This window comes from Paenibacillus oleatilyticus, from assembly GCF_018998565.1.
Lineage (GTDB): Bacteria > Bacillota > Bacilli > Paenibacillales > NBRC-103111 > Paenibacillus_G > Paenibacillus_G oleatilyticus.
Window position 1 is genome coordinate 1 of the sequence record NZ_JAHNZO010000032.1, and the last position, 57,671, is coordinate 57,671.

Annotated in this window: 34 protein-coding genes (1 of these 34 running past the window's edge); 26 read left to right on the forward strand and 8 right to left on the reverse strand. The window is 55.8% G+C overall.

From position 1 onward, the window contains the following. The 5 genes from KQX66_RS29745 to KQX66_RS29765 form a co-directional block, all read left to right on the forward strand. On the forward strand, positions 1–8,685 hold an 8,685-nt coding region (locus KQX66_RS29745; protein ID WP_216796752.1), incomplete at its 5' end, for a non-ribosomal peptide synthetase. 85 nt (positions 8,686–8,770) lie between these two features. Further along, positions 8,771–23,476: a non-ribosomal peptide synthetase gene (locus KQX66_RS29750; RefSeq protein ID WP_216796754.1), complete on the forward strand. Its 14,706-nt coding sequence runs from the start codon at positions 8,771–8,773 to the stop codon at positions 23,474–23,476. Positions 23,477–23,588: 112 nt separating this feature from the next. Continuing rightward, complete coding sequence (locus KQX66_RS29755) at positions 23,589–26,840, forward strand: non-ribosomal peptide synthetase (RefSeq protein WP_216796756.1); 3,252 nt, start codon at positions 23,589–23,591, stop codon at positions 26,838–26,840. Further along, complete coding sequence (locus KQX66_RS29760; protein ID WP_216796759.1) at positions 26,830–28,656, forward strand: ABC transporter ATP-binding protein; 1,827 nt, start codon at positions 26,830–26,832, stop codon at positions 28,654–28,656. Before KQX66_RS29755 ends, KQX66_RS29760 begins: the two co-directional genes overlap by 11 nt. After that, positions 28,653–30,386, forward strand: a complete 1,734-nt coding sequence (locus KQX66_RS29765) for an ABC transporter ATP-binding protein (RefSeq protein ID WP_216796761.1) — start codon at positions 28,653–28,655, stop codon at positions 30,384–30,386. The genes KQX66_RS29760 and KQX66_RS29765 overlap by 4 nt, the downstream gene beginning before the upstream one ends. A gap of 119 nt (positions 30,387–30,505) precedes the next feature. Here the strand turns inward: KQX66_RS29765 and KQX66_RS29770 are convergent, their stop codons facing one another. From KQX66_RS29770 to KQX66_RS29780, 3 genes are read right to left on the reverse strand one after another with little or no spacing between them, the layout of a single operon-like run. Then, entirely contained in the window at positions 30,506–31,561 is a 1,056-nt protein-coding gene (locus KQX66_RS29770) for an ABC transporter substrate-binding protein (RefSeq protein WP_216796763.1), read from the reverse strand. Between the two features lie 58 nt (positions 31,562–31,619). Continuing rightward, the gene (locus KQX66_RS29775) at positions 31,620–32,384 is read right to left on the reverse strand and encodes an ABC transporter permease (protein WP_216796765.1); all 765 of its coding nucleotides are present in this window, start codon (positions 32,382–32,384) and stop codon (positions 31,620–31,622) included. Beyond that, on the reverse strand, positions 32,317–33,156 hold the full coding sequence (locus KQX66_RS29780) for an ABC transporter ATP-binding protein (protein WP_216796767.1): 840 nt from the start codon (positions 33,154–33,156) through the stop codon (positions 32,317–32,319). The genes KQX66_RS29775 and KQX66_RS29780 overlap by 68 nt, the downstream gene beginning before the upstream one ends. A gap of 181 nt (positions 33,157–33,337) precedes the next feature. On the opposite strand from KQX66_RS29780, the gene KQX66_RS29785 reads away from it, so the two are divergent. Continuing rightward, positions 33,338–34,252, forward strand: coding sequence for a stalk domain-containing protein (locus KQX66_RS29785; RefSeq protein WP_253957523.1), 915 nt, complete (start codon positions 33,338–33,340; stop codon positions 34,250–34,252). On the opposite strand, the gene KQX66_RS29790 is transcribed toward KQX66_RS29785, so the two are convergent. Together KQX66_RS29790 and KQX66_RS29795 are read right to left on the reverse strand one after the other, a co-directional pair. Continuing rightward, positions 34,249–34,941, reverse strand: coding sequence for a response regulator transcription factor (locus tag KQX66_RS29790; protein WP_216796771.1), 693 nt, complete (start codon positions 34,939–34,941; stop codon positions 34,249–34,251). The genes KQX66_RS29785 and KQX66_RS29790 overlap by 4 nt on opposite strands. Before the next feature lie 49 nt (positions 34,942–34,990). Then, on the reverse strand, positions 34,991–36,121 hold the full coding sequence (locus KQX66_RS29795) for a sensor histidine kinase (protein ID WP_216796772.1): 1,131 nt from the start codon (positions 36,119–36,121) through the stop codon (positions 34,991–34,993). Between the two features lie 149 nt (positions 36,122–36,270). On the opposite strand from KQX66_RS29795, the gene KQX66_RS29800 reads away from it, so the two are divergent. The 4 genes from KQX66_RS29800 to KQX66_RS29815 all read left to right on the forward strand — a co-directional run bounded on the left by KQX66_RS29800 (position 36,271) and on the right by KQX66_RS29815 (position 40,431). Then, positions 36,271–37,206 carry an ABC transporter ATP-binding protein gene (locus tag KQX66_RS29800; protein ID WP_216796774.1) on the forward strand — a complete coding sequence of 312 codons (936 nt, stop codon included), beginning with the start codon at positions 36,271–36,273 and terminating at the stop codon, positions 37,204–37,206. 12 nt (positions 37,207–37,218) lie between these two features. Further along, positions 37,219–38,394 carry an ABC transporter permease gene (locus KQX66_RS29805; protein ID WP_216796777.1) on the forward strand — a complete coding sequence of 392 codons (1,176 nt, stop codon included), beginning with the start codon at positions 37,219–37,221 and terminating at the stop codon, positions 38,392–38,394. Then, a complete protein-coding gene (locus KQX66_RS29810; RefSeq protein ID WP_216796779.1) occupies positions 38,387–39,526 on the forward strand; it encodes an ABC transporter permease in 1,140 nt (379 codons plus the stop codon). The genes KQX66_RS29805 and KQX66_RS29810 overlap by 8 nt, the downstream gene beginning before the upstream one ends. Positions 39,527–39,834: 308 nt before the next feature. After that, positions 39,835–40,431 carry a YkzI domain-containing protein gene (locus KQX66_RS29815; protein WP_216796781.1) on the forward strand — a complete coding sequence of 199 codons (597 nt, stop codon included), beginning with the start codon at positions 39,835–39,837 and terminating at the stop codon, positions 40,429–40,431. A gap of 105 nt (positions 40,432–40,536) precedes the next feature. On the opposite strand, the gene KQX66_RS29820 is transcribed toward KQX66_RS29815, so the two are convergent. Next, on the reverse strand, positions 40,537–41,133 hold the full coding sequence (locus KQX66_RS29820) for a TetR/AcrR family transcriptional regulator (RefSeq protein ID WP_216796783.1): 597 nt from the start codon (positions 41,131–41,133) through the stop codon (positions 40,537–40,539). Between the two features lie 289 nt (positions 41,134–41,422). Here KQX66_RS29820 and KQX66_RS29825 point away from each other — a divergent pair, with 289 nt between their 5' ends. From KQX66_RS29825 to gnd, 6 genes are all read left to right on the forward strand, one after another. Then, positions 41,423–42,622, forward strand: a complete 1,200-nt coding sequence (locus tag KQX66_RS29825; protein WP_216796785.1) for an MFS transporter — start codon at positions 41,423–41,425, stop codon at positions 42,620–42,622. 285 nt (positions 42,623–42,907) lie between these two features. After that, positions 42,908–43,906: a LacI family DNA-binding transcriptional regulator gene (locus KQX66_RS29830; RefSeq protein WP_216796787.1), complete on the forward strand. Its 999-nt coding sequence runs from the start codon at positions 42,908–42,910 to the stop codon at positions 43,904–43,906. 22 nt (positions 43,907–43,928) lie between these two features. After that, on the forward strand, positions 43,929–45,197 hold the full coding sequence (locus KQX66_RS29835; RefSeq protein ID WP_216796789.1) for a nickel pincer cofactor-dependent isomerase, group 22: 1,269 nt from the start codon (positions 43,929–43,931) through the stop codon (positions 45,195–45,197). Then, the gene (gntK, locus tag KQX66_RS29840; protein WP_216796796.1) at positions 45,198–46,757 is read left to right on the forward strand and encodes a gluconokinase; all 1,560 of its coding nucleotides are present in this window, start codon (positions 45,198–45,200) and stop codon (positions 46,755–46,757) included. 13 nt (positions 46,758–46,770) lie between these two features. Next, positions 46,771–47,538, forward strand: coding sequence for an SDR family oxidoreductase (locus KQX66_RS29845; RefSeq protein WP_216796798.1), 768 nt, complete (start codon positions 46,771–46,773; stop codon positions 47,536–47,538). Between the two features lie 220 nt (positions 47,539–47,758). Continuing rightward, positions 47,759–49,171, forward strand: a complete 1,413-nt coding sequence (gene gnd / locus KQX66_RS29850) for an NADP-dependent phosphogluconate dehydrogenase (protein WP_216796806.1) — start codon at positions 47,759–47,761, stop codon at positions 49,169–49,171. Between the two features lie 4 nt (positions 49,172–49,175). On the opposite strand, the gene KQX66_RS29855 is transcribed toward gnd, so the two are convergent. After that, positions 49,176–49,517, reverse strand: a complete 342-nt coding sequence (locus KQX66_RS29855; RefSeq protein ID WP_216796808.1) for a hypothetical protein — start codon at positions 49,515–49,517, stop codon at positions 49,176–49,178. 165 nt (positions 49,518–49,682) lie between these two features. Between KQX66_RS29855 and KQX66_RS29860 the strand changes: the two genes are divergently transcribed. Further along, positions 49,683–50,198, forward strand: coding sequence for a shikimate kinase (locus tag KQX66_RS29860; RefSeq protein ID WP_216796810.1), 516 nt, complete (start codon positions 49,683–49,685; stop codon positions 50,196–50,198). Here the strand turns inward: KQX66_RS29860 and KQX66_RS29865 are convergent. Continuing rightward, positions 50,195–50,488, reverse strand: a complete 294-nt coding sequence (locus tag KQX66_RS29865) for a rhodanese-like domain-containing protein (protein WP_216796812.1) — start codon at positions 50,486–50,488, stop codon at positions 50,195–50,197. The two genes, KQX66_RS29860 and KQX66_RS29865, sit on opposite strands and share 4 nt — an antisense overlap. Positions 50,489–50,616: 128 nt before the next feature. Here KQX66_RS29865 and crcB point away from each other — a divergent pair, with 128 nt between their 5' ends. The 9 genes from crcB to ptsP form a co-directional block, all read left to right on the forward strand. Further along, complete coding sequence (crcB, locus tag KQX66_RS29870) at positions 50,617–51,009, forward strand: fluoride efflux transporter CrcB (protein ID WP_216796814.1); 393 nt, start codon at positions 50,617–50,619, stop codon at positions 51,007–51,009. Continuing rightward, positions 51,006–51,389, forward strand: coding sequence for a fluoride efflux transporter FluC (locus KQX66_RS29875; protein WP_216796816.1), 384 nt, complete (start codon positions 51,006–51,008; stop codon positions 51,387–51,389). Before crcB ends, KQX66_RS29875 begins: the two co-directional genes overlap by 4 nt. Positions 51,390–51,410: 21 nt before the next feature. Further along, the gene (gene aroA, locus KQX66_RS29880) at positions 51,411–52,706 is read left to right on the forward strand and encodes a 3-phosphoshikimate 1-carboxyvinyltransferase (RefSeq protein WP_216796818.1); all 1,296 of its coding nucleotides are present in this window, start codon (positions 51,411–51,413) and stop codon (positions 52,704–52,706) included. Between the two features lie 72 nt (positions 52,707–52,778). Next, positions 52,779–53,600, forward strand: a complete 822-nt coding sequence (locus tag KQX66_RS29885; protein WP_216796821.1) for a C39 family peptidase — start codon at positions 52,779–52,781, stop codon at positions 53,598–53,600. A 25-nt stretch (positions 53,601–53,625) separates the two neighbouring features. Beyond that, entirely contained in the window at positions 53,626–54,054 is a 429-nt protein-coding gene (locus KQX66_RS29890; RefSeq protein ID WP_216796823.1) for a CoA-binding protein, read from the forward strand. Between the two features lies 1 nt (position 54,055). After that, the gene (thiE, locus tag KQX66_RS29895) at positions 54,056–54,715 is read left to right on the forward strand and encodes a thiamine phosphate synthase (protein ID WP_216796826.1); all 660 of its coding nucleotides are present in this window, start codon (positions 54,056–54,058) and stop codon (positions 54,713–54,715) included. 119 nt (positions 54,716–54,834) lie between these two features. Next, complete coding sequence (locus KQX66_RS29900) at positions 54,835–55,563, forward strand: hypothetical protein (RefSeq protein ID WP_216796828.1); 729 nt, start codon at positions 54,835–54,837, stop codon at positions 55,561–55,563. Between the two features lie 134 nt (positions 55,564–55,697). Then, complete coding sequence (locus tag KQX66_RS29905) at positions 55,698–57,602, forward strand: glucose PTS transporter subunit IIA (RefSeq protein WP_216796830.1); 1,905 nt, start codon at positions 55,698–55,700, stop codon at positions 57,600–57,602. Further along, positions 57,595–57,671, forward strand: partial view of a phosphoenolpyruvate--protein phosphotransferase gene (gene ptsP / locus KQX66_RS29910; RefSeq protein WP_216796832.1) — the 5' end (the start) only. It continues 1,690 nt past the right edge of the window; the window shows 77 of its 1,767 coding nt (coding positions 1–77); the start codon lies at positions 57,595–57,597; its stop codon lies beyond the right edge, outside the window. Before KQX66_RS29905 ends, ptsP begins: the two co-directional genes overlap by 8 nt.

A 57,671-nucleotide genomic window follows, 5' to 3' on the forward strand; every position in this document is an offset into this window, starting at 1 on the left:
CATCTGGTCGTGGACGGCGTGTCCTGGCGCATTTTGTTCGAGGATTTGGCTACGGGCTATGAACAGGCTTTAAGCGGTCAAGCGATCCGGTTTCCGCACAAAACGGATTCGTTCCGGACGTGGGCCGAGCAACTGTCCCTCCATGCCAATAGTCCGGCGATGCAGCCCGAACGGTCGTACTGGCAGGGGATTGAACAAGCCGGGAATGTCCCGTTGCCTAAAGATTACGAGCAGGGCAAGTCGCTGCTCCAAGACAGCGATGTAGTGACTGTAAGATGGACGGCGCCGGAAACGGAACAGCTCTTGAAGCGGGCGCACCGCGCCTACAATACGGAGATGAACGATCTGCTGCTTGCCGCGCTGGGCATGGCCGTGCGCAAGTGGACCGGGCTGGACCGGGTGCTTGTGAATCTGGAAGGCCACGGGCGGGAAGACATCGTGAAGGATGTCGACATTACGCGCACGGTAGGTTGGTTCACGAGCCAATTTCCGATCGCGCTGGAGACAGGTCAGGACCATACCGTGTCGCAGCAGATCAAGCAGGTCAAGGAAGGGCTTCGCCGCATTCCGAACAAGGGAATCGGCTATGGCATCCTGAGATATTTGTCCGCCCCGCAGGAGGGCGAGCGCTTTGTCCTGGAGCCGGAAATCAGCTTTAACTACTTGGGTCAGTTCGACCAAGACTATGACAGCAATGGAATGAAGCCTTCTCCATACTCCACCGGTTCGGACGTCAGCAGGAATGCGACGATGGATTTTGCGCTGGACATGAACGGCATGGTTACGGAAGGCGCTTTGGAATTGACCATCCGATACGGCACGACCCAGTACCGCCGGGAAACGGTGGAGCGGCTCGGGGCATTGCTTCAGTCAAGCTTGCGGGAAGTGATTGCGCACTGCTTGGGGAAAGAGCGGCCGGAGCTGACGCCAAGCGACGTCCTGCTGAAAGGACTGACCGTGGAAGAGCTCGAACAGCTGGCGGAGCGCACCGGGACGATGGGCGAACTGGAAAATGTGTATACGTTGACCCCGATGCAGAAAGGGATGCTGTTCCACAACCTGATGGACTCCGAATCGGGAGCCTATTTCGAGCAGGTGACGTTCGATCTGCAGGGAAGCTTCGATGTCGGTGCTTTCTCCAAAAGCCTGGACTTGCTGGTGCAACGGCATGAAGCGCTGCGGACCAATTTTATAAGCGGCTGGAAGGACGAGCCGGTACAGATCGTATTCCGCGATCGGGGCTGCGAGCTTCATTACGAAGATGTGAGCGGACTGCCGGAGGCGGAACGCGAGAAATTTGCCGCCGATTTCGCGGCCTTGGACAAGGCCAAAGGATTTGATCTTGCGCAAGATTCGCTGATGCGCGTGGCGATTCTGCGTACCGGAGACCAAGCCCATCATTTCATCTGGAGCCATCATCATATTCTGATGGACGGCTGGTGCATGTTCTCCATGATCAAGGAAGTGTTCGACAGCTACTTTGCGTTCTACGAGCAAAGGCAGCCCGAGCTGGCCCCGGTGACGCCTTTTGCCCAGTATATCGAGTGGCTGGAGAAGCAGGACACGAATGCGGCGTCGAGCTATTGGAGCGATTACTTGGCCGGCTACGATCAGCAGACGCTGCTGCCTCAAGAGAAATCCCGGCATAAGCAGGAAGGCTATGTTCCGATCGAAATGGACTTTGAGCTCAGCAAGGAGTTGAGCGAGCGGATCGAACGGGTGGCCAGACAAAACCAGGTAACGGTCAGTACGCTTGTTCAAACGGTATGGGGCCTCATGCTGCAAACGTACAACAATAGTAAGGATGTCGTGTTCGGCTGCGTCGTGTCGGGCCGTCCGGCGGACATCCCGGGCGTGGAGAGCATGATCGGTCTGTTCATCAATACGATTCCGGTGCGTATTCAAAGCACGGCAGGGGAATCGTTCGCGGATGTGATGCGAAGAACGCAGGAGCAAGCGCTGGCTTCGGGCGCCTACGATACTTATCCGTTGTACGAGATTCAGGCGCTGAGCGAGCAGAAGCGGGAATTGATCAGCCACATCATGGTGTTCGAAAATTATCCGGCCGAGCAGCGGATCGAACAAATGGTCGGCGGGGGCAAAAAAGCGCTGGCCATATCCAACATCCAGGCGCCGGAGCAAACGAACTATGACTTTGACGTGACCGTCATTCCGGACGAACGTATCCTCCTTCGGTTCAGCTACAATGCGTTGACGTTCAACGAAGCGGGCGTCCGGCGAATTTTCGGTCATTTCGCCCGGATGATGGAGCAAGTTGCATCCAATCCGAACATCGGCGTGAACGAGCTGGGGCTGCTCACCGATTCGGAGAGAGAGCAGATTATGGAAGGCTTCAACCCGTTGATGCCTGAGCCTGCGCCGGAGAAGACGTTCCACCGGCTGTTCGAAGAGCAGGCGGCGCGTACTCCGGAAGCGACGGCGGTCGTGTACGAGGACAAGCAGTTGACATACGGGGAGCTGAACGAGCAAGCGAACCGGCTGGCTTACACGCTGCGCGAGGACGGCATCGGCCGGGAATCGATCGTCGGCATTTTAGCCGACCGTTCGGTGGACCTGCTGGTCGGCGTCATGGCGGTCTGGAAAGCGGGAGGCGCGTATGTGCCGCTCGATCCGGAGTATCCGTCGGAGCGCATCCGGTTCATGCTGGAGGACAGCGGGGCTACGGTGCTGCTGACGCAAACCCATCTGCAGGACCAAGCCCAAGCGTGGCTGGCAGAAGATGCGGCGCTGCAAAGGGTGCGCTGCCTCTGCCTCGACGACGAGCAGTCCTATAGCGGTGACGGAGCGAACGGGCCTGACACGAGCGAGCCGCACGATCTGGCGTACGTGATCTACACGTCGGGCACGACGGGACGGCCGAAGGGCGTCATGATCGAGCACCGCAGCCTGGTCAATACGGCAGCGGCTTACCGCCGGGAATACCGATTGGATCAGTTCCCGGTACGGCTGCTGCAGCTGGCGAGCTTCTCCTTCGACGTGTTCGTCGGGGATATGGCGCGGACGCTGTACAACGGCGGAACGATGGTCATTTGCCCGAAGGACGACCGCATCGATCCGGCTCGTCTGTATGGCTGGATTCGCGACCGGCAAATTACGATCTTCGAATCGACGCCTGCGCTGATCGTGCCGTTCATGGAATATGTAGCGGAGCAAGGCTTGGATATGAGCTCGATGGAGCTGCTGATTACAAGCTCGGACAGCTGCAGCGTGACGGACTATCGGCTGCTGCAGGAGCGCTACGGCTCGCAGTTTAGAATTATCAACGCATATGGCGTAACGGAAGCGGCGATCGATTCGAGCTTCTACGACGAGCCGTTGAGCAAGCTGCCGGAAGCGGGGAATGTACCGATCGGCAAGGCGTGGCTGAACGCCCGGTTCTACATTGTGGATGCTCACTTGAACCCGGTACCGGTAGGGGTATTGGGCGAGCTGTGCATCGGGGGCGTGGGCGTAGCCCGGGGGTATTTGAACCGTCCGGAGCTGAACGAGGAGAAGTTTGTCGACAGCCCCTTCGTCCCGGGCGAGCGGCTGTACCGCACGGGCGACCTGGCGCGCTGGATGGAAGACGGCAACGTGGACTTCATCGGCCGGATCGACAACCAGGCGAAAATCCGGGGGTACCGGATCGAGATCGGCGAGGTCGAAACGCAGCTGCTGAAGGTAGACAAAGTACGGGAAGCGGTCGTCGTCATCCGGGAGGACGGCAACGGGCAGAAGGCGCTGTGCGCGTACTACACGGCGGACGAGGAGCTGCAAGCCAGCGGTCTGCGAAGCGCGATGGCGCAGGAGCTGCCGGGGTACATGATTCCGTCGTACTTCATGCAGCTGGAGCGGCTGCCGCTAACACCGAACGGGAAGATCGACCGCAAGGCGCTGCCTGCGCCGGAAGGAGGCGCGAGCGGATCGGAGTATACCGCGCCGCGCACACCGCTGGAAGCGAAGCTGGTTCATATTTGGCAGGAAGTGCTGGGAGCCGCAACCGTCGGCGTGAAGGACAACTTCTTCGATCTCGGAGGACACTCCCTGCGGGCAACGACGCTCGTCAGCAAGATTCACAAGGAGCTGAATGTCGATTTCCCGCTGCGGGATGTGTTTACCTGCTCCACGGTTGAAGACATGGCCCAAGCGATTGCCCGGATGGAAGAAGGATCGTATTCGTCCATACCGGTGATTGAGGAAAGAGACTATTATCCGTTGTCGTCCGCGCAGAAACGGCTCTTCATCCTGAATCAGCTGGAAGGGGCGGAGTTAAGCTATAACATGCCGGGAGCGATGCTGCTCGAAGGGGTGTTGGATCGGCAGCGGTTCGAAGAGGCGTTCCGCGGGCTGATCGCGCGTCACGAGACGCTGCGCACCGGTTTTGAAATGGCGAACGGCGAAGCGGTGCAGCGGGTTTACCCGCAAGCGGATTTTGCCGTGGAGCATGTGCAGGCGAGCGAAGAGGAAGCGGGAGAGGTCGTACGGCAATTCGTCCGCGCATTCGATCTGGCGAAGCCGCCGCTACTGCGGGTAGGGCTGGTTGAGCTGGCGGAAGAACGGCATATCCTGATGTTCGACATGCATCACATCGTTTCCGACGGCGTCTCGATGGACGTCCTTATCGAAGAGTTTGTCCGCTTGTACAGTGGTGAAGAGCTGGAGCCGCTGCGGATTCAGTATAAGGATTATGCGGCATGGCAGCAGTCCGAAGCGCAGCAGGAGCAGCTGAAGCGTCAGGAAGCGTACTGGCTGGACCAGTTCCAAGGGGAACTGCCGGTGCTGGAAATGCCGACGGATTATGCGCGTCCGGCAATGCAGAGCTACGAAGGGCATGCGCTTCAATTTTTCATAGATGAGCAGAAGAGCGAAGGCCTGAAGCGGCTAGCGGCCGAAAACGGAGCGACGTTGTACATGGTGCTGCTCGCGGCGTATACGATCCTGCTGCACAAATATACGGGTCAGCAGGACCTCATTGTAGGGACGCCGATTGCGGGAAGAAACCATGGAGATGTACAGCCGCTGATCGGGATGTTCGTCAATACGCTGGTGATCCGCAGCTATCCTTCCGGGGAGAAGACGTTCCTGGACTACTTGAAAGAGGTCAAGGAAACGACCTTGGGCGCCTACGAGCACCAGAACTATCCGTTTGAAGAGCTGGTCGACAAAGTGCAGGTTGCCCGCGATTTAAGCCGCAATCCGCTCTTTGACACGATGTTTACTCTGCAAAACACGGAAAACAAGGAAATCCGGCTTCCGGGGCTTCAGCTGACTCCATATCCGAGCGAGGAGATCGTATCCAAATTTGATCTGAGCTTGGACGTGACGGAAATCGGCGGCGGTCTGGAATACATCCTTGAGTATGCGACCGCCTTGTATAAAAGGGAGAAGGTAGAGCGGCTGGCGGAGCACTTCGAACAATTGCTCGAAGCGATCGTGAACGATCCGGGGGCGAAAATTGCGGCGCTTGGCCTGCTGACTGCGGAAGAGAAAGAACAAATTCAGCATGCGTTCAACCCGGCGATACCTGAATTGCCGCCGGAGAAGACGTTCCACCGGCTGTTCGAGGAGCAGGCAGCACGCACCCCGGAAGCGACGGCGGTCGTGTACGAGGACAAGCAGTTGACGTACGGGGAGCTGAACGAGCAAGCGAACCGGCTGGCTTACACGCTGCGCGAGGGCGGCATCGGCCGAGAATCGATCGTCGGCATTTTAGTCGATCGTTCGGTGGACCTGCTGGTCGGCGTCATGGCGGTCTGGAAGGCGGGAGGCGCGTATGTGCCGCTCGATCCGGAGTATCCGTCGGAGCGCATCCGGTTCATGCTGGAGGACAGCGGAGCTACAGTGCTGTTGACGCAAACCCATCTGCAGGACCAAGCCCACGCGTGGCTGGCGGAAGATGCGGCGCTGCAAAGCGTGCGCTGCCTCTGCCTCGACGACGAGAAGTCGTACAGCGGTGACGGAGCGAACGGGCCTGACACAAGCGAGCCGCACGATCTGGCGTACGTGATCTACACGTCGGGCACGACGGGACGGCCGAAAGGGGTCATGATCGAACACCGCAGTCTGGTCAATACGGCAGCGGCTTACCGCCGGGAGTACCGATTGGATCAGTTCCCGGTGCGGCTGCTGCAGTTGGCGAGCTTCTCCTTCGACGTGTTCGTCGGGGATATTGCCCGGACGCTGTACAATGGCGGAACGATGGTCATTTGCCCGAAGGACGACCGCATTGATCCGACCCGTCTGTATGGCTGGATTCGCGACCGGCAGATTACGGTCTTCGAATCGACGCCTGCGCTGATCGTGCCGTTCATGGAATATGTAGCGGAGCAAGGCTTGGATATGAGCTCGATGGAGCTGCTGATTACAAGCTCGGACAGCTGCAGCGTGACGGATTATCGGCTGCTGCAGGAGCGTTACGGCTCGCAGTTTAGAATCATCAACGCGTACGGGGTAACCGAAGCGGCGATCGATTCGAGCTTCTACGACGAGCCGTTGAGCAAGCTGCCGGAAGCGGGGAACGTGCCGATCGGCAAGGCGTGGCTGAACGCCCGGTTCTACATTGCGGATGCTCACTTGAATCCGGTGCCGGTAGGGGTATTGGGCGAGCTGTGCATCGGCGGCGTCGGCGTGGCCCGGGGGTATTTGAACCGGCCGGAGCTGAACGAAGAGAAGTTCGTCGACAGCCCGTTCGTCCCGGGCGAGCGGCTGTACCGCACGGGCGACCTGGCGCGCTGGATGGAAGACGGCAACGTGGACTTCATCGGCCGGATCGACAACCAGGCGAAAATCCGGGGGTACCGGATCGAAATCGGCGAGGTCGAAACGCAGCTGCTGAAAGTGGACAAGGTACGGGAAGCGGTCGTGGTCATCCGGGAGGACGGCAACGGACAGAAGGCGCTGTGCGCGTACTACACGGCGGACGAGGAGCTGCAAGCCAGCGGTCTGCGAAGCGCGATGTCGCAGGAGCTGCCGGGGTATATGATTCCGTCGTACTTCGTGCAGTTGGAGCAGTTGCCGCTGACGCCGAACGGGAAGATCGACCGCAAGGCGCTCCCTGCGCCGGAAGGAGGCGCTGGCGGATCGGAGTATACCGCGCCGCGCACCCCGCTGGAAGCGAAGCTGGTCCGTATATGGCAGGAAGTGCTGGCAGTTACAACCGTCGGCGTGAAGGACAACTTCTTCGATCTCGGAGGACACTCCCTGCGCGCAACGACGCTTGTCAGCAAGATTCACAAGGAATTGAACGTCGATCTGCCGCTGCGCGACGTGTTCCGCTACGCTACGGTTGAAGAGATGGCCCAGGCGATTGCCGGAATGGAGCAACAGGAGCACGTATCCATTCCGATGCTTGAAGAACGCGATTATTACATGCTGTCCTCCGTCCAAAAACGGCTCTTCATCCAGCAACAAATGGAAGGGGCGGAGCTGAGCTACAATATGTCGGGCATGATGGTGCTCTCGGGGGCGTTGGACAGGGAACGGTTCGAAGAGGCGTTCCGCGGGCTGATTGCACGCCATGAAACGCTGCGTACCGGCTTTGAGATGGTGAACGGCGAACCGATGCAGCGGGTCTACCCGGAAGTGGATTTTGCGCTGGAGTATATGCAAGCGAGCGAAGAGGAAGCGGAAGAGGTGGCCGGACGATTTGTCCGCGTCTTTGATCTGGAGCGTCCTCCGCTGCTGCGGGTCGGTTTGATCGAAGTGACAAGGGAACGCCACATCTTGATGTTTGATATCCACCACATCATTTCCGACGGCGTGTCCACGGGAATTTTAATTGAAGAGCTGCTCCGTTTGTACAACGGAGAGGAACTGCCTCCTCTGCGCATTCAATACAAGGACTTCGCCGCATGGCAGCAGTCCGAAGCGCAGCGCGCACGGATGAAGCAGCAAGAAGCCTATTGGTTGAACCTGTTGGATGGCGAGCTTCCTACGTTGGAGCTGCCGACCGATTTTGCCAGACCGGCCGTTCGCAGCTATGAGGGAGACGCGCTCGAATTCATTATTGACAAGCAAAGAAGCGTGGGTCTGCAGCGAATTGCGGAGGATACCGGATCGACGATTTATATGGTGCTGCTGGCGATTTACTCGATCTTGCTGCATAAGTACTCGGGACAGGAAGATATCATCGTAGGTACGCCGATTTCAGGCAGAACCCACGCCGATATGGAACCGCTGATCGGGATGTTCGTCAACACGCTGGCCATCCGCAATTATCCGGCTGGGGAGAAGGCGTTCGCGTCTTACCTTGAGGAAATCAAGGAAACGATGCTGGGAGCTTACGAAAATCAAGACTATCCGTTCGAAGAGCTGGTGGAAAAAGTAAGAGTGACCCGAGACTTAAGCCGTCATCCGTTATTTGACGCAGTGTTTGTGATGGAAACCAAGGAAGAGCGGGTTAATCGCTTCGGTGAGCTGAGCATCGAACCCTTTATTCAAACGGAAACGGTGGCCAAATTCGATTTGACCCTGGAGCTGACGTTGGAAGACGAAGACATACACGGTCGTTTTGAATATTGCACCAAGCTGTTTGCCCGAAATATGATTGACAATTACGCTCAGGATTTACTGGAAATCATCTCCCAAATTTGCGAGCAGCCTGATATCCTGCTGAAAGACATTTCATTAAGCGGTCATTCGGAGCAAGGAGAGGACTTGGTAGAAGCAATCGATTTTGTATTCTGACACGGACCGGCCGGAGTGTATGTTAGCAGTCCATCGCATACACTCCGCCGGATTCGCTTTTACCGAATAGAGAGGAGAGAAGCAGGTGGCTTTTGAAAAGGAATCCCTATTTTGGAACGAAACATTCGGGGGGGAAGATTACACGCTAACGCTGCTGCCTTATAGCAAAACCCCGGTCCATTCTACGCCTGACATCCAGTCGGTTTCCGGCTCTTTGTCGGCTGACGTGGCGCAGCGAATCCTAAAGATGAGCAAGGGCTCCCCTTTGGCCGCATACATGATTTTATTGGCAGGAGTCCAGTCCTTGCTGTATAAATATACCAACGAAAAAAATATATTGCTGGGCATGCCGGTCGTCAAGAAACCGAACGAGTCGCGGCGGCCTATTAACCATGTGGTCATTCTTAAGAATACGATGGATACCGAGACTACCTTTAAATCTCTGTTAAACGAATTGAAATCGTCTGTCACGGGGGCGATCCAGCATCAGAATATACCGTTCCTCAAAATGACGGAAAAGCTCCAACTGCAGTATGCGGACGGGGTTCCTATCGTGAACACGCTTGTTTCATTGAACGAGCTGCATACCGTGGATATCGGCCACAACGTGGCATATGATTGTTTGTTTCAATTCGGACTGGAACACGATTCGATTCATTACCGATTGATATATAACGAACATCTGTATAGTGCCGAGTTTATGGACCGGGCCGTCAACCATTTGGACCATTTGTTCTCCACTTTGTTATCCCAGCCTGAGCTCGAGCTCCGGAAAGCGGACATGTTGACGGAGTCTGAGAAGCATCAGCTTCATGCTTTCAACGATACGGACTCGGACTATGAACGGGAGAAGACGATCCATCGGTTATTCGAGGAGCAGGCGGAGCGCACCCCGGATCATGTGGCCGTGGTGTTCGGAAACGAGCGGTTAACGTACCGGGAGTTAAACGAGCGGGCGAACCGTTTGGCACGGACGCTTAGAGCCGAGGGCGTAGTAAAAGACAAGTTCGTTGGCATCATGACCGAGCGTTCGCTTGAAATGGTCGTGGGCATTTTCGGCACGTTAAAAGCCGGGGGCGCGTATGTGCCGATCGATCCGGAGTATCCGGAGGAGCGCATCAGCTATCTGCTGGAAGATTCGGGAGCGCAGCTGTTGTTGACGCAGCGCCGTTTGCAGGATAAAGTGCCGTTTGCCGGGAAAGTGATTGCGCTGGACGACGAAGGAGCCTACGGCGCGGACGGCTCGAATCTGGAGCCGGTCACCGGACCGGACGATCTCGCCTATGTGATCTACACGTCCGGAACGACGGGCAAGCCCAAAGGGGTTATGGTGGAGCATCACGGGCTGAGCAGCTTGAAGATGATGTTTAAGGAAACATTGCAAATGACCGAGCAGGACAGAGTGATCCAGTTCGCCAGCTTGTCATTCGATGCCTCGTGCTGGGAAATGTTCCAAACGTTATTCTTCGGCGCCGCTTTATATATTCCGACCGCCGAGACGATTCTGGATCAACATTTATTTGAAAGCTTTATGAACGACCATGGCATTACGACGGCTACTTTGCCGCCGACGTATGCGGCCTACTTGACTCCGGAGCGTATGCCGAGCTTGAGAAGGTTGATCTCCGCCGGCTCCGCAGCCTCCTTGGAGCTTGTTCAGCAGTGGAAAGACAGTGTGAAGTATTTCAACGCGTACGGTCCGACCGAGGATTCGATTTGCACGTCCATCTGGACAGCTTCCAAGAACGAGAACATCGCTTTGGTTTCCATCGGCCGTCCTGTTCATAATCATAAGATCTATATTGTAGATTCGCATCATCAATTGCTGCCTGTGGGTGTGGCCGGGGAATTGTGCATCGGGGGCGTGGGATTAGCCCGCGGGTACTTGAACCGTCCGGAGCTGACAGCGGAGAAATTCACGGACAATCCGTTCGCGCCGGGCGAGCGTATGTACAAGACAGGCGACTTGGCAAGATGGCTGCCTGACGGCAATATCGAATATTTGGGCCGCATCGACCATCAAGTGAAAATTCGCGGTTACCGGATCGAGGTCGGCGAGATTGAAGAGCAGCTTTTGAAGCTCCCGTCCGTTCAGGAAGCGATCGTTATGGCCCGTGAGGATGCCGCCGGACAGTATCAGCTGTGCGCTTATTTTGTGGCGGAGTCGCCGCTGGCGGTCGGCGAGCTGAGAGGAGCCCTATCGCAGAACCTGCCGGGCTATATGATCCCGGCGCACTTCGTGCAGCTTCCGCGGATGCCGCTTACGCCGAATGGGAAGATCGACCGCAAGGCGCTGCCTGCTCCGGAAGGCAATGCGCTTGGAGGTCGGGAATATGTAGCGCCCCGCTCCGAGACGGAGAAAGCTCTTGCTGCCGTATGGCAGTCGGTGCTCAGTGCCGAGCGAGTCGGGGTGACGGATCATTTCTTCGAGCTTGGCGGCGATTCCATCAAGTCGATTCAGGTGTCGTCCCGGCTGCATCAAGCCGGATACAAGCTGGAGATCAAGGATTTGTTTAAATATCCGACCATTGCTCAGCTCAGTCTGCACGTCCAACCGATTGCCCGCACGGTGAATCAGGGCGAGGTGACCGGTGAGGTCGTGTTGACTCCGATCCAACGCTGGTTCTTCGAACAGCAATTCGCCGACCCGCATCACTTCAATCAATCCGTCATGCTGTACCGGAAGCAAGGGTTCGACGAAGCGGCAATTCACAAGGTGCTGCAGAAGATTACGGAGCATCACGATGCGCTGCGGATGGTGTTCCGCAAGGTGGAAAACGGCTATGTAGCATGGAACCGGGGAATCGGGGAAGGCGAGTTATATAGCCTTGAGGTGATTGACTTCAAGGACTTGCCGGCGTGCGGCCAAGCGGTCGAAGCCAAAGCGAATGAGATCCAGAGCAGCTTCGATCTGGAGAAGGGGCCTCTTGTGAAAGCAGGCTTGTTCCAATGTGCGGACGGCGATCATTTGCTCATCGCGGTTCACCATGCCGTTGTGGACGGCGTATCGTGGCGGATTTTGATGGAAGATATCGCGCTCGGTTACGAGCAAGCCGAGAAGGGAGAAGAAATTCGTTTTCCGGCGAAGACGGATGCTTACCGCACATGGTCCGAACAGCTGGCAGCCTATGCGCAAGGTCCGGTCATGGAGAACGAGCGGGCCTATTGGCAGCGTATCGCGCAAACGCCGATGCTGCCGCTGCCGAAAGATATGCAAGCGGACGAATCCCTGCAGCTCGACAGCGAAACGATGGTCGTACAGTTAAGCCAGAGGGAAACGGAGCAGTTATTGAAGCGGGTTCACCGGGCGTATAATACCGAGATGAACGACATCCTGTTAACGGCGCTGGGGATGGCTGTGCAGAAATGGAGCGGCTACGACCGCGTGCTGGTAAATTTGGAAGGCCACGGACGGGAGTCTATCCTGACCGATATCGACATCACGCGCACGGTCGGGTGGTTTACGAGCAAGTACCCTGTGGTACTTGAGCCTGAGCGCGACAAAGAATTATCGTACCAAATCAAGAAGGTCAAAGAGCACCTGCGCCAAATCCCGAACAAAGGGATCGGATACGGCGTATGCCGATATATGTCCGGGAATGCAGACGATTCCGACTGGGGCGCCGAACCGGAAATCAACTTTAACTATTTGGGGCAGTTTGATCAGGATTTGGAAAATAACGACATGGGAATATCGCCTTATTCCAGCGGCATGCAGGCGAGCGACCGGCAAGCGCGCAGCTTCGTGCTGGACATGAACGGCATGGTGCTGGACGGCTCGCTATCGCTTGAATTGAGCTACAGCCGGAAGGAATACCACAGAGAGACGATGGAGCAATTGGCCTTATGGCTGCAGGAAAGCCTGCAGGAACTCATTGCCCATTGCGCGGCGATAGAGCATCCGGAATTGACGCCGAGCGACGTTCAGTACAAGGGATTAAGCGTGACCGATCTGGAGCAAATTGTGGAACAGACACGGCTTATCGGGGAGATCGAGAACATCTATACGCTCACGCCGATGCAGAAAGGGATGTGGTTCCACAGCGCGATGGATCGGCAGGCGGGCGCGTATTTCGAACAAGCGCGGTTTACGCTGCTGGGGGCGCTCGATGTCGATTTATTTTCCAAAAGCTGGGCGGAGTTGGCTGCGCGTCATATGGTCTTGCGGACAAACTTCTACAGTGGCTGGAAGGGGGAACCGCTGCAAATCGTGTACCGGAACAAGCCGGTCGGATTCGAATATGAAGATTTGCGTCATTTGCCGCTGGACGAGCGGGCGGCGTATACGGAGAAGAAGGCGAAAGAAGACAAGCTTCGGGGATTCGATTTGGAGCGCGATGCGCTGGTTCGGGTAACGGTGATGCGTACGGAAAACGAAAAGTACCGCGTGCTCTGGAGTTTCCAGCATATTTTGATGGACGGCTGGTGCTTGCCGCAGCTTACGCAAGAATTGTTCGAGACGTACACTGCCTATCTCCGGAACAAGCATCCTGAACGGACAACGGTACCGGCATACAGCCAATATATCGAGTGGCTGGAGAAGCAGGACGACGATGCGGCAGGACGCTACTGGTCCGAGTACTTGTCCGGGTATGAAGGTCAGACGGCCCTGCCCTTAAGGAAGACGGATTTGCCGAACGGAGAGTATGTTGCGGACCATGTCGTTTGCGAATTGGGCAAGAGCTTGACCGAGCGGATGGACCGGGTGGCGAAGCAGCATCAGGTTACGATGAACACCTTGCTGCAGGCGGCGTGGGGCATTATTTTGCAGAAGTATAACGGAACCGGAGATGTGGTATTCGGCAGCGTCGTATCGGGAAGACCTGCGGAAATTTCCGGGATTGAAGAAATGATCGGGTTGTTTATTAACACGATACCGGTTCGCGTCGCTTGCGAAGCGGCAACGAGCTTTGCCGACGTCATGGAAAGATTGCAGGTGCAGGCGCTGGAATCCGGCCGTTACGACTATTATCCGCTGTATGAGATTCAGGCCCGGAGCGCACAGAAGCAGGACCTGATCAACCACATTATCGCGTTCGAGAACTATCCGATGGACGAGCAGATGGAGCAAGCGGGAGGCGCCGACAGCGGCGGTCTGGCGATCGCGGATGTGGACATGGCGGAGCAGACGAACTATGACTTCAACGTGACAGTCGTTCCCGGAGAAGCAATGGAGATTCGTTTTGACTACAATGCCAACGTGTTTGATCGGGCGACCATACAGCGGTTGAAGGGGCACCTGGTTTATGTGCTCGAACAAATCGTGGCGAATCCCCGAATTGCTGTGGAAGACCTGGAGCTGGCGACGGCCGAAGAAAGAACCGAGATCATCGAACGGTTCAATGCTACGACGACCGAGTTTCCGCGGGAGAAGACGCTCCATCAGCTGTTCGAAGAACAGGCGGAACGGATTCCGGATGCGGTGGCGGTTGTGTTTGAGCATACGCAATGGACTTACCGCGAGCTGAACGAACAGGTGAACCGGCTGGCACGGACGCTGAGGGCAAGCGGAGTGGACAAGGAACGCGTGGTAGGCATTATGGCGGAGCGCTCCTTGGAAATGATAGTGGGCATCCTGGCTGTTCTAAAAGCCGGTGGAGCTTATGTGCCGATTGATGCGGAGTATCCGGAGGAGCGTATCCGGTACATGATCGAGGATTCGGGAGCGCAAGTGCTGCTGGTACAGCGCCATTTGCAGGAACGGGTCCCCGTTCAAAGACTTATGGTCATTCTGGATGACGAGGCGTCTTATCACGCCGACGGATCGAATGTGACGCGGAACAACGGGGCGACCGATTTGGCGTGCGTGATTTACACGTCGGGAACGACCGGCAAGCCGAAAGGGAATTTAGTGACGCACCGCAATATCGTCCGGATCGTGCGGAATACCAATTACATTGACATTACCGATCAGGACCGGGTATTACAAATGTCCAGCTATTCGTTCGACGGAGCGATCTTCGATATTTTCGGAGCGTTAACCAACGGAGCGAGGCTTGTCCTGATCCCGCGGGAGACGATGCTGGAAATCGGGAAGCTGGCGGAATTGATCGAACGGCAGCAAATCTCGGTCGCGTTGATTACAACGGCTTTCTTCAACGTTCTCGTTGACGTCAATGTAAATTGCTTGCGTCACATTCGGGCCGTTTTATTCGGAGGAGAGCGCGTTTCGGTCAGCCATGTCCGGAGAGCTCTTCAGCATATCGGACCCGGAAAAATCATCCATGCTTACGGCCCGTCGGAGAGCACGGTCTATACGACCTATTACATGGTGAACGAAGTCGAGGAGGATGCCGTCAACGTCCCGATCGGATGGCCGATCAGCAACACGGCGACCTATATCGTAGACGGCAAAAACAAGCTGCAGCCGATCGGAGTAGCCGGAGAGCTTTGCGTCGCCGGAGAGGGATTGGTCCGTGGCTACTTGAACCGTCCGGAGTTGACGGCGGAGAAGTTCGTGGACAACCCCTTCGTGCCGGGGGAACGGATGTACCGGACAGGGGATTTGGCAAGATGGCTGCCGGATGGAACGATCGAATATGTCGGGCGGATTGACGATCAGGTGAAAATCCGCGGTTTCCGGATCGAGCTTGGCGAGGTGGAATCGCATCTGTTGAAGGTGGAGGCTGTCCAAAAAGCGACGGTCGTTGTCCGGGAAACCGCCAGCGGCGAAAAGCAGTTGTGCGCCTACTTTGTGGCGGACAGAGAGCTTCAAGCGCGTGAAGTGCGAAACGCGCTTTCCCAAGAGCTGCCGGCCTACATGATTCCGTCGTACTTTGTACAACTGGAGCAGATGCCGCTAACGACAAATGGAAAGGTCGACCGAAGAGCGCTGCCTGCGCCGGAGGAAAGCTTGCATACAGGAGCGGAGCATACCGCGCCAAGGACGCCGTTGGAAGCAGAATTATCCGATATATGGAAAAGCGTTCTTGGACTTGAGAAAGTTGGCGTGACGGATAACTTCTTCGATCTCGGGGGTCATTCCCTGCGCGCAACGACGCTTGTCAGCAAGGTGCATAAGGAGCTGAATGTCGATTTCCCGCTGCGTGACGTGTTCCGCTACCCGACGATTGAAGAGATGGCCCAAGCGATTGCCCGGATGGAAGAAGGGGCGTTTTCGGCCATACCGGTGGCGGAGGAAAGAGAGTACTACCCGCTATCGTCTGCACAGAAGCGGCTCTTCATCCTGCAACAGCTGGAAGGGGTGGAGCAAAGCTACAACATGCCGGGAGCGATGCTGCTGGAAGGGGCGCTGGACCGGAAACGGTTCGAGGAGGCGTTCCGCAGGTTGATCGCGCGTCACGAGACGCTGCGCACCGGCTTTGAGATGGTGAACGGCGAAGCGGTGCAGCGGATTTACCCGTCCGTGGATTTTGCCGTGGAGTATGTGCAAGCGAGCGGGGAAGCCGTTGAAGAAGCGGTACAGAACTTTGTCCGTACGTTCGATCTGGCGAAGCCGCCGCTGCTGCGGGTAGGTCTGGTCGAGCTGTCGGAAGAGCGCCATGTCCTGATGTTCGACATGCATCACATTATCTCGGACGGCGTGTCGATGGATGTTCTGGTTGAGGAGTTTGTCCGCTTGTACGGCAGAAAAGAGCTGGAGCCGCTGCGCATTCAGTATAAGGATTATGCAGCATGGCAGCAGTCCGAAGCGCAGCAGGAGCAATTGAAGCGGCAGGAAGCGTACTGGCTGGATCAGTTCCAAGGCGAGCTGCCGGTGCTGGAAATGCCGACGGATTATGCCCGTCCGGCCGTGCAGAGCTACGAAGGGGATACGCTTCAGTTTTTCATAGATGCGCAGAAGAGCGAAAGCTTGAAACGGCTTGCGGCCGAAAGCGGAGCGACGCTGTACATGGTGCTGCTTGCGGCATATACGATTGTGCTGCATAAATATACGGGTCAGCAAGACGTAGTTGTAGGTACGACGATTGCGGGAAGAAATCATGGCGATGTGCAGCCGTTGATCGGCATGTTCGTCAATACGCTGGCCATCCGCAGCTATCCGGCCGGAGAGAAAACGTTCCTGGCCTACTTGGAAGAGGTCAAGGAAACGACCTTGGGCGCGTACGAGCACCAGAACTATCCGTTCGAAGAACTGGTGGAGAAAGTGCAGGTTGCCCGCGATTTAAGCCGCAATCCGCTCTTTGACACGATGTTTTCTCTGCAAAATACGGAAAGCAAGGAATTCGAGCTTGAAGGGCTCAGGCTGGCTCCGTATCCGAGCGATTACGGGATGGCGAAGTTTGATTTGAGCCTGGATATGTCGGAGGAAGACGGCGGCCTGGAATGCAGCCTCGAATATGCAACCGCCTTGTATAAGAGGGGGACAATCGAACGGCTGGCCAACCATTTCGAACAGCTGCTCGAAGCGATTGTAAGCGACCCGAGCGCAAAAATTGCGATGCTGGATCTGTTGGCTGCGGAAGAGAAGGAGCAAATTCAGCATGCGTTCAACCCGTTGATGCCTGAGCTTGCGCCGGAGAAGACGTTCCACCGGCTGTTCGCAGAGCAGGCGGCGCGCACTTCGGAAGCGACGGCGGTCGTGTACGAGGACAAGCAGTTGACGTACGGGGAGCTGAACGAGCAAGCGAACCGGCTGGCTTGCACGCTGCGCGAGGGCGGCATCGGCCGGGAGTCGATCGTCGGCATTCTGGCCGACCGCTCGGTGGACCTGCTGGTCGGCGTCATGGCGGTCTGGAAAGCGGGAGGCGCGTATGTGCCGCTCGATCCGGAGTATCCGTCGGAACGCATCCGGTTCATGCTGGAGGACAGCGGAGCGGCGATGCTGCTGACGCAGACCCATTTGCAGGACCAAGCTCAAGCGTGGCTGGCGGAAGATGCGGCGCTGCAAAGCGTGCGCTGCCTCTGCCTCGACGACGAGCGGTCGTATACCGGCGACGGAGCGAACGGGCCTGATACGAGCGAGCCGCATGATCTGGCGTACGTGATCTACACGTCGGGCACGACGGGACGGCCGAAAGGGGTCATGATCGAACACCGCAGCCTGGTCAATACGGCAGCGGCTTACCGCCGGGAATATCGGCTGGATCAGTTCCCGGTACGGCTGCTGCAGCTGGCGAGCTTCTCCTTCGACGTGTTCGTCGGGGATATCGCGCGGACGCTGTACAATGGCGGAACGATGGTCATTTGCCCGAAGGACGACCGCATCGATCCGACTCGTCTATACGGCTGGATTCGCGACCGGCAAATTACGGTCTTCGAATCGACGCCTGCGCTGATCGTGCCGTTCATGGAATATGTAGCGGAGCAAGGCTTGGATATGAGCTCGATGGAGCTGCTGATCACAAGCTCGGACAGCTGCAGTGTGACGGACTATCGGCTGTTACAGGAGCGCTACGGCTCGCGGTTTAGAATTATCAACGCATATGGCGTAACGGAAGCGGCGATCGATTCGAGCTTCTACGATGAGCCACTGGAGAAGCTGCCGGAGGCGGGGAATGTACCGATCGGCAAGGCGTGGCTGAACGCCCGGTTCTACATTGTGGATGCTCACTTGAATCCGGTACCGGTAGGGGTATTGGGCGAGCTGTGCATTGGCGGCGTGGGCGTGGCCCGGGGGTATTTGAACCGACCGGAGCTAAACGAAGAGAAGTTCGTCGACAGCCCGTTCGTCCCGGGAGAGCGGCTGTACCGCACGGGCGACCTGGCGCGCTGGATGGAAGACGGCAACGTGGACTTCATCGGCCGGATCGACAATCAGGCGAAAATCCGCGGGTACCGGATCGAGATCGGCGAGGTCGAAACGCAGCTGCTGAAGGTGGACAAAGTACGGGAAGCGGTCGTTGTCATCCGGGAGGACGGCAACGGACAGAAGGCGCTGTGCGCGTACTACACGGCGGACGAGGAGCTGCAAGCAGGCGGTCTGCGAAGCGCGATGTCGCAGGAGCTGCCGGGGTATATGATTCCGTCGTACTTCGTGCAGCTGGAACGGCTGCCGCTGACGCCGAACGGGAAGATCGACCGCAAGGCGCTGCCGGCACCGGAAGGAGGCGCTGGCGGATCGGAGTATACCGCGCCGCGTACCCCGATGGAAGCGAAGCTGGTCCGTATCTGGCAGGAAGTGCTGGCAGTTACAACCGTCGGCGTGAAGGACAACTTCTTCGATCTGGGAGGACACTCCCTGCGCGCAACGACGCTTGTCAGCAAGATTCACAAGGAGCTGAACGTGGATCTGCCGCTGCGCGACGTGTTCCGCTACGCTACGGTTGAAGAGATGGCCCAGGCGATTGCCCGGATGGAAGAGGGGGCGTTTTCGGCCATACCGGTGGCGGAGGAGAGGGAACACTACCCGCTATCTTCCGCGCAGAAGCGGCTCTTCATCCTGCACCAGCTGGAAGGGGCGGAACAAAGCTACAATATGCCGGGGGCGATGCTGCTCGAAGGAGCGCTGGACCGGACACGGTTCGAAGAGGCGTTCCGCGGGTTGATCGCGCGTCATGAGACGCTGCGCACCGGTTTTGAAATGGTGAATGGCGAAGCGGTGCAGCGGATTTACCCGCAAGTGGATTTTGCCGTGGAGTATGTGCAAGCGAGCGAGGAAGCCGCCGGCGAAGCGGTACAGAACTTCGTCCGTACGTTCGATCTGGCGAAACCGCCGCTGCTGCGGGTAGGTCTGGTTGAACTGGCGGAAGAACGCTATATCCTGATGTTCGATATGCATCACATTATCTCGGACGGCGTGTCGATGGAGGTCCTGGTCGAAGAGTTTGTCCGCTTGTACGGCGGAGAAGAACTGGAACCTTTACGCATTCAGTACAAGGATTACGCAGCGTGGCAGCAGTCCGAAGCGCAGCAGGAGCAATTGAAGCGGCAGGAAGCGTACTGGCTGGATCAGTTCCAAGGCGAGCTGCCGGTGTTGGAAATGCCGACGGATTATGCGCGTCCGGCTGTGCAGAGCTATGAAGGGCATACGCTCCACTTCTTCATGGATGCGCAGAAGAGCGAAGGTCTGAAGCGGCTCGCGGCCGAAAGCGGAGCGACGCTGTACATGGTGCTGCTTGCCGCGTATACGATTTTGCTGCATAAATATACGGGTCAGCAAGACGTAGTTGTAGGGACGCCGATTGCGGGAAGAAACCATAGCGATGTGCAGCCGCTGATCGGGATGTTCATCAATACGCTGGCGATCCGCAGCTATCCGGCCGGAGAGAAGACGTTCCTGGCCTACTTGGAAGAGGTCAAGGAAACGATGTTCGGAGCTTACGAGCATCAGAACTATCCGTTCGAAGAGCTGGTGGACAAAGTGCAGGTTGCCCGCGATTTAAGCCGCAATCCGCTCTTTGACACGATGTTTACTCTGCAAAACACGGAAAGCAAAGACTTTGAGCTTGAAGGGCTTCGGTTGGCTTCGTATCCGAGCGAATACGGGATGGCGAAGTTTGATCTGAGCTTGGATGTGATAGAAGACAACGACGGTCTGGAGTACGTCCTTGAATATGCCACTGCCTTGTACAAGAGGGAGACGGTCGAACGGCTGGCCAAGCATTTCGAACAGCTGCTCGAAGCGATTGTAAGCGACCCGGGCGCAAAAATTGCGATGCTGGATCTGTTGACTGCGGAAGAGAAGGAACAAATTCAGCATGCGTTCAACCCGTTGATGCCTGAGCTTGCGCCGGAGAAGACGTTCCACCGGTTGTTCGAAGAGCAGGCGGCTCGTACTCCGGAAGCGACGGCGGTCATGTACGAGGACAAGCAGTTGACGTACGGGGAGCTGAACGAGCAAGCGAACCGGCTGGCTTACACGCTGCGCGAGGGCGGCATCGGCCGGGAATCGATCGTCGGCATTCTTGCCGACCGTTCGGTGGATCTGCTGGTCGGCGTCATGGCGGTCTGGAAGGCGGGAGGCGCGTATGTGCCGCTTGATCCGGAGTATCCGTCGGAGCGCATCCGGTTCATGCTGGAGGACAGCGGGGCTACGGTGCTGCTGACGCAAACCCATCTGCAGGACCAAGCCCAAGCGTGGCTGGCAGAAGATGCGGCGCTGCAAAGGGTGCGCTGCCTCTGCCTCGACGACGAGCAGTCCTATAGCGGTGACGGAGCGAACGGGCCTGACACGAGCGAGCCGCACGATCTGGCGTACGTGATCTACACGTCGGGCACGACGGGACGGCCGAAGGGCGTCATGATCGAGCACCGCAGCCTGGTGAATACGGCAGCGGCTTACCGCCGGGAATACCGGCTGGATCAGTTCCCGGTGCGGCTGCTGCAACTGGCGAGCTTCTCCTTCGACGTGTTCGTCGGGGATATCGCGCGGACGCTGTACAATGGCGGAACGATGGTCATTTGTCCGAAGGACGACCGCATCGATCCGACTCGTCTGTATGGCTGGATACGCGACCGGCAAATTACGATCTTCGAATCGACGCCTGCGCTGATCGTGCCGTTCATGGAATATGTAGCGGAGCAAGGCTTGGATATGAGCTCGATGGAGCTGCTGATCACAAGCTCGGACAGCTGCAGCGTGACGGACTATCGGCTGCTGCAGGAGCGCTACGGCTCGCAGTTTAGAATTATCAACGCATATGGCGTAACGGAAGCAGCGATCGATTCGAGCTTCTACGACGAGCCGCTGAGCAAGCTGCCGGAGGCGGGGAATGTGCCGATCGGCAAGGCGTGGCTGAACGCCCGGTTCTACATTGTGGATGCTCATTTGAATCCGGTACCGGTAGGGGTATTGGGCGAGCTGTGCATTGGCGGCGTGGGCGTGGCCCGGGGTTATTTGAACCGTCCGGAGCTAAACGAAGAGAAGTTCGTCGACAGCCCGTTCGTCCCGGGCGAGCGGCTGTACCGCACGGGCGACCTGGCGCGCTGGATGGAAGACGGCAACGTGGACTTCATCGGCCGGATCGACAACCAGGCGAAAATCCGGGGGTACCGGATCGAAATCGGCGAGGTCGAAACGCAGCTGCTGAAAGTGGACAAGGTACGGGAAGCGGTCGTGGTCATCCGGGAGGACGGCAACGGGCAGAAGGCGCTGTGCGCGTACTACACGGCGGGCGAGGAGCTGCAAGCCAGCGGTCTGCGAAGCGCGATGTCGCAGGAGCTGCCGGGGTATATGATTCCGTCGTACTTCATGCAGCTGGAGCGGCTGCCGCTGACGCCGAACGGGAAGATCGACCGCAAGGCGCTGCCAGCACCGGAAGGAGGCGCGAGCGGATCGGAATATACCGCGCCGCGCACCCCGCTGGAAGCGAAGCTGGTCCGTATATGGCAGGAAGTGCTGGCAGTTACAACCGTCGGCGTGAAGGACAACTTCTTCGATCTCGGCGGACACTCCCTGCGCGCAACGACGCTTGTCAGCAAGATTCACAAGGAGCTGAATGTGGATCTGCCGCTGCGCGACGTGTTCCGCTACGCTACGGTTGAAGAGATGGCCCAGGCAATTGCCCAAATGGAAGAGGGGGCGTTTTCGGCTATACCGGCGGCGGAGGAGAGGGAGCACTACCCGCTATCTTCCGCGCAGAAGCGGCTCTTCATCCAGCATCAGCTGGAAGGGGCGGATCAGCTGTACAACATGCCGGAAATTATGCGGCTGGAAGGGCCGGTGGATCTCGATCGCTTCCAAGAAGCATTCCGGAAGCTGATCGCGCGTCATGAGACGCTGCGTACCAGCTTTGCGATGATACATGGCGAGCCTGTCCAACAGGTGCATGACGAAGTCGAATTTGCTGTTGAGCACAGCAAGGCCGCCCAAGAAGAGGTCGCGGAGATCGTCCGCCGTTTCGTCCGCCCGTTTGATTTGAAGACAGCGCCTTTGCTTCGCGTAGGATTGGTCGAATTGGAGCAAGACGCTCATGTCCTGATGTTCGACATGCATCACATTATTTCGGACGGCGTTTCGATGACGATTTTGGTGGAAGAGTTTATTTGGCTCTATGCCGGCGAGGAGCTGCCGCCCCTGCGGATTCAGTACAAAGATTATGCCGTATGGCAGCAATCCGAAGCGTACAGGGAGCGGACAAGCCGGCAGGAGGCGTATTGGCTGCAGAAGCTGGCAGGCGACCTTCCTAAGGTGGACTTGCCTACCGACTACGAGCGACCGGCGACCCGGAGCTTCGACGGCGCGCACATCGAGTTCGAAGTCGACGCGGCTCTTGCGAAGCGGTTGAACGAGCTGGCGGCCAAGCATGATAGCACGCTGTACATGGTTCTGCTGTCGGCTTATACGGTGCTGCTTTCCAAATACAGCGGGCAAGAAGACATCATTGTCGGAACGCCGGTTGCGGGAAGAACGCATGCCGATCTGGAGCCGATCCTCGGGATGTTTGTCAATACGCTCGCGATCCGAAACAATCCGGCAGGAGACAAAACGTTCCTCGCTTACCTGGAAGAAGTCAAAGAGTCGGCTTTGGGGGCGTTCGAGCATCAGGACTATCCCTTCGAAGAGCTTGTGGAACGATTGAATGTCAAGCGGGACCCAAGCCGCAATCCGATATTCGATACGATGTTCGACTTGCAAAATATCGAGGAGCGCGAAGCCGGCTTCGAAGCGTTGAGACTGACTCCGTACGATCCAGATGAAGCGGAAGAAGCGAAATTCGACCTCACCTTGTTCATGTCCGAAGACAACGGAGTGCTCAAGGGAGGCTTCCATTATTGCGCCAAATTGTTCAAAGCGGCGATGATCCAGACCATGGCTCAAGATTTATTGCTGGTGCTGGCTCAAATTTGCGAAGATCCCCAGATCCAATTGAGCGGGGTCCAATTAAATAAACAAGCGGCAAGCCATAAGAACAAGAGCTCGATAGACAGCATTGAATTTGCATTCTAGACAAGCTCCGCAAGGAACAGCTTGTTCATGCCTGAAACAGGAGTGTATGTCCGAATTCGTTCGAGACATGCACTCCGGGCATGTTGTCATCACATCTTAGGGGAGGATACGAATGAAATCCTTGTTTGCAAAGGAAGAAATGTATTGGAACGAAAAGTTCGATGCCGAAGACAGCATGAGCTTCCTGCCCTACAGCAACTCCTCCATCAAAATCAGCAGTGCGGATCATGCGGCAGCATCCGGCGTGGTTCAGCTTACGCTGCCGAAGGAGCTGTCCGATCGAATCGTACGCCTCGCCAATGGATCGGACATGGCCTTCTTTATGATCGTATTGGCTGGGGTCAACGGCCTGCTCCATGCCTACACCAAGCGGGAGAACATACTGGTAGGTATCCCCGCATCGGCGCTGAACGATGAGAATCCGCCGATTCAAGATTTTCTGATTATTAAAAATATCATCCGCCGCGAAAGCACGTTTAGATCGCTGCTGGGCCAAATCAAAGCGTCGGTCGGCGAAGCTTTGGAGCATCAGCATATTCCGTTCAGAAAAATGATTCATTCCATGAATTTCGAATATACCCCCGATGGTGTGCCTGTCGTTAACACGATGGTTTCCTTTAAAAAAATACATGGGTCTGATTTTGCAAAAGCCGTATCGGCCGATACCGTATTTGAGTTTGATGCGGACCGCGACTCCATCCGGTTAAGCGTAAGCTTTGACGGCAATCGATACGACCGAAATTTCATGGCCGCGGCGGTCGATCATCTTGTGCGGCTGCTGTCCGTCGTCTTGTTTCAGCCGGAGCTTCAGCTCGGCGCCGTGGACATGCTGTCGGAGTCCGAGAAGCATCAGCTGCTGCATGGGTTCAACGATACCGAGACGGAATATCCGCGGGATAAAACGATTCATCAGCTGATCGAAGAGCAGGCGGATCGGGTTCCGGACGCGGTGGCGGTTGTTTTTGAGAAGGAGCAGCTTACCTACCGCGAGCTGAATGAGCGGGCAAACCGGCTGGCCCGGACACTGCGGGCCGAGGGCGTGCAGCCGGATCAACTGGTAGGCTTGATGATCGGGCGTTCGCTGGAGATGGTCGTCGGCATTCTGGGAATCTTGAAAGCCGGGGGCGCGTACGTGCCGATCGATCCGGAGTATCCGGAGGAGCGCATCCGCTATTTGCTGGAAGATTCAGGGGCACGGCTGCTATTGACGCAGCGGCGTTTGCAGGAGCGGGTATCGTTTGCCGGGAAAGCGATCGCGTTGGACGACGAGGCGGCCTACGGCGAGGATGGCTCGAATCTGGAGGCGGTCACCGGACCGAACGATCTGGCGTATGTGATCTACACATCGGGAACGACGGGCAAGCCCAAAGGGGTATTGGTAGAGCATCGCGGGCTGAGCAGCTTGAAAATGATGTTCGGGGAAACGCTGCAAATGAGCGAGCGGGACCGAGTGGTCCAATTCGCCAGCTTGTCGTTCGATGCGTCGTGCTGGGAAATTTTCAAAGCGTTATTTTTTGGCGCGGCTTTATATATTCCAACGGCCGAAACGATTCTGGACTATCGATTATTCGAGAACTTCATGAACGAGAACGGGATTACGGCAACGATCTTGCCGCCGACGTATGCGGCCTATTTGAACCCCGATCGGATGCCGAGCCTCAAAAAACTGATTACCGGAGGTTCTGCCGTTTCGGTCGAATTCGTTCAGCAGTGGAAAGACAAAGTGCAATATTTTAACGCCTACGGTCCGACGGAAGCTTCGATCGTGACTTCGGTTTGGACGGCTTCAACGGGTGCTGTCGACCGGAAGTCGATTCCGATCGGCCGTCCGATTCAGAATCACCGAATTCATATTGTAGATTCGCAGCTGCAATTGCTGCCGGTCGGTGTGGCGGGGGAGCTTTGCGTTGCGGGGGTAGGATTGGCCCGCGGCTATTTGAATCGTCCGGAGCTGACCGCAGAGAAGTTCGTGGACAATCCGTTCGCGCCGGGCGAGCGGATGTACCGGACCGGCGACTTGGCCAGATGGCAGCCGGACGGCAACATCGAATATATGGGCCGCATCGACCATCAAGTGAAAATCCGCGGCTACCGGATCGAGATTGGCGAGGTCGAAGAGCAGCTCATGAAGATCGCGTCCGTTCAAGAAGCGATCGTTATCGCGCGTGAAGATGCAAGCGGACAAAGTCAGCTGTGCGCCTACTTCGTGGCGCAAGCGAAGCTGAAGGCGACTGAGCTGAAGGAAGTTATGGCGAAAGAGCTGCCGGGATACATGATTCCGTCGCATTTTGTGCAGCTGGAGCGGATGCCGTTAACGCCGAATGGCAAAATCGACCGCAAGGCGCTGCCCGCTCCGGAAGCAAGCCATTACGAAACGGAATACGTTGCGCCGCGCACGCTGCTTGAAATGAAGCTGGTCCAAATCTGGCAGGAAGTGCTCGGCTTAGACAAAATAGGAATAAAGGATGATTTCTTCGAGCTCGGCGGCAACTCGATCAACCTGATGCGGTTAATTCAACGAATCTATGACGAAACGGGAAGAGAAATCCCGCTGCATAAAGGATATCAGGATGTAACTATCGAAGCGATGGCGCTTGAGAATTGGGAATCCGGGTTTGAGCAGGACGGCAATCATTTTATGAAGCTGAATAAGCATGGGGCGACGAATTTGTTTTGCTTTCCTCCGGGAAGCGGATTCGGCATAGGCTATCGGGGATTGGCGGATAGACTGGAGAACCGGTACGTGGTGTATGCGATTGATTTCATTGACGATTCCGATAACTACGAGGACATGCTGAATCGTTATGTGGACGAGGTCATCCGCATCCAGGATCAAGGGCCTTATGTCTTCCTCGGGTACTGCTTCGGCGGGAATTTGATGTTCGAAGTAGCCAAAACGATGGAAAAGAGAGGGTACCAAGTATCGGATCTGATCATGGTAGATTCGTGGATTAAGGAAACCCTGACACCGGAGGCTACGACGGAAAACGAGCTGTTGGAAACAATGGAGGATTTGACGGAAACGGAAAAAGAACTGCTGGAAAACCCCTTAATTCGGGAGCGTGTCCAGCAAAAGGTGCGCGCGACCTTGACGTACGAGGCGCAATTGATCAACACGGGCACCGTTCAGGGAAACATTTACGAGTTGGTCGCGGAAGACAGCGATGCTTTCCGGTTGGAGCACCAGCTGCCGTCCTGGCGCGGAGCCGCCGGACAAGCCTATACGGAATATAAGCTCGCAGGCGCTCACGAAAAATTGCTGGAACCCGAATGCATTGATGGAACGTCGATTGTCATTCAGCGCATCCTCGATCAAATCGTGGAACAGAACGACGCATCCCGAAAGGTGCTGCATGGAGGCTGAGCGGCGTCCGCATGCTTTGAAAGGGGATAACACGGTGGCGCAAAAACGAAATCAGGTATTGGCCCTATGGACAGCATTCCGTTGGATATTAACATTTGTAAACAATCACAGGGGCTGGATGATCGTTGGTACCGCCTCTGCCATTGCCGCGGCCGTGATCGAAGTATGGACGGGCAGCTTGATCGAACAACTGACGACCCATGCCGAGAATGGGGCGGGGCCGATCGTCACGCAAATCGTCTATACCGTTTTTATCGTCATATTGATTGGAGTGCCCGCCAAATATTTTATGGTTTACGGTGTGGAGCGGAGCAGCGCCCTGGCGGTAAGAGATATTCGCAACCATGTGATGAACCATGTGGGGAAGCTGCCTATTCATTACGTTGAAAAACAACATTCGGGCGACGTGCTTTCGCGGATAAGCAACGACATCCAGCTCATCCATCAATTCATGATCCGGGATTTGGCGCAATGGTTTTACCATCCGCTGCTGTTTATCGGCTGTTTCATTTATTTGATATGGATTCAATGGGAGCTTATGCTGTATAGCTTGCTGCTGTTTCCCGTTTCTTTGCTGGTTTCGCAATGGATCGGGAAGCAGCTGCAGCAGCTAACGGAAGAAGCTCAGGCGAATATGGGGCGGATGAACGTCAATTTGCAGGATACGCTCGGAGGAATGCCGATCGTTAAGAGCTATTTATTGTCGGGAATGATGTTCCGTTCTTATCAAAGGCTGCTGCAATTGACGGCGCAAAAAAAGCTTGGCGTGAAAAAGAGGGAGGCTTGGGTAAACCCTCTCTTGTCTACGCTGATGCTTAGCCCGATCATCTTTGCCGTAAGCTACGGAAGCTATTTGATTTCGAAAGGCTTGCTCGGTACGGGGGAATTAATCGCCTTCCTTTATTTGTTGAATTTGTGCTTGGAGCCGCTTGACCACATTCCCGAGCTGATTACGCATACGTTTGAAATGACCGGCGCTTTAAAACGGATTTCGGGGATTTTGGAGCAGCCTGTCGAGAACCAAGAAGGGCATTCCATTGCACTGACAAGCGCTCCGCCCGTTGCGTTCGATAACGTTTCTTTTGCTTACGAGGGCAGTCCCCCTATCCTGCGGAACCTGAACTTTACGGTGCCGGAAGGGGCAACGATCGCTTTAGTCGGAGCGAGCGGCGGAGGAAAGAGCACGGTGTTTAAGCTGTTATGCGGTTTTTACCCTTTGACTGCGGAGCAAGGGACGATCAAAGTATTCGGTCAGTCGATCAACGGCTGCAATCCGGACAGACTGCGCTCCCATTTGTCCGTCGTTACCCAAGATTCGTATTTGTTCAGCGGCACCGTAGCTGAGAATATCGCCTACGGCCGGGAGCATGCGTCGATGGATGAAGTGATCGAAGCCGCAAAGTCGGCTCATGCGCATCATTTTATTATGGAGCTTCCCGAAGGATATCAAACGAACGTAGGGGAGCGGGGCGGATTTCTTTCCGGGGGACAGCGTCAGCGGATTGCCATTGCGCGCGCCCTGCTTAAGAATGCCCCGATTCTGCTGCTCGACGAACCTACATCCGCATTGGACCCCGAGTCTGAAGGCTCTGTCCAGGAGGCGCTGAGCGTGCTCATGAAACAAAGAACGACCATCGTTATCGCTCACCGGTTGTCGACCGTCCAGAACGCCGATCAAATCTGGGTTATGGAGCAGGGGGAAATTGTTGAAGCGGGCAGCCATGCCGAGTTATTGGAGAAGAAGGGATTATACGCTCAATCGTACCATCAGGAGTTTACCGATCTTGCGAAGCGCAAGGAGGCGGTTTATACGTGAAGACAGGCGGATTAATCTCATATGCCAAAGAGCTCGGGTACTTGATGCGATTCATGAACCGAAAACGGAAAACGAATTACTACATCGGTCTGAGCGTAACGGCGGTCACTCAAACTTTATTTCTCGTATCGTTTAGCCTGGTCGTCCAAAGCTTGGTCAATTTTGCCGAGTCCCGGGATACTTCGCTGCTGTTCCAAGCTTTTTATATTCTGGCCGGCGCATTGCTGCTGGAAAACGTCATTTCTCCTTGGTTTACATACATGTACCAACGAAGCGTAGAGTTTACGGTACTGGAAATCCGGGAGCGTCTTTATCATAAGCTTTGCCGGCTTCGGGCGAAATATTTGGAGCAGACGCATAATGGAGATTTGCTCTCGCGGGTCAATAACGATGTCACGACCGTAGAGACGACGTACTCCACCATTTATTTCGTGATGCTGCTGCAAATCATTTTCAGCATCGGGTCCATTGTGGCTATGCTGCTCATTCATTGGCAGTTTGCCTGCGCTTCGCTGACGATTCTGCTGCTGTCCTTTTCGATTAGCATCCGGTTTGTCCGGCAGATTCGGAACCTGTACGAGCAATCGCTTCAAGGGCTGGCGAAAATGACGGAAAAGTTTCTGGACTTTATCGGAGGCATTCAACTGGTCAAATTGTTCCATATCCGTCCGATCTACTCTCAATATCGAGGCCTGAATGAGCAAGTGACGCAGATTGCGGTGCAAACCGCCAAAAAAAGCGGGATGCTGACTGCCGTGAATCATTTTGTCAGCTACGTTACGTTTTGCGGTATTATCGTCATCGGCAGCTTGTTATATGCCTACGGCCTGATTGGAATGGGAAGCGTTGCGGCGCTGGCCGTGCTGCAAATCAACTTGACCCACGCCATCATGAATTTCGGCACCGTGCTGTCGCATGCGCAAAATTCGCTGGCCGGCGCGCACCGGATCCAGGAAATATTGGATGAAGAAGAAGAGCCGGAGCGGATCGGCTCGCCGGTGAGCGAACTCGTTTCGGAGGCCATGGTGGAATTCCGGAACGTGGAGTTTTCTTATCAAGCGGATAAGCGGGTTCTGCACAAGCTCTCCCTCAAGGTCTATAAAGGACAGGTCGCGGCAATCGTAGGAGCAAGCGGCAGCGGCAAGAGCACCTTGATCAAATTGCTGCTGGGCTTTTACCCGGTCGACCGGGGAGAGATTTTGCTGCAAGGCAAGCCGTTCGGGCACTATACGCTCGAAGAGATCCGCGGCCAAATCGCCTATGTGCCGCAAGACGCTTTTCTGTTCAGCGGAACGATCGAAGACAATATCCGTTACGGGAATCCGCAGGCGACAACCGAGGAAGTCATAGAAGCCGCTAAAGCCGCTTATGCCCATCATTTTATTCAAGAGCTGCCCGAGCAGTACAACACCCAGGTAGGGGAGCGGGGAGCGTCGCTATCGGGCGGGCAAAGACAGCGCATTGCAATTGCCAGGGCGATCTTGAAAAATGCACCGATCCTGCTGCTGGACGAGGCAACGTCGGCGCTCGATAACGAGTCGGAATATTGGGTGCAGCAAGCCCTGAACGAGTTGATGAAAGGACGTACGACCATTATGATCGCCCATCGCCTGAGCACCGTGGAGAAAGCGGATTTCATTACGGTCATGAATCAAGGGACGATCGTGGAGCAAGGTACGCATCAGAAATTGCTTGAACGCGGAGGCCACTACGCGAGGTTATACGGATAGTGGACGGGGAGGGGAACCGGGCCAGTTCCCGGCACAGCCAGCCGCAAATGCAAAAACAGGCAGAAGCCGCTAAACGGCTCCTGCCTGTTTTTTTATGCGCTGATGCGCAGCTTGCTGTTTTATTTGCCCTGCTTCACTTCGTTCAAGAGCGAGAGGTCGAGGAATTTGCTCAGGTCCAACTCCTCTTTCTTCACGTCCTTGATGTAACCGGCCTCGATGGAAACGCGGGCCATTTCTTCGATCGCTTCCTTGCTGACATCTGTCGTCAGATTCAAATGGGAGATCGCCGCTTTAATCAAAGCGACATCCATTCCTTTTCCGCTGAGCGCCTTCAATTGGTTGTTGATCAGTTCATACGCTTTATCCGGATTTTTCTTGATAAAATCAATCGCGTCCGCATTAGCTTGAATGGCTCCCTTCGCCAGCTCGCGGTTGTCTTTCAGAAACTTGTCGCCGGCAACGAGAATCGTGAGCGGATAGTTGCCGTTGTTCGGCGGAACTTGATCCCACGGCACGATCACTTTGCCGATGCCTTCCTGCTCCATCTGCGTGCCCCACGGCTCGGGAATAAGCGTCGCGTCGATTTCTTTCTGGCGCATCGCTACGAGCGTATCCGCCGGAGCTCGGGCAATCAGCTGCACGCCGCTCTTGTCGGTCGTCACGTTCAGGTTGTTCTGCTTCAGCAGCAGGCGGAGCGAAATTTCGTTCGTGCTGCCTTTCGTCGGGATGGCGACGGTTTTGCCGACCAAATCCTTGGCGCTGTTGATGCCGGAATCTTTGCCGGCCACAAGCACGGCGCCTCCGTTATTCGAACCGGAAATGACGCGGAAGTTTTTGCTTTTCAGGAACTGGTTCGTCGAAGGGCCGGGACCGACAAAGCCCAGATCGATCTGATCCGTAGCCAGCGCGGTGGAGAAGTCGGACCCGTTGTCGAACGGCGTCACCTCGATCTTGACGTTCTCGCCCCAATATTTCTTGAATAAGCCTTGCTCCAGTGCGACATAACCTGGCGCATGGGTAACGTTCTTGAAGATGCCGAGCCGTACCGTTTTCGCCGCGGCCGGTTTGTTCGCTCCGGCGGCTCCGTCTTTCGGCGCTTCCGTTTTGCTTCCGCAGGCGGAAAGCGCAAGCGATGCGGTCAGAACGACCGCCAATAGTGCAGACCACTTTTTCATCGTACCGTTTCTCTCCTTTGTTTAGCACAGGCCGTTCGGCCGCGCTGCCCCCGATTGGTTATTTTTTGCCGCTGATCAGGCCGTACCGCAGTAATAGTTTATCCTCAAGCCGCTTGAAGCAAAAATGATCGGACACCGTGCCGAGCACGGCGATGATGATCACGATGCAGAGCATGAGCGCCGTATCCGCCAGATTGCGGCCGTCCTGCAGCAGCTGTCCGAGGCCGACGCCTTTGGCGATCAGCTCGCCCGCGACAAGCGCCCGCCAGGCAAAGGCCCAGGCGACGCGAACGCCGGTAATCATGTGAGGGAACGCGGCGGGGACCATGATTTGGTAAAACATACGCATGCCGTCGCCGGTTCCCATCGTTTGCGCGGCCTTGATATAAATGGAAGGAATGTTTTTGATCCCTGTCCGGCTGGCCATCGCCATCGTCCATGTGGCGCCCAGCATGGTAATGAATATAACCGAGAAATCGTTCATTCCGAACCAGATGATGGCAAAAGGCAGCCAAGCGATACTCGGAATCGTCTGCAGCGCCACGACCAGAAAGCCGATCGTGTCGTCGATTAAGCGGTACCGGGCGAACAGGAAACCGAACACCGTGCCGACCAGGATCGAGACGGCGAACGCGAGCAGAAGCCGCTTCAAGCTTTGAAACGTCGCTTCAAGCAGCTGACCGTGGACGAACCCGTCGTAGAACGCTTGAAACGTCTGGGTGACGGAAGGGAACTTCCAGCCCCAGTCGAATATTCTAAATCCCGCTTCCCACGCTATCAAGAGCAGAACCAGGAAGAGGCCCCTTCTTAATGCTGTACTCATCGCCCATCTCCTCCTTTACCACTTTTTCCAGCTCGTCGGCCAGCGCATCCATAATGCTGGCTTCCACGTGATGCAGGACGGAGTCGGCGTAATCGCGCGGACGCGCCGCCTGAACGGCGAATTCCTTCTTGATCTTCCCGGGGCGGGTCGACATGACCAGCACGCGGTCCGACAAGATGACGGCTTCGCGGATGTTATGCGTAATGAACAGGATCGTTTTGCGCGTCCGCATCCAAATTTCTTCAAGCTCCTTGTGCAAAATGAGCCGGGTCTGTTCGTCCAGTGCCGCAAAAGGCTCATCCATCAGCAAAATTTCCGGGTCCATCGCCAGCGCCCGGGCAATGGCCGCCCGCTGCTTCATGCCGCCCGACAGCTCGTGCGGGTAGCGGTCCGCGAATTTGCTCAAATGCACCGCTTTGATCTGTTCCATCGCCATGGCTTCGCGTTCCTTTTTGCCGATGCCTTTTTGCTTCAGTCCGAACGCAACGTTATCTAGCACCGTCAGCCAAGGGAACAAGGCGTGCTCCTGGAAGACGACGACGCGGTCGGGTCCCGGCGCGCTGCAGGGCTTGCCGTTCACCGTAATGGTTCCCTGCTCGGCTTGCTCCAGACCTGCGACCAGATTGAGCAGCGTGGATTTGCCGCATCCCGACGGGCCGAGCAGCGAAACGAATTCGCCCTTGCGGATCGTCAGGGAAACGTTGTCAATGGCGGTAAAGCTCCCGCCGGTACGCTGATGGAACGTCTTGCTGACGTCTTTGATTTCAATCAATGGGTTCACTCTCCTCGAAGAGACATGAGAAAACGCATAATCAACTATACCAACTTATTTTATAGGAATTAGGTGTATTGTCAACTACAAATTTTGCAGGATTTCGCGGTCTTTTGTCGAATGGTAGAGGAAGACCACATTTTTCCTATTTTATCGAAAGGTATGGGTGTGAATGAAGCGAATGAAGCGAGTCGCGGTGCTGGCCGCGATCATTAGCGGAGCGTTCGCCGCCGGCGTTTACGCCGAGGACGTTTTGCAGCGGGTCGACGCTTATCTGCGTCCCGATTTCAATCTCGTGCTGGACGGAGAGGCCGTCAAGCTGTCGGAATCGCCACTGGTGTACAAGGACAAGAGCTACCTGCCGCTGGCCGACCTGACCCGGCTGCTTGGCGCCAACCTGCTCTGGAGAGAAGATACGAAGACGATTTACATCAACAGCCGGATCAATCCCGAGCAGAAGACGGAGGATTCGAATCAGGAATACGAATCGATCGAGCTGTCCGACCCGTACTCGATTACGCTCAAATACCTCGGGGCCGAGTATCCGATGCTTCTGACGTACAACAAGAAGAACATGTCCGCCTATGTCCCGTACTACCGGGAAATTGACGTCAAACGGATGGGTATCGATACGAGCGGCTTGAAGAAAGCGCGGGAGCGTCTGACCGGCGTGGTGTACATCAACGAGCAGGAGCTGAAGAAGCGCTGGCGGCAAAACCCGGAGCAGGTGTATTCCACCAAAGGTGACAATTACATCATCAACGGGGAAGTTAGCCCGAAAAAGATCGATGCGCTGCGGACGTACATCAAAAATTCGCAGATGCTCAAGTATGGAGAAATGGTGTTTTACCAAAAAGCGGTCATTATCGACAAGCGCGAGGAAGAGGATGAGTACGATTACTTGTTCCACGAAACCGTGCAGCTGCCCGTTGCTCCGAACAGCCCTCCGCCGCCGAACGGAGGCGTGGTCAAACGTTTTGTGCTGGGGCGTGTGAAGCTGACTAAAAACAACGCTTCCTCCGAGCTCAGCTACATCGTCAACATGGTCGACCGCATAGATTTGCAGGAGGAAGCCAACAAACGGGGCACTCGTTAATCTTCGTGTTTCCAATAGAGAATGGCAATTTGCGTCCGGTCTCTCAGGCCGAGCTTGCTCAAAATCTCCGATATGTAATTTTTGATCGTCCCTTCGCTCAGGAACAATTCCTGGGCGATTTCTTTATTGGACAGCCCTTCTGCGATTTTCTCGACGACCTGCTTCTCCGTAGGGGTGAGGCCATACGATTCGAACCGGGCAAACGGGTCCTTGCGGCTCTGCGTCACTTGTTCCAATGTCGCCTCCGCTTGCACTTGCGCGGGAGATTGGGGATGAATCCAGCCGGTCAGCTTGCGGGCGATATCCGGGTGAATGAGCCAGTTGCCTTGGTGAACCGTTTTAATGCCCTGCACGATTCGGTCCGGCGGGATATTCTTGAGCAGGTAGCCGCTTGCGCCGTTGCGCAGCGCCTCGACGATATAATCGTCGTCGTCGAAGGTCGTCAGAATAAGCACGCGGGTATCGGGCGACGCCCGCTTGATGTTCAGCGTGCCTTCGACCCCGGAGCAGTTAGGCATGCGAATATCCATCAGTACGACATCGGCGGTTTGTCCGTCGGTAAAAAAGCGGTGGGCTTCGTTTCCGTCGCCGCACGCTCCGACTACGCGTAATTCCGGGTCCAGCTCCAAAATCATTTTCATGCTTTCACGGATAAACGGGTCGTCATCAACAATTAATACTCGAATCATGGCAGCATTACCCGCCTCCTAATGGGTTGGAATCTTTCGTCGGTGCCTCTTATTGCGCGCCGGGCGTCGGCACGAGGGTCGTGACGGCGAACCGGCTGTCGGTTTGAATGCGGAGCTCCCCGCCTACCAGCCGCGTCCGTTCCTCCATGCCGCTGAGACCGAGTCCCCTGCCCATAGCGGCCGAAACCGGCAACATCCCGTTATTGGAAACGGTCATGGAGACATTGGATTCCTCGAAGCTCAGCTCGATAAGCACCTCGGTAGCCTGCCCGTGACGAAGGGCGTTGGTCACGGCTTCTTGCGCATTCCGGTAAAGCACGATTTCAAGACTCGGGTAGAGCGGGCGCGGCATGCCGGCGATTTCGCAGCGAATTTGAAGCTGCGGATCGGCTGCGAAGTCCTCGATCAGCCTCTTGAGCGAGAAGCTCTGTCCCTCCTCCGCCGGCGGCTTCATCCGCCGGACCGTCCGCCGCAGCGTCTCCATCGCTTCCGTCAACTGATCCCGGACGATCCGGGTCATCTCCATGCCTTTGTCCGGCTGCCCGGGGGAAATCCGGATGATCGCTTCCAGCATCATTTTCAGCCGGATCAGCTTATGTCCGAGATCGTCGTGAATTTCGTGCGAGATGCGGGTCCGCTCCTCCGTCTGTGCCAACTGTTCCACCTTGCCGGCGTATTCGACAAGCCTCCGGCGGGCGGCATCCAGCTCATAGGCTTTGCTTCGCAATTCGTCGTACACCTGCTCCAGCTCCCGCTTCCGGTCGCCGGTTTCCGCCCAGCCGTACAGCAGCAGCGCGCCGGTGGCCAGCAGCAGATTGGCCGTAAGCTTCAGCTCCATGTCGGGATGGGCGGTCAGCGAAACGTTCAGCAGCATAGCCTGCAGCGCAAGCAAAAACCAGCGGAGTCCCGAGCGCTCCTTCAGCATATAAGCCGTCAACGTGGAATAATGACAGGCGAACATCATCCCTTCCGTTTGCAGGCTGAGCCAGGTGACGAACAGCATTTCGGCCGCAGCCGCCAGATTCTGCGCCCGCCCCGGCAGCCACGTGCGGCTTATTTCCGCAATGGCAAGCAGGACCAACGTGTAGAAAGCGAGCTGTCCGCTTTGTTCGAGCGGCAGCATATAAGCCGTGCTGACGGCGGGAAAAAGAATCAGTGCGTATCGCAGCAGTAAAAGCATCCCTTATGCGCCTCCATATGCGATTATATCATAAGGCGGGCCATCGTGACTTTCGTCATTCCCAACAAATGACGAAAGCTACCTGCTTTACGTCATAAAGGGCGGTACAATACAATCAAAGCACATCACCTTACAAGGAGCGGGCTCACGTGTCATTTATCGAAATCAAGGATGTCGTCAAACGGTACGACGGCAACATTTCCGTAGATCATTTGAATTTAAGCATCCGGCAGGGAGAAGTATTCGGTCTGCTCGGACCGAACGGAGCCGGGAAAAGCACCACGATCAAAATGCTCTGCGGGCTGCTCAAAATCGATCAAGGGGAAATGCGGATCGATGGCATTTCCGTTGCCGCCAGTCCGCTTGAGATCAAGCGGAGGATCGGACTGGTGCCGCAGGAGCTCGCGATTTATGAAAACTTGACGGCCCGCGAAAACGTTACGTTTTTCGGCAAGCTGTACGGTCTGCGGGGAGAACTGCTGCGCGAGCGGGTGCAGGAAGCGCTGGAATTCGTAGGGCTGTCGGATCGTCAGGGCGAGAAACCCGGCGCTTATTCGGGAGGGATGAAGCGGCGCCTCAACATCGCGTGCGCGATTATGCACCGGCCGAAGCTGATCATTATGGACGAGCCGACGGTCGGGATCGACCCGCAATCCCGCAACCATATCCTCGATTCGGTCCGCGAGCTGAATCAGATGGGCTCGACGATCATTTATACGAGCCATTATATGGAAGAGGTTGCTGCAATCAGCACGCGGGTCGGGATTATCGATCACGGTCATTTGATCGCCTGCGGCACGCAGGAGGATTTGCGGGCGCTTGTCTCCTCGGACGAGAAGCTGATCGTCAAAGTCGCGGAGGTCAAGGAAGAGGCCGTGGCCGAGCTAAATGCCCATCCGCGCATCCAGCAAGTGGCGATAAACGACCGGACGCTTGAAATTTATTTGCCGACCTCGCCCAATTCGCTGCAGGACATTTTATATATTTTATCGAAGCATCAGGTCGTCATTCAATCGCTGAGCCGCGTGGAGCCGGACCTGGAGGCGCTGTTCCTGTCGTTGACGGGGCGGAAGCTTCGGGATTAGGGGGCGGAGAGCATGCGCATTTTATGGACCGTAGCCGGTTACGAGCTTCTGCGGTTAAGCCGCATCAAAGTGGTGATGCTCGTTTTGTTCTTGCTGCCGCTGATTCTGATCTTAATTCTGGGTGCAGCGCTCTCCAAGGAGTTTAAAGCGGAGGATGTCAAGATCACGCCCGTGAAGGTCGCCGTGGTGAATCAGGATCCAAGCCGGTGGAGCGAGCCGCTTAAAGCGTATTTGGACAATGCGAGAACGAAGGAAATCCTCCAGCCGCAGGAATTGTCCAGCCGGGACGAAGCGGTGCGTGCGCTTCAAGAGGGAAGAGCCGAATACGGTCTGATCGTGCCAGAGGGCTTCGGGGAAGCTTTGCTGCAGGGCAAAACGGCTTCGTGGGAGCTGATTGCAGGCAAAGACCGGGGACAGAACCTGATCGCCGAGACGGCGCTGGAAAGCTATCTCGCTTACGCGAACAGCATGCAGGCTGCCGCCCTGACTTTGGGGCCGCAGGCCGCAATGAATCAGCTCGCAGATGCATCCATTTATGCCGGCATTCTGGAAACGTTCGTTGCGGAGGGCAGGCTGGGAAACGAGGGCAAGGAATATACGGCGCTTCAATATTATGCCGTCTCGATGCTCGTTATGTTCATGCTTTATGCCGGAATGACGGCATCCATCAGCCTGGTGAACGAGCGAGAGGATCATACGCTGTTCAGACTCGGCTCCATGCCGGTTACGATGAATCAGATCCTATTCGGCAAAATGCTCGGAAACGGCCTTCTGAGCTTGTTCCAGGCGGGTGTCATCATCGGTGTGACGCACTATGCGTATGGCGTCGACTGGGGGAACCGTCCGGCCATCCTGCTTGCGGTATGTCTGGCCGTTACGCTGGCTTCGATGGCGCTGGCGATGCTAAGCTCGCTGTACTGCCGCAACATCAAGTCGGTGACGATGGCGTTCCAAATCGTCATTATGCTGATGACCTTTTTAAGCGGGGGCTTTATTCCGCAGTTAGGGGCACTTGAGCGGATCGGGCAATTGACGGTCAATCATTGGGCCATGCAAAGCATCCTGCAGTTGATGTTGGATGGAAACCCGCAGCTCGTGCTGCATCATGTTACGGTTTTGGCTGCGATTGCCGCCGCGCTGGCGGCCGTTGCCTACGCGGCGTACCGGAAGGTGGGATACCGTGAATAGTCTGTTTATCGCCCTCAATTTAATCAAAAGGACGGTCGGAAACCGGAGAGGGTTCCTGTTGTTTATCGTAACCCCGGCTTTGATCGTGTCGCTCATTATCGGCTTTGCCGCGAAGCAGGACGAGAAGGCATCCGTCCTTTATATCAATTCGGACGAAGGACCGGTTGGCCGGCATATTTTGCGGGAGCTTGAGTATACCGGCCGCTACCGGCTTTCCGCCGCGGCAACACCCGAGGCGATGCGAACGGCGGTGATCGAGCATAAAGCGGATGCCGCTTTCATCATTCCCGCGGGCTTCTCCCAAGGGTTGAAGGAAGGCCGGGTCATACGTGCGGAACTGCTGGAGCTGTCCATGAGCGAGGCGTCCTTCACGCTGCGGATGAGCTTGGACCAAACGATCCGCCGGGTAAGCACGGCAATGCGCGCGCTGGACGCTTCGGGTCAGGCGGACAACCGGCTGAATCTCGTTCTGGAGCAGGTGGAGAAGCATCAGGTTCGCGCGATGCGCACCGATTACGGCTGGTACGCCAGTCCGGCGCTCGGCCTCGCCACGGGTATCCTGCTGATGTTTCTGATGGGGCTGGTCAACAGCTCCGTCTCCTTTATGGTCGAAGACCGGAAGCAAAAAACGATGACCCGCATCTTTACGGCTCCTGTCCGCGCCTATGAGATCATGCTCGGCAATTTCCTCGGCAGCTTCGCGGTAGGCACGCTGCAGATCGTGCTCGTGCTGGCGTTTACCCGGTATGCGATGAACTTTTCGTACGGTCTGCCATTTATGCAGCATCTGCTTGTGATGGAGTGCTTCCTGCTGGCGGTCATCGGCATCGGCAGCGCGGTGGCCGGCTTGATCCGCAACAGCGAGAATATCGGCGCCGTCAATTCGATGGTTTCCGCACCGACCTGCATGCTGGGCGGCTGCTTCTGGCCGGTATCGATCATGCCCGAGTTTATGCAGAAGCTGGCCAATTTCGTACCGCAAACCTGGGCGATCGAGGCCATTCGCAGGCTCGGCTCGGGTCAAGGGCTGGGGGATGTCGCCATGCATCTGGGCGTGCTGGGACTGTTCGCTCTGGTGCTGCTCGGCATCGGCTCCGTCGTGATGAAGCCGGGCGAAACGGAAGCCGGCTGAGTGGCGGGAGGCAATCGAATATACGTGATGACGTCTTCGCCTTGGAGCGGAGGCGTTTTTCGTTCAGGACGCACATCGGCCACAAAAAAATAGGTTCAAAAAACGTTAAAAAAATCAATAATCCAAGTTGCTAAATCATATGATTCATAATAAGATAGAACTAAGAAACAGAATAGTCAGAAAATTCTATCAAAGAGATAGGCCTGTTCGACTAGCGTTCACGCCAATACACACGCCGGCAGCAGCACGGACCGAACCAGAAGACGTCGCTGTTCATTAAGCAAGATATCATCAAGGAGGGGATTGCCGTGAGCAAGAGTCATGAAGTGGAATACTGCAACCTTGAGTTACGGTTTGACCGTCGGCTAATCCGTAACTTCATCAAAACACTCATTCAAGAAGGCTACTCGCTCTATTGGAACGAGAGTGACCAACAGTTTATCGTCTCGATCCGTACCGGCCGCAAGCTGGTAAAGCTGCGGTTTCAGCGGATTGGCGAGCGGTATAAAATCGTGGGCAATTATTCCTTCAAAGACGAAAAGCTGGCGGAGCTGATGGAAAAGATGATCGGCGATACCCGCGGTCACGCGGTAGTAAAGCGCTTCAAAGACCGGCAGATTCTGATTGAAAACATCATGTTCGGCGAAATCATCCGTATGGTTGAAATTTCGGGGGTGGAACATAAGGTGTTATTCCAAAAGGAACCAGTGGTCACGGTGGAAGAAATGATGCAGGCGTTCCGGTCCAGACGACCGGACGAACGGATTCCGGTACTGCGGCTGGAGCTGGATTACGAGCTGGCTACGCTGCATGATGCGCTTCAAGAGGGAGACGGGGAAGCGGTCGAACGATGTAAGGAGAAACTGATGGAACTCCGGCAGGAGATGCTGCTGCTCGAAATGTAATATCATCTGGCTGAGGAAAGGCGTTGGCGGAACGTGCCGCAGCGCAGCGAACAGCCGCTGAACGGCCTGTGCGAGGTTAGGAGCACAGGCCTTTTTAACGTGTTATCAAATGGGCGGGGTCGCACGAATTCCTTCAAATGCGTTCATTACCAATTGCTGCACATAGGCATCGTTCAATGTTTCGCCTGTCACAAGCAAGCGATAGAAAATCGGCCCGTAAAGGAGATCGATGCATAATCCGATATCGAGATTTTGTTTCAATTCCCCGCGCTGAATCCCTTTTTCCAGAAGCTGACTGGCCTCACGCCGGCGGGGCTGGAAATACCGGGTCCGATAGGCTTCAGCCAATCCGGGATCAAACTGCCCTTCGCCCAATAACTCCGTAATGATGGTCCCCTCCCGACTTGTCAAAAACCGGGTTACATTCGTAGCGTGAATGAGAATATCGTTCAAGGTCGAGCCCGTATCAGGCACGGGTAACCTTGCCGAGGCGGCAAAAAGAAACCCGTCCATAACAACGGCAGCCTTGTTAGGCCACCATTTATAAATCGTGGCTTTGCTGACTTTGGCGCGATCTGCAATTTTGTCAACGGTGACCGCTGCAAAACCGTTTTCCAACAATAATTCGTAGGAAGCGGAAAGGATAGACTTTTGAGTTTCGACATTGCGCGGGCGACCTCTTTTGCCGTTCACCGTAATCATCCCTTTCGTAAATTCACGTCTTGAACGGAAATATAAACTATACGTTCAGTATAACAATTATGGTCAAAAAAGAAAAATTGAAATCGCCTATTTACAAAACTATACGTTCAGTATATTATTGCATTATCAATTTAGTAAACTATACGTTCAGTATTTAATGAAACGATGGGGAGGGATGGATCGCTAGCATGAGGAGAAGCCGCTTCGCATTATAGTCGCTGGAGATCGTAAGCCGTTTTTTGCAGGGATTGTCGAGCATTTTATTTATAAAAATAAGGAGCTGCCTAAGATGACTACTTTAAAAAATAAACAAGCTATCGAGAAAAATATTCCGACATGGTTAACCGTTCTTCTGGCGACGGCATGCGGTATCATTGTCGCTAATCTTTACTATGCACAGCCTTTGATCGGGTTAATTAGTTCGTCCATCGGGCTCTCCGAAAGCAGTGCCGGCTTTATCGTCACACTAACGCAGATTGGTTACGTTGTTGGCTTGCTTTTCATCGTGCCGTTGGGAGATCTCGTTGAAAATCGAAGGCTGATCGTCGTTTCGTTACTTCTTACAGCAGTAGCCCTTGCAGCTGCCGCTATGGCGAAACAGCCATTGCTTTTCCTGGCTGCTTCCCTTTTTATCGGGTTGGGTTCGGTTGCAACCCAAGTACTTGTCCCTTTTGCTTCCTATCTGGCAACAGAAACGACACGCGGCCGTGTTGTCGGCAATATCATGAGCGGTTTGTTGCTGGGAATCATGCTATCGCGTCCTTTGTCCAGTCTAGTGGCCGATTTCTTTGGCTGGCATGCCATATTCGCTTTGTCGGCCGCAGCGGTTGTTATTTTGGCGGTCGTTCTGTCGAAAGTGCTGCCTGCAAGAAGGCCGACGACAAACACACACTATGCGGCTCTGCTTGGTTCGATGTGGCACCTGTTGCGAACAACCCCTGTCTTGCGCCGTCGCGCTGCGTACCATGCGTGTGTGTTTGCGACATTCAGCTTATTTTGGACGACCGTTCCATTATTGCTATCCGGCCCGATGTTTCATTTTTCCCAGAAAGCCATTGCTTTGTTCGCACTTGCCGGAGTCGCGGGTGCGGTAGCTGCCCCCATCGCCGGACGGCTGGCCGATCGCGGCTGGACGCGGTCCGGAACATGGATAGCGCTTGCTACGGTCGTCATTTCTGTCCTGTTGCCGCTCATGATCCAAACCGGTTCGCCCGTCGGAATCGCCGTTCTGGTCATTTCAGCCATATTGTTGGACGCGGGAGTATCCGCAAATCTGGTGTTCGGACAGCGCGCGATCTTTTCCTTGGGACCGGAAATTCGCAGTCGTCTCAATGGGCTTTTCATGGCTATTTTCTTCTTTGGCGGAGCGATCGGATCTGCCATTGGGGGATGGGCGTACGCCTCGGGGGGATGGAATACAGCGTTATGGATCGGAATAGCTTTTCCGGTCGCTGCCATGCTTTATTTTGCCACAGAGAAGAAGTCATAAAACGGCTCGGGACAAACATAGGAATGATTTGAAATGGTTGAGATATTACCAATCGATTAAATCTGGTCCATGAAGCAAGCCGGCCATCTGGCCGGCTTGAGTTTTGTAGAGATACCCCACCCACTCGTACCCCTCTTTTTTATGCCCGGAAAAATTACACTTCTCCCATAGAGACTTATCGATTTCATACATCGTTCAAAAAGTCCGTTATATGCGCAATAGGTGGACAAAAACAGCATTGTTAACGTGTGCATTTCTATGTTATGATGAATGGGAGGTGGTCCCATGAGTGTTACGATCAAAGACATCGCCAAACTGGCCGGCGTGTCGCATACGACCGTTTCCCGGGCATTGAACGACAGCCCGCTGATCAACCCGGAAACGAAAGAGCGTATTAAAGCGATTGCGGGAAGCATGAACTATACTCCGAATTACAGCGCGCGAAGCTTGGTGCTGGATCGATCATACAATTTAGGGCTGTTTTTTACAACCCTGCATACCGGTACCTCCGCCGGGTTTTTGTACGAAGCCATCAAGGGCGTGAACGACGTCATTAAAGACGACTACAACTTGATCGTGCGGGGGATTGACGATTACAAGAGTTTTCATAAAGTGAACCGCAAAAATTTCGACGGCATCATCGTCATGAGCCAAAGCGAAAGCGACCAATCGTTCATCGAATATGCTTCGGACAAAGAGATTCCGCTTGTGGTGCTGAACCGCCCCGTCGAGAGTGTCCAAGTGATGAACTTCGTCCCGGACGACCAGAGCGGCGCTTACCGGCTTACGGAGTACTTGGTGCAGCAGGGACACCGCCATATTGCGATCATCGAGGGGAAACAGGGGTTCAAATCGACGCAAGCCCGCCGCGACGGGTATCGCGAGGCGCTCCGTAAGCACGGGATCACCGTGCCGGAAGCGTACTATGTCAGCGGCAATTACGATCTGGAAAGCGGTCACGCGGCCATGAGCAAGCTGCTGGAGCTGCCCGACCGGCCGACTGCCGTTTTTTGCTGCAACGACGACATGGCGCTCGGTGCGGTGAAAGCCGTGACGGAGCGGGGCTTGTCGGTGCCGGAAGACATTTCGGTGGCTGGCTTCGACGACCATCTGTTCTCGGCTTTCATGTCGCCTGCGTTGACCACGGTTCGCAGACCGATCGAAGAGCTGAGCCGGGCCGGAGCGGAGAAGCTCCTGAAGTTCATCGAGACGAAGCATTCGGAAAAATCGGTCGTTCTTTTCCATACGGAGCTGGTCATCCGCGACTCCGTTAAATCCATTTAATTCGTTTGGGGAGGCAAATAACATGAGCGTACTCAGAACGCTTCTGCAAGACATCCCGATTCCGCAAATGGTCCGCATCCGTCAGAAGTTCGACGGAACCCGGCTGGACCGCCCGACCGAGGATTTGGAGCGCGAGCTGGCGAAGCCCGGCGCGATCGACCGGATCAAGCCCGGCCAGCAGGTGGCCGTGGCGGTGGGCAGCCGCGGCGTGGCAAACATCGCCGCCTTCACCCGGACGACGATCGATGCGATCAAGCGGGCGGGCGCCCATCCGTTCATCGTCCCCTGCATGGGCAGTCACGGCGGCGCGACCGCCGAAGGGCAGAAGGAAGTTCTGCACCATCTCGGCGTTACGGAAGAAGCGATGGGAGCGCCGATCCGTTCGACGATGGAGGTCGTGCAGATCGACCAGCTGCCGAACGGGCTCCCGGTTTACGTCGACAAATATGCGTACGAGGCGGACGCCATCGTCGTTATCAACCGCGTGAAGCCGCACACTGCCTTCCGCGGCAAAATCGAAAGCGGCATTATGAAAATGATTTCCATCGGGCTCGGCAAGCAAAAAGGGGCGGAAGCGTGCCACCAGCTCGGCTTCAAATATATGGCGGAAAACGTGCCGGCCATGGCTCGGATTATGCTCGATAAGCTGCCGATCCTGTTCGGCGTGGCGCTGGTGGAAAATGCATACGACGAAACGTGCATCGTCGAAGTGCTGCCCGCAGCTCAGGTGGAGGAACGCGAGATGGTGCTGCTCGAGATCGCCAAAGCCCGGCTGCCGAAAATTTTATTCGATCAAATCGACGTCCTGGTCATCGATTACATCGGCAAAAACATCAGCGGCGACGGCATGGACCCGAACATTACCGGCCGTTACCCGACGCCGTATGCGCATGGCGGCCCCGACGTATCCAAGATGGTCGTGCTCGACACGACGCCGGAAACGAAAGGCAACGCCAACGGCGTCGGCACGGCCGATTTCACGACGCAGCGGCTGGTCGACAAGATGGATTTGGCTGCGACTTACGCCAACGGGCTGACTTCCACCGTATGCGCACCGACCAAAATCGCAACGACTCTCGAAAACGACCTGTATGCCATCAAAGCCGCGGTCAAAACCTGCAATATTTTGGATTATACCCAATGCCGGCTTGTACGTATACGGGATACGCTGCATTTGGGCGAAATCGAAATCTCGGTCAATCTGCTCGAGGAAGCGAAGCTTCATCCGGATATCGAGATTTTGACCGACCCGTACGATCTGTCATTCAACAGCGAAGGGAATCTGGTATAAATGAGCGGTTTGTCTGTACCCAAGCCTTACATCATTGCCGCGGACATCGGCACGACGAGCACCAAGACGCTGGTGATCGACCGGAGGGGCCGCGTGCTTGCGTCCCATGCGGTGGAGTATCCGCTTTACACGCCCAAGCCGGATATGGCCGAGCAGGACCCGGAAGAAATTTATCAAGCGGTTCTTACCGCCATTCGCGAAGTCGTCAGCAAAGCGGCCATTTTGCCCGGACAAGTGCTGTGCGTCTCGTTCAGCTCGGCGATGCACAGCCTGATCGCGGTGGACCGTGATTTGACTCCGTTGACGCGCTGCATCACATGGGCGGACAACCGCAGCGTCGGCTACGTCAAAGTGCTGAAGGAAGAGCGGAACGGCCATGAGATTTACCGGAACACGGGCACTCCGATTCATCCGATGTCGCCTCTGCTGAAGCTGATGTGGTTCAGGGACAATCGGCCGGACCTGTTCGAGCAGGCGTATAAGTTTATCGGCATCAAAGAATACGTGTTCGGCAAGCTGTTCGGCAAGCTGGTGATCGACTACTCGCTGGCAAGCTGCACCGGGCTGTTCAACCTGCGGGAGCTGGCGTGGGATAAGCAGGCGCTCGAAGCCTGCGGCGTCCGGCCCGAGCAGCTGTCAGAGCCCGTATCGACTACGCACGTGCTGCAAGGGTTGACTGTCGGGGATGCAGCCTCGATGGGGCTCTCGGCGGATACGCCTTTTGTGGTAGGCGCGTCCGACGGCGTGCTGGCCAACCTCGGCGTCGGCGCTTTTGAGCCGGGCGTTTACGCGGTAACGATCGGCACCAGCGGCGCTGTCCGCGGCGTCGTGCGAGAGCCGATAACCGATCCGAAGGGCCGGCTGTTCTGCTATGCGCTCAAGGAAGATTTCTGGGTCGTCGGCGGCGCGATCAACAACGGCGGCATCATGTTCCGGTGGGTGCGCGATCAGCTTGCGACGGCGGAAGCGGAGGAAGGGCGGCGCTTGGGCATGGACCCGTACGACTATTTGACGTCTCTGGCCCGCGAGGTGGCTGCAGGCTCAGACGGACTCATCTTCCTGCCGCTGCTTGCCGGCGAGCGGGCGCCGTACTGGAACGCGAACGCACGCGGCGTATTTTTCGGACTATCACTCTATCATCAGAAGAAGCACATGATCCGGGCGGTGCTGGAGGGCGTCATGTACCGGATTCATTCGGTCGTTTCCGCGCTGGAGGAGCTCAGTGGCCCAACCCGGGAGGTACGCGCCTCCGGCGGCTTTGCCCGCTCTTCGTTCTGGCTTCAGATGATGGCCGACGTACTGAATGCGAACGTCGCCGTGCCGAATACGATCGAAAGCTCCGGCCTTGGGGCCGCGCAGCTCGGCATGCTGGCGCTCGGCGAGATCAAGGACTTCTCCAGCGTTCACGATTGGATGCAGGTGGAGCAGTCGCTTCGCGCAAGCGAGCCGAACCACGAAGTATATCAACAGTTGACAAAAATTTATAATCGTGTGTACCATCAGTTGAAGGATGAGTTTGATGCCATCGCCTCCTTTCAACAGATTCACACGCAATCTTAGGAGGCATCGGGCCATGAACTTATTCGATTTATCGGGAAAAACGGCAGTTATCATCGGAGGCAACAGCACCTTGGGCGGAACGATGGGGATTGCGCTTGGCGGACACGGGGCGGATGTCGCAGTGGTCGGGCGCAATATGGAGAAATCCGAAGAAGTTGCGAAGCGGATCGAAGCGGCCGGCGGACGGGCCAAGTGCTTTTCGGCGGATGCGACGAAAGCCGAGGACTTGAAGCGGGTGCTGTCCGAAGTGCTTGCCTGGACGGGACGCTGCGATATTCTGATGAACTGTCCGGGCAAAAACAGCGCGACGCCGTTTTTTGACATTACGATGGACGAATGGGATTCGATTATGGAAGTGAATCTCAAAAGCGTCGTGTTGGCGTGTCAAATTTTTGGGAAGCATATGGTGGACAAGGGCGAAGGAGGCAGCATTATTAACATCTCCTCCGTATCTTCGGACCCGCCGCTGTCCAAAGTGTTCACGTACTCCGCTTCCAAAGCGGCGGTGAACAACGTCACCCAATTTCTGGCGCGCGAATTCGCTCCGGCGCGCGTGCGTGTCAATGCCATCATTCCGGGCTTCTTCCCGGCTGAGCAAAACCGCAAAATTTTGTCTCCCGAGCGTGTCGAATCGATCATGCGTCATACGCCGATGAACCGTTTCGGCGAAGCGGAAGAGCTTCAGGGCGCAGCCGTGTATCTGGCTTCGGAGAAAGCTTCGAGTTTCGTCACCGGCACGGTGCTGCGGGTGGACGGGGGCTTTGGAGCGATGACGATTTAAGCGGGTAGGACCAGCTCCCAAACCGACTCAGGTGCAGCAATATCCATCTCCGGTCGCTCTTGAAAATGGATTCCTTGAACTTACCTTGCGGTAAGAATCCATTTTCAAAGGCGACACGCAGGCTCTTCGATGGATATTCTGACCTCCGTCTCTTGTGAGAAGTTCCAAATCCCTTAAATCGTCAAAATTAAAATAGAAAAAGGAAGGAAGAGAAACCACAATGTCCAAACAACAAGTCGGCGTTATCGGTCTTGCGGTCATGGGGAAAAACCTGGCTCTGAACATCGAAAGCAGAGGCTTCACAGTATCCGTCTTCAACCGTTCGCGGGAGAAAACGGATGCGCTGCTCGCTGAAGCGCAAGGCAAGAAGATGGTCGGTACATACAGCATCGAGGAATTCGTAGCTTCGCTCGAAACGCCTCGCAAAATTTTAATCATGGTGCAAGCGGGCCATGCGACAGACGACACGATTAACCAGTTGGTTCCTCATCTGGAAAAAGGCGATATTATCATCGACGGCGGCAACGCATTTTTCCCCGACACCCAGCGCCGCAACAAGGAGCTGGAAGCGCACGGCCTCCGCTTTATCGGGACGGGCGTATCCGGCGGCGAGGAAGGCGCGCTGAAGGGCCCTGCGATCATGCCAGGCGGGCAAAAGGACGCCTACGAGCTGGTCGCTCCGATTCTGACGGCCATTTCGGCCAAAGTGAACGGCGACCCTTGCTGCACCTACATCGGACCGGACGGCGCCGGCCATTACGTCAAGATGGTACATAACGGCATCGAGTACGGCGACATGCAGCTCATCTGCGAAGCGTACCATCTGCTCAAAGACGTGCTTGGCGTCAGCACGCAGGAGCTTCATGAGATTTTCGCCGATTGGAACAAGGGCGAGCTGGACAGCTACCTGATCGAAATCACAACCGACATTTTCACCAAATACGATTCGGAAACGGGCAAACCGATGGTCGATGTCATTCTCGATTCCGCCGGCCAGAAGGGTACGGGCAAATGGACAAGCCAAAGCGCGCTCGATCTCGGCGTTCCGTTGTCCATCATTACCGAATCCGTCTTCTCCCGCTTCATCTCGGCGATGAAAGAAGAACGCGTTGCCGCCAGCAAAGTGCTGAACGGACCAAAGCAAGCGGCATTCGACGGCGACCGCGCGGCGTTTATCGAAGCGGTACGGAAGGCGCTGTATGCGAGCAAAATTTGCTCTTACGCACAGGGCTTCGCCCAAATGAGAGCGGCAAGCGAGGAATACAACTGGAGCCTGGACTACGGCAGCATTGCGATGATTTTCCGCGGCGGCTGCATTATCCGCGCCCGTTTCCTGCAGAACATCAAGGATGCGTACGACCGCAATCCGGAGCTGAAAAACCTGCTGCTTGACGAATACTTCAAGGGCATCGTGGAGCAATACCAGGACGCTTGGAGAAACGTCGTCGCAACGGCAATTACCCGCGGCGTGCCGGTTCCGGCCTTCGCTTCCGCGCTGGCTTACTACGACAGCTACCGGACCGAGCGTTTGCCGGCCAACCTGCTGCAAGCGCAGCGCGATTATTTCGGCGCGCATACCTTCAAACGGGTTGACAAAGAAGGCACCTTCCACTTCCACTGGATGGAAAACTAAGCGGCTACAGGTGCCTTTTGATGCGGTCCGGCTTTACCGGATGCAGACCGAAGGACGCTTCGTACAGCCAGTTCTTGAGCCGGTCGGCCTCCATATCGTGGCCGCCCCGCCGCTGAATGAGCATCAAAGCGATTTCGGCAAAATATCTGAAGTTTTTAAGCAGCCGTGGCTGGGAAAGATCCGTCAAGTTCGGGTCTTCCTCAGCCACCTTTTTTTTAATATACTCCAGCATCCAGACGATTTCTTCTCGGCATAAGGGTCGTGTGGGATCCATGATTTGTTCCAGCTTGTGCCCGGTCCAGTCGGGACCGGCTGCGCTGGGTTGCGGTAGAGCGCCTTGCGTCATATGACCGTGTTCTCCCTTCGGGAAATGTGCATTAAACATCATGACTGATCTGGCTGGAATTTATTCACAACCATCTTATGATTTTGTCAAACTTTCTATTCACACGGTGTCGGCTATGATATGATAGGGTCAGTTGAATGATGCGAAAGTCAGAGGTGCAGGGAAGTGGAATACCGTAACATCGTGTTGGTCGGTATGATGGGAACCGGCAAATCCTCCGTCGGACAAGCACTCGCTTCGAGGCTGAACTGGGTGTACGAGGATACGGACGCTGCCATTGAGCGGGCGCAGGGAATGAGCATTACCCGAATGTTTGCGGAGTTCGGAGAGCCTTTCTTCCGCAAAGCGGAAAGCGAGACGATCGAACGGACGCTGCAAGGTCGGCATCAAGTGGTGGCGACCGGAGGCGGGGCCGTTCTGGCTGAGCAAAACCGGATACTCATGAAGCGCAGCGGTCTGGTTGTCGTGCTGAAGGCGTCCGCCGAAACGATCATCGAACGGGTCCGGTCCGATCAAAGCCGTCCGTTGCTGCAAGGCGGAGTCGAAGACCGCGTACGCCACATTATGGAGAGCCGCAAGCACGCGTACGATTTTGCGGATCTCCATGTCGATACGGATGGCAAGACCGTCGGGCAGATCGTCGACGAGATTTGCAGCCGTTTGGAGCGGGAGTGGGCTTAAAGCTGCTCCCATTCGAGCATGCCGCCGGTCATGTTGACAAGACCGGAGAAGCCTTGGGCTTCCAAATATTCAAGCGCCCGCCCGCTGCGATTGCCGCTGCGGCAGACGAGAATCGTTTCGCTGTGCTGCGGGATTTCACTAAGGCGCTGAGGGATTTCCATCAGCGGAATATGCTTGGCTCCCGGAATCATGCCGAGCGCGACTTCTTCCGGTTCGCGCACGTCGATGATGGTAAGCTTTTCGCCGTTTTCAAGCCGTTGCTTGACTTCTTGCGGGGTAATCGTATGCATCAATACAGCCTCCTTCTCGTTCGGCTTGCGGCCGACTTGCCTTCATCATAAAAAGAAAACGGCAGCGTGTCAAACAAAGCGGAACGCCTGTCGTTGATGACGCTTATTTCGAATGGGGACGATATCGGATGACCGTACTTTATATAGGTCTGGCGGGAATCGCCGGAGCATTGGCACGGTACGGATTGTCCGTCGCGATGAATCCGCATCAGGTCACCTCGCTGCCATGGGGAACGCTGCTCTGCAACCTGGCCGGCTGCCTGACGCTTGGCTTTCTGGCCTATTTGCCCGGTTTGAAGCGATATCCGGACCTTCGCGCCGCGCTGACGACCGGATTCGTCGGAGCGTTTACAACCTTCTCGACGTTAAGCTGGGAGCTCGTATCCATGCTCCAGCAGCAGCTTTGGACGATCGCCGCGATTTATTTTATCGTCAGCCTGTGGGGCGGAATCGGCTGCATTCGTCTCGGGCGTCGGTTCGGCTTAAATTTGGCGGCGGTAAAAAGGGGTTCTGAGGAATGATGTCGAATACGTTAGGAACGCTGCTGCTCGTAAGCGCAGGAGGCTTTGCCGGCGCCGTTGCAAGGTATTGGATCGGCAGCCGGATCGCGGAACGCTTCAGAACTTCTCTGCCGTACGGAACGCTGACGGTCAACCTGATCGGTTCGTTCTTGTTGGGCGTCCTGTGGGGAGGAGGGGCAGACGGCCGGCTGATGGCGCTCCTTGGCAGCGGGTTTATGGGAGCATTCACGACCTTTTCGACGCTAAAGCTGGAAAGCGAAGGGCTGCTTCGCCAAGGCGAAAGCCGGACGGCCTGGCTGTATATGGGGCTGTCGTATACACTCGGTTTGCTGCTTGCTTATGCAGGTTATATCGTTTCAATTACATATATAAAGCTCTGACGGACAAGGAGAGATACTACGATGAAAGCTATTGTCAAACCGACCCCGCGTTTGGGCGGGACGATTAACGCCCTGTCTTCCAAAAACTACACGACCCGTTATTTGCTCATCGCCGCGCTCGCGGACGGGACGAGCACAGTGTATTTTCCGGCCCACAGCGAGGATAGCGATGCGATGCGCCGCTGTATCCGGGATTTGGGCGCCGTCCTGGAAGAGGACGACGAGAAGATGACGATCCGCGGCTTCGGCCGTCATCCGAAGCATGTGAGCGAGCTGAATGTCGGCAATGCGGGAGCGGTGCTCCGCTTCTTGATGTCCGTCGCCGCTTTTTGTCCGGAGGTGACGTTTATTAACGCTTATCCGGATTCTCTCGGCAAACGGCCCCATGACGATCTGATCGACGCCTTGAAGCAAATGGGAGTCGAGGTCGAGCACCGTGAAGGAAAGCTGCCGATTACGATTCGGGGCGGCCATCCGCGCGGGGGCAAAATTACCGTGTCCGGGAACGTCAGTTCGCAATTTTTAAGCTCCTTGCTGTTCGTTGCTCCTCTGCTGGACGAGGATAGCGAAATTACCGTGCTGCACGATCTGAAATCGAAAATTATCGTCGGCCAGACGCTGGAAGTCATTGCCCAAGCGGGTGTGAAAATCGAAGCGTCCGACGATTTGATGCACTATAAAATTCCGGGCAAGCAGCAGTATACGCCCCAAAACTACACGGTTCAGGGCGATTATCCCGGTTCTGCCGCTATTCTGGCCGCTGCGGCCGTGACGCATTCGGACGTAACGGTGCTTCATCTGGCGGAGCAAAGCAAGCAGGGCGAGCGGGCCGTCGTCGACGTGCTCCGCGCGATGGGCGTCGATCTTACTCACGAGAACGATGCCGTTCGGATTCGCGGCAATCAGAAGCTGACCGCAGGCGAGTTCGACGGGGATCATTTCACCGACGCCGTGCTGGCGATGGTTGCTGCGGCGGTGTTCGCGGAAGGTACGTCCCGCTTCTACAATGTAGAGAACCTGCGATATAAGGAATGCGACCGAATTACGGATTTTGTCAACGAGCTGCGCAAAGCCGGGGCGGATGTGGAGGAACGACAAAGCGAAATTATCGTTCACGGACGTCCGCAGGGCGTAACGGGCGGCGTCGAGATTAACGCGCATTACGACCACCGCGTCATAATGGCGCTTACCGTCGTCGGCCTCCGCTCTGAGCAAGGCTTGATTATCAACGACGCGCACCATGTGGCCAAATCTTACCCGCATTACTTCGAGCATTTGCTGTCGCTCGGGGCGCAAATCGAACTGGTTGAAGAATAAGGCGCCGCGCGCCGGCGCTGCTCAACCCATCATCATGATCGGCATGCTGATCGTAACGAGGCGGTGAAGGCCGTGACCGTATTGTGGAAAGGAATCCAGGTCACGCTTGCTTTATTTCTCATCACAGGGCTTCTCTTTGCCAGCGGTGTATTTGGCGTACTGCTTTACGCTAAACTAACGGGACAGACATGGTTTCGGGACCCGACTGTCGCCTACGCGGAGCAAGAAGCTGCCGCAGCTAAGGCAGCCGCAACCGCTGCACCGCCTGCGGCGAAGCCTGTCGAGCGGCCGAAAAGCGTATTGCTGGAAGCGCCGCACATTCGGCAGCTGCCCGAGCTTCCTTCCGGATGCGAAGTGACGAGTCTTGCGATGCTATTGCAATACTACGGCGTGAACAAATCCAAGATGGATTTGGTTCCGGAAATGAAAAAAGATCCGACCCCAATCCGTTATAACAAAAACGGCTCGATCGCTTACTGGGGAAATCCGAATACCGGATTCGTCGGAGAGGTGACGGGCGCTGCCAAAGGGTTCGGGATCTACCATAGCGCATTGTTCGAGCTGCTTAAGGTTTATGTTCCGACGGCGCAAGATCTGACCAAAGAGCCGTTCTCGAAGCTGGAAGACCAATTGATTCAGGGAGTGCCGTCCGTCGTTTGGACGACGATCAATTATAAGGTTCCAGACAATTGGGTCGTGTGGGATACGCCGATCGGTCCGATCGAGACGACCTTTATGGAGCATGCGGTGCTGCTGGTCGGCTTTGACGAACAGTACGTATATGTCAACGACCCGCTTGCCGGGCAAAGCAACAAAAAAATCGACAAAGAAGCGTTTATCGCAACATGGGATGCAATGGGACGCCAAGCGTTAAGCTATACAAAGGCGCAATAAATTCATAAAGCGAGGAGCGATACTCATGGCTTTTGAAAATCCACCGCGTGAACGAATTAAAGAACTATTGGCAGGAGCCAGCAACGTAGCGGTCGTAGGGCTGTCCGACAAGCCCGACCGCGTATCTTACATGGTTGCGGAAGCCATGCAGAAGAAAGGCTACCGCATTATTCCGGTCAATCCGACCGTAAGCGGATCGATTCTCGGGGAAGCTTGCTACGCATCGCTCAGCGATATTCCCGAACCGGTCGATATCGTGAACGTATTCCGCCGCAGCGAACAGGTCGTTCCCGTAGCCAAGGAAGCGGTAAAGATCGGGGCCAAGGTGTTCTGGCTGCAGCAGGGGATCTTTAATGAAGAAGCGGCGGATATTGCCCGCGCCGGCGGTCTTGAAGTGATCATGGACCGCTGTATAAAAGTAGAAGACTCGATTTTGCTGCCCGGAGGGAAATAATTTGTTCCGGTCAGACGTTCGTCAATATTTATCGGTTTACTTGGTCATGGATCTTTCGGGCCACGAGGGGAAGTCGGCGCTTGATATCGCCCGGGCGGCATTGGACGGCGGCGTAACGATGATCCAGCTTCGCGAGAAAAAAGCCCCTCTGGCCCGCGTCGTCGAAGAAGGCCGAGCGCTGCGGGAGCTTTGCCGGGAATATGGCGTCCCGTTTCTGGTCAACGACCGGGTCGATTTGGCGCTGGTGCTGGACGCCGACGGCGTGCATGTCGGGCAGGATGATCTGCCGGGATCGGAAGCCCGCAAGCTGCTCGGCCAGGATAAGATCATCGGCATCTCTGCCGGCACGATGGCTGAGGCGGAGTGGGCCATGGCTCAAGGCGCAGATTATTTGGGCGTAGGCGCTGTCTATTCCACCCTTACCAAAGGGGATGCCGGGGCGCCGATAGGCACCGGTTTGATTTCGGAGATCAAGCAGCGCTGGCCGCATATTGGCATGGTCGGGATCGGAGGCATTGACGCTTCCAATGCGGCGCCTGTCATTCAGGCTGGCGCGGACGGAGTAGCCGTCGTATCAGCTATCGTTCGGCAAAGCGATCCTTGCTCGGCGGCCCGGCAGTTAAAGTACGAAGTTTGTCCCGGACAATCCCAAAAAAAATAAACGGCAAGTAATAAAATAAATCCTCCTTGAAGACAATAAGAAAGGCTTCTGGAATGGAACGGAACAACGACCAGTACCGGAAGACTTTCTATAATAAACTTCGAGGAGGATTTTGTCGCATGTACCAACAAGGCTACCAAAGCAGCTATCAAAACCAATTGGGTACGGCCGGTCTTGCAAGCTCCCAATTCACGAAATACCAACCGGTCGGTTATGTACAATCCCAATACAACCAGTCCTTGAATCAATCCGGAATCGGCCAGCAATACGGGGCGGGGCAGCAGTACTCTCAATTCCAAAGCCCGCAAGCATATCACACGGCGAACTACCGTGGTAACCAACAAGGACATGACGCCTACCTTCGTTCCGATTCCACGCAACCGGCGCAAAGCCAATTCGGAATCGGCGCACCTCAATTCGGCGCTTCTTCTTTCGGAGCCGGACAACAGTTTTCGCAATATCAAAGCCCGCAATCGCCGCAATCGTATCACACGGCTAACTACCGCGGGAACCAGCAAGGTCATGACGCTTACCTGCGTTCGGATTCCACGCAGCCGGCCCAAAGCCAATTCGGCATCGGTGCAAGCCAATTTGGTGCCACAAGCTTTGCAAGCCAAAATCAATTCGGGCAGCAATTCGGTGTTTCCGGGCAATCGTATTCCCAATTCCAAAGCCCGCAATCGTACCATCTGGCCCACTACCGCGGCAACCAACAAGATCACGATGCTTATCTCCGTTCCGATTCCAATCAACCGGCGCAAAGCCAATTCGGCATCGGCGCAACGGGTGCAACGGGTATCGGCACAGGCGGTTTCGGCGCAAGCGGCATCGGCTTTAACAGATTCTAATTTTAATCGGCAAGCAGCTTCGAACGGGCGGGCCCGGCAGGCCCGTCTTCTTTGCGTTTTCCCTGAAACTTACGGTTTGACAAAAAACGGTTGGGAGCGTACCATCGTTAGTATGAAAGGGGGAACGGACCGATTTGAATTGGATGGGAAACTTGCAGCAGCTTGGCCGGTCGCTTATGATGCCGACCATTACCCTTCCCGTTGCCGCTATCTTGCTGCGCCTCGGTACCCTGCCTTGGGATCGGATTCATATGCCCCGCGTCGGGGAAATTTTATTGCTCTGCGGCACAACGATCTTTACGTATTTGCCGCTTATTTTTGCGGTCGGCGTCGCTCTGGGGTTGACGGAAAGCGCAGGGATCGCGGGCATGTCGGCGCTTATCGGCCATTACATGTTCAGCGAAGCGACGCAGCGTTACCTCGGCGATTCGTTTCAGCTCGGCGTTCCCGGCGGCATCCTTATCGGGTTGCTGGCCGCCGTCATTTATCATAGGGTAAAGCATATTCAGCTTCCCGAATCGATTCAGTTTTTCGGCGGTCCCCGTATGGTGCCGCTGCTGATGGGGCTTGCCATTTTTTTATTGATCCTGCTGATGATCCAAGTCGGTCCTGTGCTCGAAACCGGGATGGAGAAGCTCACGAATTTTATCTTGGGGCTCGGCGGCTTCGGCACATTTTTATACGGCATTATTCACCGTCTTCTGGTCCCGTCCGGACTGCATCACGTGTTTAACAACTTTTTCTGGTTTCAGCTCGGTGCGTACAACGATGCGCAAGGACAGCCGGTATTCGGCGACTTGCCCCGTTACTTTGCCGGTGACCCGACAGCGGGAATGTATATGGCCGGCCTGTATCCGATCATGATGTTCGCGCTGCCCGCTATTGCCTTGGCGATTATTCAGGAAGCGCGCGAGGATTTAAAGCCCAAAATTCGCACGACTTTCCTGACGGCGGCTTTCGCCTGCTTCTTAACCGGGGTGACCGAGCCGATTGAGTTTGCGTTTTTGTTTGTGGCGCCGTATCTGTTTTTCGTGCATGCGATTCTTTCGGGATTGGCCATGTGGATCGCTTACGTGCTCGACATACACCACGGCTTCTCTTATTCGGCGGGAGCGATCGATTACTTGATCAATCTGCACTTGTCGACCCGCGGCCTGCTGCTGATTCCGATCGGGCTGGCTTACGGCTTCGTCTACTACGTGCTGTTCCGCTGGGCGATCCGCCGCTTCCGCATCCCGACGCCCGGCCGCGAAGAAGGCTCGCAGCTCGAAGAATGGGCCGGGGACATTCCGTATCGTTCGCCGCTCATTTTGCAGGCGCTGGGCGGCAAAGAAAACATCAAGAACATCGAAGCGTGCATTACCCGCCTGCGGCTCACGCTAGTCAATGACCGCCAGATGGATGTGTCGGCGCTTCGGCTGCTCGGTGCGGCCGGCGTTATCCGTTTGGGCGGCGGCAACGTTCAGGTCGTGTTCGGGACGTATTCGGAACTGATCCGTGAAGAGATGATCAAGTCCATGCGCAAAGATATTCAGCAGGTGCTGTTCAGCTCGCCGATGCAAGGGCGAATGATCCCGCTGGAGGAAGTGCCGGACAAAATTTTTGCCGGGAAGCTGGTGGGCAATGGCGTCGCCTTTTTCCCCGATAAAGGAGAGCTGGTGTCGCCTGTAGCCGGTAAAATCATCCACGTTTATCCGACGCTTCACGCCTTGGGGATCGAAACGGAGCAAGGACTTCAAGTGCTCCTCCATATCGGAATCGATACCGCCGGTCTGCAGGGTAAATATTTTACCGCTTACGTGAAAGAAGGAGACCTGGTCGAACCGGGCCAGCTGCTCGTCAGGTTCAACCTGCAGAAGGTGAAGAAAAACTGCAAGTCGCTCGCGACGCCTATGCTCATCACGAACGTCGATATGGTGAGATCATGGAGCTTCGCGCCTTACAAAGCCGTGAAGAAAGGACAGGCGTCGGTCATGTCCGTCATGCTGAAAAATACCGCTACAACAGGAGTTACAGGGGGAGGGAACGCTTATGGTTGAGGGGATCGGAGCTTCGTCGGGGATTGCGATGGGCAAAGCTTTCGTTATTCCAACCTGGGAATGGGACTT

Excerpts from the sequence above, each read along its gene's own strand:
- KQX66_RS29825 (WP_216796785.1), top strand. The coding sequence starts at position 41,423 with ATGACTACTTTAAAAAATAAACAAGCTATCGAGAAAAATATTCCGACA.
- KQX66_RS29760 (WP_216796759.1), top strand. The coding sequence starts at position 26,830 with ATGGAGGCTGAGCGGCGTCCGCATGCTTTGAAAGGGGATAACACGGTG.
- KQX66_RS29755 (WP_216796756.1), top strand. The coding sequence starts at position 23,589 with ATGAAATCCTTGTTTGCAAAGGAAGAAATGTATTGGAACGAAAAGTTC.
- KQX66_RS29900 (WP_216796828.1), top strand. The coding sequence starts at position 54,835 with ATGTACCAACAAGGCTACCAAAGCAGCTATCAAAACCAATTGGGTACG.
- KQX66_RS29835 (WP_216796789.1), top strand. The coding sequence starts at position 43,929 with ATGAGCGTACTCAGAACGCTTCTGCAAGACATCCCGATTCCGCAAATG.
- crcB (WP_216796814.1), top strand. The coding sequence starts at position 50,617 with ATGACCGTACTTTATATAGGTCTGGCGGGAATCGCCGGAGCATTGGCA.
- KQX66_RS29865 (WP_216796812.1), bottom strand. The coding sequence starts at position 50,488 with ATGCATACGATTACCCCGCAAGAAGTCAAGCAACGGCTTGAAAACGGC.
- KQX66_RS29830 (WP_216796787.1), top strand. The coding sequence starts at position 42,908 with ATGAGTGTTACGATCAAAGACATCGCCAAACTGGCCGGCGTGTCGCAT.
- KQX66_RS29805 (WP_216796777.1), top strand. The coding sequence starts at position 37,219 with ATGCGCATTTTATGGACCGTAGCCGGTTACGAGCTTCTGCGGTTAAGC.
- gnd (WP_216796806.1), top strand. The coding sequence starts at position 47,759 with ATGTCCAAACAACAAGTCGGCGTTATCGGTCTTGCGGTCATGGGGAAA.
- KQX66_RS29890 (WP_216796823.1), top strand. The coding sequence starts at position 53,626 with ATGGCTTTTGAAAATCCACCGCGTGAACGAATTAAAGAACTATTGGCA.
- KQX66_RS29785 (WP_253957523.1), top strand. The coding sequence starts at position 33,338 with ATGAAGCGAGTCGCGGTGCTGGCCGCGATCATTAGCGGAGCGTTCGCC.
- KQX66_RS29875 (WP_216796816.1), top strand. The coding sequence starts at position 51,006 with ATGATGTCGAATACGTTAGGAACGCTGCTGCTCGTAAGCGCAGGAGGC.
- aroA (WP_216796818.1), top strand. The coding sequence starts at position 51,411 with ATGAAAGCTATTGTCAAACCGACCCCGCGTTTGGGCGGGACGATTAAC.
- KQX66_RS29795 (WP_216796772.1), bottom strand. The coding sequence starts at position 36,121 with ATGCTTTTACTGCTGCGATACGCACTGATTCTTTTTCCCGCCGTCAGC.
- KQX66_RS29790 (WP_216796771.1), bottom strand. The coding sequence starts at position 34,941 with ATGATTCGAGTATTAATTGTTGATGACGACCCGTTTATCCGTGAAAGC.
- KQX66_RS29855 (WP_216796808.1), bottom strand. The coding sequence starts at position 49,517 with ATGACGCAAGGCGCTCTACCGCAACCCAGCGCAGCCGGTCCCGACTGG.
- KQX66_RS29820 (WP_216796783.1), bottom strand. The coding sequence starts at position 41,133 with ATGATTACGGTGAACGGCAAAAGAGGTCGCCCGCGCAATGTCGAAACT.
- KQX66_RS29770 (WP_216796763.1), bottom strand. The coding sequence starts at position 31,561 with ATGAAAAAGTGGTCTGCACTATTGGCGGTCGTTCTGACCGCATCGCTT.
- KQX66_RS29845 (WP_216796798.1), top strand. The coding sequence starts at position 46,771 with ATGAACTTATTCGATTTATCGGGAAAAACGGCAGTTATCATCGGAGGC.
- gntK (WP_216796796.1), top strand. The coding sequence starts at position 45,198 with ATGAGCGGTTTGTCTGTACCCAAGCCTTACATCATTGCCGCGGACATC.
- KQX66_RS29775 (WP_216796765.1), bottom strand. The coding sequence starts at position 32,384 with ATGAGTACAGCATTAAGAAGGGGCCTCTTCCTGGTTCTGCTCTTGATA.